This is a genomic window from Pelosinus propionicus DSM 13327, assembly GCF_900114615.1.
Classification (GTDB): domain Bacteria; phylum Bacillota; class Negativicutes; order DSM-13327; family DSM-13327; genus Pelosinus; species Pelosinus propionicus.
Genome location: NZ_FOTS01000005.1, coordinates 115,344 through 163,467 on the forward strand (window position 1 = coordinate 115,344; position 48,124 = coordinate 163,467).

General features: G+C 40.1%; 29 protein-coding genes and 1 pseudogene. 29 read left to right on the plus strand and 1 reads right to left on the minus strand.

Annotation, left to right across the window (positions count from 1 at the left end):
- Positions 1-21 precede the first annotated feature (21 nt).
- From BMZ99_RS04020 to BMZ99_RS04050, 7 genes are all read left to right on the plus strand, one after another.
- Positions 22-984 carry an aminopeptidase gene (locus BMZ99_RS04020; protein ID WP_090933179.1) on the plus strand — a complete coding sequence of 321 codons (963 nt, stop codon included), beginning with the start codon at positions 22-24 and terminating at the stop codon, positions 982-984.
- 355 nt (positions 985-1,339) lie between these two features.
- On the plus strand, positions 1,340-4,297 hold the full coding sequence (locus tag BMZ99_RS04025; protein ID WP_175490473.1) for a sigma 54-interacting transcriptional regulator: 2,958 nt from the start codon (positions 1,340-1,342) through the stop codon (positions 4,295-4,297).
- Complete coding sequence (locus BMZ99_RS04030) at positions 4,275-4,742, plus strand: PTS sugar transporter subunit IIA (protein ID WP_090933183.1); 468 nt, start codon at positions 4,275-4,277, stop codon at positions 4,740-4,742. The genes BMZ99_RS04025 and BMZ99_RS04030 overlap by 23 nt, the downstream gene beginning before the upstream one ends.
- Positions 4,743-4,754: 12 nt before the next feature.
- A complete protein-coding gene (locus BMZ99_RS04035) occupies positions 4,755-5,048 on the plus strand; it encodes a PTS sugar transporter subunit IIB (RefSeq protein ID WP_090933185.1) in 294 nt (97 codons plus the stop codon).
- Between the two features lie 18 nt (positions 5,049-5,066).
- Positions 5,067-6,329 (plus strand): PTS galactitol transporter subunit IIC, encoded by a 1,263-nt coding sequence (locus BMZ99_RS04040; protein WP_090933187.1) that lies wholly within the window; start codon positions 5,067-5,069, stop codon positions 6,327-6,329.
- 26 nt (positions 6,330-6,355) lie between these two features.
- Positions 6,356-7,210, plus strand: a complete 855-nt coding sequence (locus BMZ99_RS04045; protein ID WP_090933189.1) for an L-ribulose-5-phosphate 3-epimerase — start codon at positions 6,356-6,358, stop codon at positions 7,208-7,210.
- Positions 7,211-7,225: 15 nt separating this feature from the next.
- Entirely contained in the window at positions 7,226-7,873 is a 648-nt protein-coding gene (locus tag BMZ99_RS04050; RefSeq protein ID WP_090933191.1) for a class II aldolase/adducin family protein, read from the plus strand.
- A 90-nt stretch (positions 7,874-7,963) separates the two neighbouring features.
- On the opposite strand, the gene BMZ99_RS04055 is transcribed toward BMZ99_RS04050, so the two are convergent.
- Positions 7,964-8,857, minus strand: coding sequence for a LysR family transcriptional regulator (locus BMZ99_RS04055; RefSeq protein ID WP_090933193.1), 894 nt, complete (start codon positions 8,855-8,857; stop codon positions 7,964-7,966).
- Positions 8,858-9,120: 263 nt separating this feature from the next.
- On the opposite strand from BMZ99_RS04055, the gene dcuC reads away from it, so the two are divergent.
- From dcuC to BMZ99_RS04170, 22 genes and pseudogenes are all read left to right on the plus strand, one after another.
- Positions 9,121-10,467, plus strand: a complete 1,347-nt coding sequence (gene dcuC / locus BMZ99_RS04060; protein ID WP_090933195.1) for a C4-dicarboxylate transporter DcuC — start codon at positions 9,121-9,123, stop codon at positions 10,465-10,467.
- A 27-nt stretch (positions 10,468-10,494) separates the two neighbouring features.
- Complete coding sequence (locus BMZ99_RS04065; protein ID WP_090933197.1) at positions 10,495-11,640, plus strand: M20 family metallopeptidase; 1,146 nt, start codon at positions 10,495-10,497, stop codon at positions 11,638-11,640.
- 84 nt (positions 11,641-11,724) lie between these two features.
- Positions 11,725-13,164: an alpha/beta hydrolase family protein gene (locus BMZ99_RS04070; protein ID WP_245754808.1), complete on the plus strand. Its 1,440-nt coding sequence runs from the start codon at positions 11,725-11,727 to the stop codon at positions 13,162-13,164.
- 24 nt (positions 13,165-13,188) lie between these two features.
- A complete protein-coding gene (locus tag BMZ99_RS04075; RefSeq protein WP_090933201.1) occupies positions 13,189-14,316 on the plus strand; it encodes a hypothetical protein in 1,128 nt (375 codons plus the stop codon).
- A gap of 75 nt (positions 14,317-14,391) precedes the next feature.
- A complete protein-coding gene (locus BMZ99_RS04080; RefSeq protein WP_090933203.1) occupies positions 14,392-15,579 on the plus strand; it encodes a methyl-accepting chemotaxis protein in 1,188 nt (395 codons plus the stop codon).
- Positions 15,580-15,637: 58 nt separating this feature from the next.
- Positions 15,638-16,000, plus strand: coding sequence for an MGMT family protein (locus BMZ99_RS04085; RefSeq protein WP_245754809.1), 363 nt, complete (start codon positions 15,638-15,640; stop codon positions 15,998-16,000).
- A gap of 125 nt (positions 16,001-16,125) precedes the next feature.
- Positions 16,126-17,115 carry a phosphate acetyltransferase gene (gene pta / locus BMZ99_RS04090; protein ID WP_090933207.1) on the plus strand — a complete coding sequence of 330 codons (990 nt, stop codon included), beginning with the start codon at positions 16,126-16,128 and terminating at the stop codon, positions 17,113-17,115.
- Positions 17,116-17,323: 208 nt separating this feature from the next.
- Positions 17,324-17,464, plus strand: coding sequence for a six-cysteine ranthipeptide SCIFF (gene scfA, locus BMZ99_RS04095; protein WP_017531201.1), 141 nt, complete (start codon positions 17,324-17,326; stop codon positions 17,462-17,464).
- Positions 17,465-17,698: 234 nt separating this feature from the next.
- The gene (gene scfB, locus BMZ99_RS04100) at positions 17,699-19,054 is read left to right on the plus strand and encodes a thioether cross-link-forming SCIFF peptide maturase (protein ID WP_090933209.1); all 1,356 of its coding nucleotides are present in this window, start codon (positions 17,699-17,701) and stop codon (positions 19,052-19,054) included.
- 16 nt (positions 19,055-19,070) lie between these two features.
- The gene (gene hypF, locus BMZ99_RS04105) at positions 19,071-21,329 is read left to right on the plus strand and encodes a carbamoyltransferase HypF (protein ID WP_090933211.1); all 2,259 of its coding nucleotides are present in this window, start codon (positions 19,071-19,073) and stop codon (positions 21,327-21,329) included.
- 4 nt (positions 21,330-21,333) lie between these two features.
- On the plus strand, positions 21,334-21,564 hold the full coding sequence (locus tag BMZ99_RS04110; RefSeq protein WP_090933213.1) for a HypC/HybG/HupF family hydrogenase formation chaperone: 231 nt from the start codon (positions 21,334-21,336) through the stop codon (positions 21,562-21,564).
- Entirely contained in the window at positions 21,545-22,645 is a 1,101-nt protein-coding gene (hypD, locus tag BMZ99_RS04115) for a hydrogenase formation protein HypD (protein ID WP_090933215.1), read from the plus strand. Before BMZ99_RS04110 ends, hypD begins: the two co-directional genes overlap by 20 nt.
- A complete protein-coding gene (gene hypE / locus BMZ99_RS04120) occupies positions 22,642-23,652 on the plus strand; it encodes a hydrogenase expression/formation protein HypE (RefSeq protein WP_090933217.1) in 1,011 nt (336 codons plus the stop codon). Before hypD ends, hypE begins: the two co-directional genes overlap by 4 nt.
- A 14-nt stretch (positions 23,653-23,666) precedes the next feature.
- Positions 23,667-25,064 carry an RNA polymerase factor sigma-54 gene (gene rpoN / locus BMZ99_RS04125; protein WP_090933219.1) on the plus strand — a complete coding sequence of 466 codons (1,398 nt, stop codon included), beginning with the start codon at positions 23,667-23,669 and terminating at the stop codon, positions 25,062-25,064.
- Positions 25,065-25,266: 202 nt separating this feature from the next.
- Positions 25,267-25,923, plus strand: coding sequence for an MgtC/SapB family protein (locus tag BMZ99_RS04130; protein WP_090933221.1), 657 nt, complete (start codon positions 25,267-25,269; stop codon positions 25,921-25,923).
- A gap of 31 nt (positions 25,924-25,954) precedes the next feature.
- Positions 25,955-27,166 carry an L-serine ammonia-lyase, iron-sulfur-dependent, subunit alpha gene (locus tag BMZ99_RS04135; RefSeq protein WP_090933223.1) on the plus strand — a complete coding sequence of 404 codons (1,212 nt, stop codon included), beginning with the start codon at positions 25,955-25,957 and terminating at the stop codon, positions 27,164-27,166.
- A gap of 798 nt (positions 27,167-27,964) precedes the next feature.
- Positions 27,965-28,492: a transcription termination/antitermination NusG family protein gene (locus BMZ99_RS04140; RefSeq protein WP_090933225.1), complete on the plus strand. Its 528-nt coding sequence runs from the start codon at positions 27,965-27,967 to the stop codon at positions 28,490-28,492.
- Positions 28,493-28,574: 82 nt separating this feature from the next.
- The gene (locus BMZ99_RS04145) at positions 28,575-31,727 is read left to right on the plus strand and encodes an efflux RND transporter permease subunit (RefSeq protein ID WP_090933227.1); all 3,153 of its coding nucleotides are present in this window, start codon (positions 28,575-28,577) and stop codon (positions 31,725-31,727) included.
- Positions 31,728-31,816: 89 nt separating this feature from the next.
- Positions 31,817-32,773, plus strand: coding sequence for an acyltransferase domain-containing protein (locus BMZ99_RS04150; protein ID WP_090933229.1), 957 nt, complete (start codon positions 31,817-31,819; stop codon positions 32,771-32,773).
- Positions 32,774-32,796: 23 nt separating this feature from the next.
- Complete coding sequence (gene fabD / locus BMZ99_RS04155; protein ID WP_090933231.1) at positions 32,797-35,163, plus strand: ACP S-malonyltransferase; 2,367 nt, start codon at positions 32,797-32,799, stop codon at positions 35,161-35,163.
- 67 nt (positions 35,164-35,230) lie between these two features.
- Complete coding sequence (locus BMZ99_RS04160) at positions 35,231-36,223, plus strand: phosphoadenosine phosphosulfate reductase domain-containing protein (protein ID WP_090933233.1); 993 nt, start codon at positions 35,231-35,233, stop codon at positions 36,221-36,223.
- A 121-nt stretch (positions 36,224-36,344) separates the two neighbouring features.
- Positions 36,345-47,964 (plus strand): annotated as a pseudogene (locus BMZ99_RS04170) (amino acid adenylation domain-containing protein).
- The last annotated feature ends 160 nt before the right edge of the window (positions 47,965-48,124 follow it).

Below are 48,124 nucleotides of genomic sequence, written 5' to 3' on the forward strand. Positions count from 1 at the left end.
TGACATGAGGATGATGAGATTATGACAAAGCATTTGGAGAAAAGCGCAGAAATTGCAATCCGCCAGTGTATGGCGGTTAAAAAGGGAGAAACCGTTCTTGTGGTCACTGACGAGCCAACTCGCAATGTAGGGAGAGTATTATGGGAAAAGGCTGTGGAAGCTGGAGCGGAGGCTCTATATGTTGAAATGCTGCCACGTAAAAATGACGGTGTAGAGCCACCGCCCGCTATTGCTGCGGCAATGTTACATGCTGATGTCATTTTAGGTGCTACCTCCTGTTCCTTCTCCCATACGAAGGCTCGGAAAGACGCTAGTCAAAAGGGAGCGAGAATAGCTACTCTGCCTGGTATTACAGAAGATATTATGCAGCGTACCTTAAGTGCTGATTATGAGCATATTGCAGAGCTAAGTCAACGATTTGCCAAACTGCTTAGCGACGGCGAAGCAGTACATATTTCTACATTGGCTGGTACTGACTTGACTTTATCTATCTCGGGCAGGGAAGGTCACGCGGATACAGGCATTAATCATGCAGCAGGGGATTTTAGCAATCTGCCAGCAGGTGAAGCTTATGTCGCTCCTGTAGAGGAAACGGCAGAAGGCATTATCATTATTGATGGCGCCATGGCAGGCATTGGTGTTCTAGAATCACCCATTAAACTGACTGTAGAAAAAGGTTATGTTACGAAAGTAGAAGGCGGAAAAGAGACTGAAAAGTTGGAAGCTATGTTGAACGAGTATGGCAAATTGGCTTGTAATATTGCGGAATTGGGCATTGGTACCAACGATCAGGCGATTCTGTCTGGGCGAGTTTTAGAAGATGAAAAGGTGATGGGAACGGTTCATATTGCTTTGGGGAATAATTTCGGATTTGGCGGTACATGTCAGGTACCGATGCATTTGGATGGCATCCTGCTGAGTCCTACCCTGACGATTGATGGTCAGGTAGTCATTAAGGATGGCAAGCATTTGATTACGGTATAATTGCCGTTCGTTATGGTGAAAGTCAAAAAAAGAAAATGATCTGGCGGTTGAACGGAACCCCTTGTATTGGACATTGCAGAAGAAGTCCAATACAAGGGGTATTTTGTGTTTAGCATCAATTGCAATAATTTGTTGAGACGCTTCTCTTAGACTTTTTTTTGTTATAAAGTGTATTTAATATTTCATGTAAAGAGTGAATTTTTTGTTAATTTTAATGATCTATTTGTACTTTTAAAAGCCATGCTGCTTTTTTTGTATGTTAGATCGTTTGATAGTAAAGGATCTACGAGGGGCTAAACAAAAAAGTCATTTCTTGGCATATAAATTGCATTACTTATGGGTGAGGGGAGAAGCAATGAAGGAGAAATTAAAAAAGCTAATCCAAAAAGAAGATGGTAAAAATCCGCTGACGGACACGGAAATTGCGCAAAAATTAAAGATCAGAAGAGAAGAAGCTACAATGATTAGAAATAGTCTGGAGATTCCAGATTCTAGAGAAAGGAGAAAAGTTGATTTATTAAAAAAGATAGAACTTTTGATGAGAAAGGCCCCGAATAGAACCATGGTTGATGTGACAAGATCACTGAATGCATCAGGGTATGAGGTTTCAAGATGTACTGTAGTGCGATATGCAGAAGAAATTCGACAAAATAGCAGGAATGATCAGAAGCAGGGCCAGGTAGTAAGTACAGCTTTCGAAAAATCCCAAGGAGCCTCAGAGCCAGATGTATTTTCAAAATTAGTTGGACATAGCCGAAGTCTAAAAGGGATTATTCAATTAGCAAAGGCCGCTGTTTTGTATCCTCCCCATGGGTTGCATACGATTATTACAGGGCCTACGGGTGTGGGAAAAAGTGAATTAGCTGAATGTATGTACGAATTTGCTGTTGAGTCTGGTGTATTTGAGAAAAACTCTCCCTTTGTTGTTTTCAATGCGGCGGATTATGCTGAAAATCAGCAATTGCTGTTATCACAGCTCTTTGGACATATAAAAGGTGCTTTTACCGGTGCAGATATGGATAAAATGGGTTTGGTAGAAAAAGCAGATGGCGGAATTCTCTTTATTGATGAAATACATCGGTTGCCTCATGAGGGTCAGGAAATATTGTTTCAGCTGATCGACAAAGGAAAAGTAAGAAGACTAGGGGAAACGAAATTATCCACATCGATTAAAGTCATGCTAATCAGTGCTACATCAGAGCCTCTTGAATCCTACTTATTGACCACATTTAAAAGAAGAATTCCTATGGTCATCGAAATACCGGATTTAACTTCAAGACCGCTGGTGGAACGACACCATATTATTAACAATTTTTTTGTTAATGAAGCACATCGAATAGGGATTGCCATTCTGGTTAAGGCAGATGTGTATAAAGCCCTAATGCTATATAAATGTCATGGCAATTTAGGACAACTGAGAAGCGATATACAAGTAGCATGTGCAAGAGGATTGCTAAACAAGCTGGCAAAGCAGCAGGACAATGTGGTTGTTAATATTTCAGAAGTTTCTGAACATGTAATGAAAGGTTTAATTGATATCCGTAATCACCGTGATAAGGTAGAAAAATATGTGCTTGGGGATGTCAAGATCTCTCCTGATGCCAATGTGCATGAAATAAGAACCAATGATAGCATTTATCAATTTCCAGAGGAAATATACCGGTATACGGAAGAGAGATATCTGTCTTTGCTGTCTGAAGGAATTGAAGTGGAAGCAATAAACCGGATTGTTGGAGGAGAAGTTGAAATACAAATTCAACAGTATATCAAGAGTATGAAGACCTATACTGGAGATATGGATTTGAGAGAATTAGTTTCGGTTGTGGGTAAGCAGATTCTCTTACTAACAGAAGACATTATAAACATTGCTGAAAAAAGGTTTGGGAAGCTTGATGGCAGCTTAAAATTCAGCTTGGCGATTCATTTGAAAGCGACGATTAGCAGGCTGAAAGAAGGCAAGAAAATACAGAATAATAATCTGAAAGAAATTATCAATAATTATCCTCAGGAATTTACTGCTGCCCGTGAAATCTCTGATTATCTTGAACAGACCTATTCCATTTGTCTGCCGGAGGAAGAGCTTGGATTTATCGCAATCTATTTAAATTCAGGATATAGAAAGAATTTTTATCATGTACCGAAAGTAGGCGTTTTCATCATAGCTCATGGTCGGGTTGCCAGTGCTGTTGCGGAGGTGGTCAATAAACTTCTGGGGGTTATGAATCATGTGAAGGCTCTCGACATGCACCTGGATAAGAGCCCCCAGGAAACCATAAGGGATGTAATTAAAATGGCAGAAGAAATTGATGAAGGCCGGGGTATTATTATTCTTGTCGATATGGGATCTTTGGCTTATTTGGGAGAATTTATCACCAAAGAAACAGGGATCGAAACAAGAACCCTAACCAGAGTGGATACGGTATTAGCCATTGAGGTAACCCGCAGGGCGACTTTACCGGACCTTAGTATTGACGATATTATGGCATCGATTCGATATGAACTATCTGGTGGCCTTGAGTATAAAGAAGCATCAGTGGATACAGCAAATGGCAAGAAACCGACGATTTTAATAATCTGCGTCACAGGAAGTGGAACGGCAAAGATCATAAGAAACAAAATTGTGGATGCCATACCGGGTATTGAGTTGAAGTTTCACATAGAGACAAAAGGTATTATTGAGTTTCCCAAAATGGATATTGAAATCAGCAGAATTAAAAAAAGAAAAAACATCATAGCCATTGTCAGTACCATTCATCTGGTTGTTACTGATATTCACTTTGTTAATGCCCAAGAGGTGTTAAAAAACGAGGGAATGAAGAAGTTTAAAGACTTTATTATGATGAAGTCTAATAGTAGTAAGGATCAACCTCTGCCTGCTTCAACGCTTGATAATCTGATTCAAGAAAAAAATATATATGTGAACTTGCCCTATGATCACAAAAAAGATGCTCTTACGTATTTATGCAAGGAGTTGATTAAGGGTAAAGCAGTAAAAGATGAGTATTTAGATGGCGTATTCAGCCGGGAAGAACTATTCACTACAGAATTAGAGGGGGGCGTGGCCATTCCTCATTCGGATGAAACCAGTGTCCTTGAATCATCCATTGCCATAGCCACACTGAAGAATCCAATCCTGTGGGAGAATAAATACGTCAATATTATTGTCATGTTAGCGGTGGATAAGAACTGCTTTACCGCGTTAAGTACCATGTTAGGTTATATCATAACAGAGGATTTTAAGAAAATTGCGCAGCTAACTTCTGCAAAAGACATAAAGGAGGCTATCATGGATGCCTGTAAGGAACACATTTGATAAACAGTTAATCTTTAACGACCTGAAGATAAGAGACAAAAATGAAATATTACAATATATGGCCACTAAAATGTACGAAAAGGGTTATGTGAAGGGAACCTATGCACAAGCCGTAATTGAACGGGAAAAAGTATATCCCACTGGATTGCAAACAGAAGCCTTCGGCGTAGCCATACCCCATTCTGATAGTATTCATGTGAATCAGGCTGTTATAGCCGTATGTATAGTAGAAGAACCAATTGTATTTCATGTAATGGGAGGAGCAGAAGAGGAGGAAGTATTGGTAAAATTCATCTTTATGCTTGCCATTGATGATCCGAAAAAACATATTGAAATGCTGAGCAAGCTATCTATCATATTTCAGGATGAACAAAAAATGCAAGAGATCGTAAAACTGAAACAGGATGCTATTTATGAAAAATTAAATTGTTATATTAATCATTAGGAGGCAAAAAAGATGATGAAAAAGAAAGCGCTGGTTGCCTGCGGCTGCGGTGTAGCTTCATCGACGATTGTTGCGAAGAAATTGGAGGATTATTGTGGCGAACGGGATATAAAACTGGAGTGGAGGATCTGTAAGGCAGCGGAGATTCCATCCTTGGCTGATATGATGAAGCCCGATGTAATTATCTCCATCACAGCAGTAGCTGATTTAGGCAATCAAATTCCGGTGTTTGACGGGAAGCCTTTTTTAACGGGAATTGGTGTAGCAAAAAGATTAGAGGAAATCTATCAGGCAATTTTAAAATAAGTGAAGGAGATCGATGAAATGGACTTTATTGCGGGTATTTTTGAGTTCTTTCTTGGTTTAGGTGCATCTGTTTTTTTGCCGATATTAATTAGTATTTTTGCAATCATCCTGGGGCAGAAGCCAGGGCGGGCCATTCGCAGCGGGATTACGATTGGGATTGGTTTTATTGCCATTGGAGCTATACTAGGGATATTCGTGAGTAATTTAGGGCCGGCTGCAGAAGCGATGGTTAAGCGTTTTGGAGTCAATCTCACTGTATTGGATGCGGGCTGGCCAGCTACTGCCAGCATTGCCTTTGCTTCAAAGATAGGAGCGTTTATTATTCCGTTGGGCATCACGATTAATGCCATCATGCTTGTAACCAAGATGACAGATGTTGTGGATGTGGATATCTTCAATTACTGGCATTTTACCTTTGTAGGAGCTTTAGTTTATGGAAGTACGGATAATTTATTATTGGGCTATGCAGCAGCAGGTCTTGCTCTCATCGTCGGTTTGAAAACGGGTGATTTTACTGCGAAGTATTTTCAAAAATATTATGGTTATGAAGGGGTGTCGATTCCCCATATTTTATCCAATGGTTTTGCGATTATTGGCTGGCCCCTTAATAAAATAATTGATATGATCCCTGGAATTCGAGATATAAAAGCCGATCCAGGAACCATTTCGAAAAAGTTCGGAATTATGGGAGAGCCAACTGTAATGGGGATCATTTTAGGTGCCGGTATTGGCATCCTGGCGGGTTACGATATTAGTAAGATCTTGAATTTAGCGATTATTATGGCCGCAGTGATGATGCTCTTGCCAAGGATGGTAGGGATCTTAATGGAAGGACTGCTGCCAGTATCAGATGCAGCAAAGGAATTTTTCTCAAAAAAATATTCAGATAGAGAATTTACCATTGGTCTGGATTCTGCCATCGCCGTAGGAGACCCTGCCGTTCTAGCCTCTTCTTTGTTATTGGTGCCAATCGCCTTGGGATTAGCGATTGTGCTGCCTGGCAATAAGGTACTGCCTTTTGGAGATCTCGCGACGATACCCTTTATGATTTGTATTGTCAATATATTTACGAAAGGAAATGTATTCCGCAATGTACTCATTGGCTCCTTTTTAACAGTATTTGCCTTATATAGTGCAACCATTAACGCAGATACACATACCGCCATGGCGATTGCAGCGGGTTTTACAATGCCGGAGGGAGCGAGTACCCTGTCTAGTTTTGTAGGGTCTTCCAATCCAATTACCTTGGCCATCTGGAAATTATTCAGCTTATTTGGCTAAAACAGAAACGGTGAAAGGATAACAATATGAACATAGTAAAGAATACGCCTGTGGGAATTTATGAAAAAGCCTTACCGGAGACAATGAGTTGGATGGAAAAACTCAATTTGGCTGCTGAATGCGGCTATGATTTTTTAGAAATATCCATTGATGAAAGTGAGAGTAAATTAGAACGGTTACATTGGAATCGTTATCAAAAAAGTGAACTTTTGCAAGGGATTTTGGCAACGGGCATTCCTATTTTGAGTATGTGTCTCAGCGGGCACCGAAAATATCCTATGGGAAGTGAATCGAATAGCACGCGGCAAAGAAGTCTGGATATTATGGAGAAAGCCATCCAATTTTCCGTGGATTTAGGAATACGGGTTATCCAATTGGCAGGGTATGATGTTTATTATGAAGCAGGAAATGAAAAGACGAAAGAGCTTTACTGCGAAAGCATGCGCCAATCTGTAGAATTGGCTAGTAAAGCCAATGTCATCCTTGCTATTGAAAATATGGACCATCCATTTATGAATTCCATCTCCAAGGTCATGGAATATATAGACTTGTATCAATCTCCCATGTTGCAGGCATATCCCGATATTGGAAATCTGACGGCCTGGGATTTAAGCATAAAAGAAGAACTCTGCAAGGGCGGTGGTCATATTGTAGGAATTCATATAAAAGATACTGTGAATCAAGTCTTTCGCAGAATTGATTTTGGTGAAGGCATAGTAGATTTTTCGAAGGCTTTTCAAGTTTTGTATGAATTGCATTATCAGGGGCCTTTTGTCATAGAAATGTGGTCTGAGAATAACGTGGACAGCAAAGAAAAAATGATTTACGCAAGACAATGGGTACAAGAAAAAATGAAACATGCAGGTTATATTTTTACATAATGGAGGTTTATAGTTATGCTGTTAGAAGAAATAAGAAAAGAGGTTTTGGAAGCTGCTGTGGATTTGTTAAAATACGGCTTGGTTACTTTGACAGGAGGGAATGTGAGTGGGCGGGATGAGGCAACGGGATATATTGCCATTACTCCCAGCGGGATGCCTTATGAAGCACTTTTTCCTGAGGATATTGTCATTATCGATATCGAGGGCAATGTCATAGAAGGAAAATGGAAAGCTTCTGTCGATACACCGGATCATTTATATATTTACAAACAGCGGCAAGATCTGTTTAGCATTATTCATACGCATTCTACTTATGCCTGCTCTTTTGCAATGCTCCATAGGGAGATTCCATGTGCTACAACTACCTTGGCCAATGAAGTGGGAGGCTCTGTGCCTGTTGCCAGATATGCACCAGTGAATTCAGGATTGATTGGACCCAGTGTTATAGAAGTGATTGGTAATAAAAGCGGCTGCTTATTAGCCAATCATGGTGTAATGACTGTAGGGACTTCTGTAAAACATGCCTTAACGGCAGCTGTGATGCTAGAAGATAATGCTAAGTCGTATCTCTTTGCCAAAAGCATTGGTGAGCCAGTACTCTTAGAAGAGGAAGAGATACAAAAAGCAGTGGAAGTCTTTCAATATGTTTATGGACAAAAGTAAGTAAGGTACAAGATCGTAGAATGTGTCCTTAAGTGAACTAATAGAAGAACCAGCTTTAAGCTCATGTTGAGCTTGAAGCTGGTTCTTCTTTCATTTCCATTGCTGAATGTACTGCCAAAACATAAGTAATGACATGGAGGCTTTTTCTTGTTTAGTCCGGGCGAGGACGATATGTTTGTAGAAGGGATCTACTAGGCGGACAGTGGGGAGGCTGGCACTGTTGTTGTAGTACTGCAGACCACTTAGGGAGATGAAGGCAATGCCTAGACCAGCTTGAACGAGGTCAATTCTTCTACCGGGGCCATTGCATTCACTTACGATTTTTGGCGTGAAGCCAGCTTTGCGGCATTCTGTGAAGAAAATGTCATAAGATACATTATTCTTTGTTGGGAAAATAAAATTCTCGTTAGCGGTTTCGCTTAATTTGATCGTTTCTTTTTGGGAGAATGGATGATTCGTCGGTGTGATGAGAACGAACTCTTCCTTTTCTAATGGATGAACTTCAAAATTATAGCTATCAATATCATAAGGTGCAGCAAAGAGCGCGAGATCAAGATTGCCCTCGTAGAGCAGTTTGCAAAGCTCTTTACTTAGCTCATTGGTGACGGCAAATTTGATGCTGGGATGTTCGCTGTTAAATGCAGTAAAGATATTGGCGATATTGAGATTGCCAAGCCCCGTAATGACACCGAGATGGATCGTACGTTTTTCAATTGAAAGATGCTTTTGCAGATGTTGGTGCATTTGGTCAACTTCGTGGGTGATTTTCTTTGCATATAGCATGAAGTCTTGTCCTGCGGGAGTTAATTCAATAGGGTGCTTGATGCGGTTGATGAGTCTCATGCCTAAATCATTTTCTAACTTAGTAATTTGTTGGGATAAAGCAGACTGCGAGACGAAAAGCTGATCTGCGGCACGAGTGAAATGCTTACACTCGGCGACTGCCAGAAAATACTGTATTTGTTTTAACAGCAAGTTAATCACCCCAAGGTTTAGCGTTAGGTTCGGCTCTATTTCAACTCATTATGATTATGTCATTATATCATTATTATGGGGTGTGATATGATTTTTTTTTCTAATAATGATAGTAGAAATACGAATTGTACTTTCATTGAAACACGCGATATTATCAATATAAGTTAACTGTAAGGAATAAATGGTTTGATTGAAAGATGCGCGCAAAAAAAAACAAATATCTGAACATTCTAAAATAATTAAATGTTCATGCCAAAGAAAGGAGTCGTTTTATGGTTGGAGTTATCATTGCCACTTTAGTTATTGTACTCATTGCTTATTTGGTTTATAAGAAATATAAGCCCCAGACTGTAATTTTATTTGGAGGCATGATCCTTATCGCCAGCGCAATTATAATTGGTAATCCGATTATTGCAGCAAAACAGAGTATGGGAAATCCATGGCTTGATATTTTTAAAGTCATTGAAGATTTAGCAAGTAATCGTGTTGCTGGTTTAGGATTAATGATCATGTCGGTTACCGGTTTTGTTAAATATATGGATTATATAGGTGCTAGCAGGGTATTTGTTCATATTGGTGTAAAGCCGCTGCAGCTGATTCGTTCGCCCTATATAGTATTAGCTTTTGCTTATCTTATCGGGCAGATGATGAAAATGGCAATTACCAGCGCAGCGGGTCTTGGTGTATTACTTATGGCGACAATGTTTCCAATTTTACTTAGCTTGGGTGTATCACGGGGGGCGGCAGCAGCGGTAATTGTCAGTTCTTCCTGTATTGACTTGGGACCGGCAGCGGCAACATCCAATTTAATGGCAAAAACAGCTGGAATTGACGTCGTTGATTATTTTATTACTTATCAATTGGTGGTTGCCATTCCGGTTATCCTTACGATAGCAGTATTGCATTCGATCGTACAGCAGTATTTTGACAAAAAAGAAGGCTTAGTGAAGGATGAGAAACTTGAAGTAAAAGAAGGTCAATTACCGCCAAAAATTTACGCTATTCTACCAATTTTGCCGTTAGTAATGATCTTTATGTTCAGTCCAGTCGTTGGGTCGAAACTTAAAATGAGTTTAGTCAGCGCGATGTTTTTTGGCTTATTTATTTCAATGGTCTTTGAGTTTCTCCGTACACGTAATTTGAAAGAAGTTTTTAAAGGCATACAAAAATTCTTTGATGGAATGGGCAGTGCATTTGCCACAGTGGTTACCCTGGTTATAGCCGGGGAGTTGTTCGCCAAAGGCTTAGATGCGGTTGGTGCGGTAGAAACGGTAATCAATGCCTCTAAAATTGCTGGGTTTGGCGAAGAAGCAATGACGATTCTGCTGCAAACGGTTATTGCCGGTGCGACGATCTTGACAGGTTCTGGTGATGCTGCTGTGTTCTCCTTCGCTGGGCTAGCACCTGTTATAGCTGCACATCATGGAGTAAATCCAGTGGAAATGCTCATTCCAATGCAATTTTCAGCAACACTTGCCAGATCGGTCTCCCCCATATCAGCGGTTATGATAGCAGTTGCGGGTATTGCGATGGTTTCACCGTTTGATATTGCGAAAAGAACGATGATTCCGTTAGGAGCAGGGTTAGTTGTGACAACAATAGCATCTTTGATGTTGTAGTAGAAATAAGAAAAGGGTGATCGTGTTATGGAAATAGAAGGATTGGAAGTATCCAACTATTTAAGAGAACTTGAATACTTAGTGAATATTGATAGTGTATCTTCTGATGCAGCAGGTACAGCAAAAATCGCAGAATTTATGACAGCAAAATATCGTTCTTTAGGCTGGCAAGTTAAAGAACATAATTTTAATGACACAATTGGCCCTTGTCTTGAAATCACCAATAAAGTGGCAGCACAATATGATGCGCTGATTTTGGCGCACATGGATACGGTATTTCCAATTGGTACTGCAAAAGAAAGACCATTTTCTATCATAAATGGACGTGCTTACGGACCGGGTGTTATTGACTGTAAGGCTGGCTTGCTGAGTGGTTATTATGCTTTGTCGTCATTAGAAAAGATAGGAAAACTTACAAGCAAAGCAATTTGTGTTTTCTTAAACAGTGACCATGAAGGAATTAGCTCGAAGTATTCAAAATACCATTCTGAAAAATTGGCAAAAAGAAGTAAGTGTACCTTGGTGCTTGAAGCGGCGCGTGCAAATGGAAATCTAGTGCATAAACGAAAGGGGATTGGTCGTTATTATATTGAAGTTGATGGCGTTGCAGCACATGCCGGCGTTGACCATCAAAAGGGGCGTAATGCCATAGAGGAGATTGCACATTGGGTTTTAGCTTTGCAAGGCAGAACAGATTATGCACAGGAAACCACGCTGAACATCGGTAAAATTTCTGGTGGTACGTCGATTAGTGCTGTGCCCGATAAGGCAAAAGCAGAACTGGATATTCGTTTCTATGATAAAAGAGCAGTGGTCGAGATTGAAGAAATGATGCAAGGGTTGGCTGCGCAGCCGCACATCGTAGGAACGACAGCGAATGTTGCTGGAGGAATTACACGGCCTTCAATGCTGCCAAATAAAAAAACGGAAGAACTAATTCATGTAATTGATGAAATCGGTAAATCACTTCAGATGGATTTTGGCTGGACAGCAAGCGGCGGTGGTTCCGATGGAAGCTTTTCAGCAGCGGCAGGTACACCGACTATCGATGGCTTAGGACCAGTCGGAGGAGGTGCGCACAGTTCACAAGAATACTTGGAAATTGATACGGTAGTGCCGCGATATAAATTGCTCTGTAAGACAATTGCTTATGTGGTCGATTGGAAAATGTAAGATGATTTTTAGGCTTCTGCCCGGTTTTACTCTTGAGAATCGGGCAGAAGTGAGAAATGAATCAATAAATTTAGAGAGGGTTCAATGATGAGAAAATTAGAAATAATCAGACTCATTAAAAGAGGATTAATTGCTGGTGCAGTGATCATAAGTGGTTTTATGATTACGGCGAATGTGCAGGCAATGTCGACCTTTATTGATGGTGCGCATGATGTAAAAGTAGAACATTTAGATGATATGACGACCAATAATCCAGCGCAAAATATAGCTTTTACCGAGTCTTTAAAAAATGATGGCCGTAACTATAGTGACTGGGATGTAGCAGGCAATCCGTCACGTCCAGACTGGACGGTAGCAAAAGGGATCGTGCCGGGAATTCAAATCAAAGGAATTATTGGTGATGCCCATTTTGTGATGCGTATTCCGGATAAATGGAATGGCAGACTCGTTGTTGGCGCGCCAGGGGGAACGGGCAGTGAACTATCGGCAGATCAAAGATTAAGCGATTATATTCTAACTAAATTCGATGAAACTGGAAATTCATATGCTTATGCCTATACAGATAAAAGTGCCCGTGGTGAAATTATTCCTACTACTGATGGTCAAATCAAAGAAGCGTGGCGTGGCAGAACTGCTTTTCTGCATTCAGAAGACGGTATTGCTACGTGGAATAAAAGAATGCATGAGCTTACAGTGGCAGCAAAAGATGTACTGAAAAAACTAAAAGGTGTAGGTCCTAAATATACCTACATCAACGGGCAATCCAATGGCGGATATGTTACTCGTTATGCGCTGGAGAATGACGGCGGCCTTTATGATGGAGGAATTGACTGGATGGGCGTTCTTTGGACACCGGAAGTTAACAATATCAGCATCAAAACAGACCAATACAGAGACATCCAGATCATTCGTGACCCTAAAGCAACGGCAGAAGAAAAAGCAGCGGCGAGAGCTCATTATGGACTTTCGGAACAATCTGATTTTTTAATCGATAAAACGATTAGAGGCGGCAGAGGCTTATTGGATGATTCTCTACGGATGAAGTATGATCCGGAATGGAAATATCGCGATTGGTCGGAATATGGACAGCATCCGAAAGATTATGCGAATTATAATTGGCACAATCGTCCACAAAAAGTCAAAGATAATATTAAGCCTTTTGCGTTAACGGGTAATATTAAAAAGCCAATGATTACTTTGCATGGTACTTGGGATGTTCAGATCAATCCAAACTATAATTCTGTTTACTATAGCAAGATGATCGCAGAAAAAGGCAAAGCTGCTAATCACCGTTTATACCTTATTGATCATGCCCATCATACAGATGCGATTGTCGGTGATCCCAAAGTCGATAAAAATCATTTGATGCAGCCAATTTTACCGTATTCTCACCAAGCATTTGACATGTTGGTGGATTGGGTAGAAAAGGGCATTGAGCCACCAATGAATCAGACCATTCCTGTACCACAGGATAAGCAAAAAGCAATTGATATCAAAACAGGCAATGAAATTGATATGTATTGAGAATTTTTAAGGGGGGATTTATTGATGAAAAAACATGTTTTCACTTGCATCGCCGCAGCGCTTATCTTAAGCATTACTGGCAGTGCATATGCTGCAGAACCGACCCTTGAGGAACAGCAAGCTGAGCTAAGTGCGTTAAAGACGCGTTTAGCAACAGTTGAAAAACAGTTAAAGACACAAGAGAGTAAACAGAAAAAAACAGAGGAAACCATTAAGAAAAGTAAAGACAGTGACGTGAAATTCTATGGTGATGCAAGAGTACGGTCGATAGATTCTGGAGATGGTTACGAATTTGAACAGAGAGTCCGGCTCAATTTGGAAAAGCAAATCAATAAGAATGCTTTTTTCAGAGTTCGCGGGATTATAATGAATGAAAATGAAATGGGCGCGACTGGTACTAGCGATAATTATAACAAAATTGACAATGCATACATGCAATTTAACAATCTTTATGGCGATAAGAATTCTTCGATAAAGCTAGGTCGCTTTGGACATAGCTTTGGTACTACAGGTTATTGGTCTTCCGCAGGGAGTCTCGGCATGTATGATGGCATCGAAGTCACAACAGGCAAAGTCGTAAAAGTATCGGCTGGTTTTGGTGATTGGGGCGGTGCAAAAGATAATAATAGTTCAACCGACGGGAAAAGGACTACAGCAAATAAAATAGAAAAGAATGTGTTTCTTAAATTGGGATACAAGCCCAGTGAAGCTACAGCGTTACAGGCATGGCATATCAGGGAAACTAATGCGGACGCCAGTCCAGTGGATTATGAAGTTACCGGTTTAGGCTTTAAGAGTGACATTGGAAAGAACTGGAGTTTAGCTGGTGATTACAGTAAAAATGTAGCGATTGATGATAAGCCAGTAGGGAAATTTTTTACCTTAAGTTATGGCAATGCAAATTATAGAAATGAGCACTCTTATGAAGCGCGTTTGTACTATGCAGATGTTGATAAGGGGAATGTACCGGGTACATTAAATAAAAGTATTAATATCCCCTGTAATGACGTTAAGGGACCGGGAGTAAGCCTGCATTATGTCGTAGCGGAAAACGTTTTAGCAGAATTTTTAACTGGTTTTAATATGGAAAAGAAAAGCACGGGTAAAGATGCTGACAATTATTATCGTTTCCAAGTTAGCACGAATTTTTGATTAAAAGATGGCAAACCTGTTCCGCATGGTTCGGGTTTGTCATCTTTAAATTTTGTAATGAAATGAGGGGAAAAAATGCAAGAAAAAATTTCTTTTATTGGAACGGCACGGGGTAAATTTAGTGCCCAAGAAGTACATGATGCGGTGGTTCGGGTACTAGGTGAGAATGCGGTAGGACATGTTTGCCTGGCGACAGAATTACCGCGTAATTTGGATCATGTAGACTTAGTCGTTTGTGTGGCTACGATGAAGAAAAAAGTTGCTGAAAGAGTACCACATGAAAAAATTGTCGGCATTGATTTAGTGCCTACGACAGACTTTTTTTCGCGGGTTGCACGGATACCGTCAGGGGAAACAGCGTATTTGTTCAGTGATTCGATTAACTATGCAAATTGGTTGATTATGCGCTGTAAGGAGAATTATATTCAGCACATCAATATGGAAATTATCCAAATTGCAGCTTTGAGTGAGCAGGAAGTCGAAAAAAAATTAAAGGGTGCCAAATACCTCATTGGAGTAGAAAATACCGTTGGGAAAAATGGTGTGATGCAGCGTAAATTTGGTTCATATATTCGTAAAGATGCTGTGATTATTGGGGCGCTTCGTACAGCTAGTCTTGAATCAGCCTGTGAGTTGATGCAATGGGCTGTCTCGAAGGATCATCGCCAAATGTTGGAGAATTTTACTGAGAAAATGCAGGAGTTATATAAAAATTTAAGTGAGATTACCAATATTTCCAATCATTTAAAAAAAGTATTCCGACAAGAGTCGGAGCAGTTTAGCCAGATTAACGAGGACATGGGTAATGAAAAAGAAAGATTGGCGACGTTGAAAAATCTTGCCCAAAATTTATTAGAAGCAACCCAAAATATTGGTGATGTGACGGGGGCAATTAAACATATTTCAGCGCAGACTAACCTACTGGCGCTTAATGCGACAATCGAGGCGGCAAGGGTTGGTGAGCAAGGACGTGGTTTTGCTGTAGTAGCACGAGAAATCGGGAAATTAGCAGGTGAGAGCAAAACTTCAACTGAGAAAATCCATTCTTCTATTCAGGAAGTCATAGGATTTGTGAATAAGATTGCACCAACTTTAGAAGAATTGGCACAAGTTATTGATTATAATCAAAATGTATTTATGCAGGCGTCGAATAAATCTAGAGAAGAAGAAATGTCGGTTGAAAAAATTCATTCCGTACTAGAAGCAATTAAAGCTATGGGCGGTGAGCTCAATAAAGACATGAAGGAAATGACGTATAAATAAATCCTATTTGCAGCAGAGTCAGTATTATTAAAGGCATATTATATAATATGATGGAAAAATGTTATTTAAAGATATAATGGAGTTATTACAGTATATGAAGGTGATTATTATAGGATTTAACAATAAGGTTTATGAAATTGTCAGTCATATCCCGGAAGGAAAAGTGGTTTCTTATGGTCAGGTTGCTTCTATGGCCGGAAGTTATCGGGCATCTCGTGCGGTAGGCTATGCAATGCACCGAAATCCTTATCATGGGGCATTACCTTGCCATAGAGTCGTGTTTCAAAATGGGGGTCTTACGGATGGATTTGCTTTTGGCGGTAAAGATGTGCAACGTCAGCTGCTTGAAACAGAGGGAATTACTTTTACTAAATATGGATGCGTGGATATGAAAAAACATCGATGGGATGGAAAAATGTAGTATAAGGCATTCTAGTGTCGAAAAAGTATGATATAATAAAGCTATGATGTAACTCCATTGTGTCAAGTAGTCTTTTTAATGCTTTCGAAGTCAAAGTAATAATAAGAACGAGGAGAGGGTTAGTGATGAGTTTTATTGATGAGATGAAACAAAAAGCAAAGCTCAGTAAAAAGAAAATCGTTTTACCAGAAGGTACTGACCTACGAGTTTTGACCGCCGCCAGCATTGCAGCGACAGAGGGACTTGCCGAAATTATTTTGGTAGGAAGTAAAGAAGAGATCTTGAAAGCAGCTGGGAATATTGATTTATCACAGGTTACCATTATTGATGTGGAAGCGGCAGAAAAGCGTGAAGAATATACTCGAAGTTTTTATGAACTAAGAAAGTCCAAGGGACTTACAATAGAAGAGGCAAGGGAGACACTTAAAGATCCTGTCTATTTTGGCAATATGATGATTAAACATAATGATGCAGATGGATTGGTTTCTGGAGCCATTCATTCTACGGCAGATACGTTAAGACCTGCCTTGCAAATTATTAAGACTGCACCGGGTACCAGTTTAGTTTCATCCTTCTTTATTATGGTGATACCGGACTGTGAATATGGAGAAGATGGAGTTTTCTTGTTTTCGGACTGTGGTTTAAATGAAAATCCGAATGCAGAGCAGCTTTCTGAAATTGCAATTTCATCGGCTCACACTATGCAGAACCTGCTTGGTGTTACCCCAAGCGTTGCTATGCTTTCCTATTCAACCTATGGCAGTGCCAATAGTGCCCTCACCCAAAAGGTGGTACAAGCAACTGCCTTAGCAAAACAGAAAGCACCTACGTTACTGATTGACGGAGAAATGCAGGTAGATGCAGCATTGGTTGCTAGTACGGCTAAGTTAAAAGCGCCAAATAGCTCTGTAGCAGGAAAGGCCAATGTACTAATTTTCCCTGATCTCAATGCAGGAAATATTGGATATAAACTTGTGGAGCGGCTTGCGAAAGCGCAAGCTTATGGGCCTGTTACTCAGGGACTTGCTAAACCGATTAATGATTTATCAAGAGGCTGCAAGGCGGAAGATATTGTTGGCGTAATTGCAATGACAGCTGTGCAAGCGCAGGCATAGTAGTAAGTTGAGAGTGCTACTGACAACTAGAAAATAAAGAAGAATGATAGCAGAGATGCAGACTGTGCAGAGAGAGGGGCTAATCTTTGCATTTTCTAGTAAATCTGCTATTGATAAGGCAATTTTTAATAGCTATTGCTTAGTATTGCAAAAACGTATAAAATAGGTAAAGCAAGAAATAAAAATTATGGGCAAGGAGGGATTTATCATGGCAAAGCATATTATTACTGTTAATAAAGCTTCTTTACAGGAAACTGTACATACTGGTGGCTGTGGAGAGTGCCAGACTTCCTGCCAATCGGCCTGCAAGACATCATGCACCGTTGGCAATCAGGTCTGCCAGAAGTAGACCGTCAAGACAGCCCTCTGTCCTAATGGGCAGAGGGCTTGATTTCAAGTAAGAGCGATGAAGGCTTTTGCCTGCGTTTTCAGGACTTGGCGTAAGCCAAGTCTCTTCTTAAGTAGTCAATCAACCACAAAGGGCAGGAGTAAGAATGATTCTCTCCTTTGTTCTTTGTGTATTTGTGGTTTAAAGTTTTTTCTTAGCTTGCAATTAAAATAATTTGTTTTAAAGGTGAATGAAATGAGTATACATAAGTTTTATTTAAATGGTCTATATATTATATTAGATATTAACAGTGGAGCTGTCCACGTTGTAGATAAATTGGTTTATGATATGATGGACGTTTTTGATGGCAGTAATGATGAGGCAGTAGTAGCAGCATTTTCTACCAAGTATGCGGTCGAAGAATTAAGAGAAGTATTATTTGAATTACATCAATTAATGGATGAAAATAAGCTGTTTTCTAAGATGGTAGAAGTACCGTTGCATTTTAGTCAGAAGGCCTTAGTAAAGTCGGTATGTTTGCATGTAGCTCATGACTGTAATTTACGCTGCAACTATTGTTTTGCTGGGACGGGAGACTTTGGTCATACCCGCGGTATGATGAGTAAGGAAGTAGCTGAAAGAGCAGTAGAATTTATTATTGAAAATAGTGGCCCACGTATTAATAGTGAGATCGACTTTTTTGGCGGTGAACCTCTCATGAATATGAGTACAGTGCGTCACGCTGTATCTTATATTCGTCGTCGTGAGCAGGAGACTGGCAAGAAGTTTAAACTAACGTTGACGACGAATGGCGTACTTTTAAATGATGAGATCAACCAGTATCTGAATGATAACAATATTAGCCTGGTACTTAGCTTGGATGGGCGGCGCGAAGTTCATGACAACATGCGACCATTTGTGAATGGTGCGGGCAGTTATGATATGATTTTGAAAAACGTAACTAAAACCATTGATTCTCGAAATGGGCAAAATTATTATTTGCGAGGCACTTTTACTGCTCATAATTTAGATTTTGCTGCGGATGTATTAGATATCGCTGATAAGGGATTTACCCAGTTATCTGTGGAGCCTGTTGTAGCTCAGGACTGTGATTATGCTCTGACAAAAGAGCATCTTCCACAATTATTTGCTCAATATGATTTATTGGCGCAAGCGTATCTGGAACGTAAACGTAAGGGACAGGGGTTTGAATTTTTTCATTTTAATTTAGACCTTGATAACGGACCTTGTGTCGCAAAGCGTTTAAGCGGCTGTGGTGCTGGACATGAGTATTTTGCTGTCACACCTGAAGGGGACCTGTATCCTTGCCATCAGTTTGTCGGGCGGGAAGAATTTTTACTAGGCGATGTATTTGAAGGTGTGAAAAATACTGTCTTACCGGATCAATTTCGCCAAAGCCATGTTTTAAATAAAAGTGAATGTCGTGAATGTTGGGCGCGTTTTTATTGCAGCGGAGGTTGTCATGCAAATGCAGACTTGTTCAACAAGGATATAAATATTCCCTATGAAATTGGCTGTGAATTACAAAAAAAACGACTGGAATGTGCCTTAATGATTCAGGCACTGTTAAGATTGGAAAGCGGAAAATAGTAGAGGGGACAATACTATGCAGCGTCTTGCCATACACATAAACGGTATTGTACAAGGGGTGGGGTTCCGCCCCTTTGTTTATAATCTAGCACAGCACTACCAATTAACAGGCTGGGTGCTGAATAATTCTCAAGGGGTCGAAATTGAGGCAGAAGGAGATTCTCCGACCGTTTCACGTTTTCTTGAGGAACTGAGTTTTTCTGCACCTCCTCTTGCAGTAATAGAGGAAATGACCGTTAATCTAGTCAATCTGCGTGGAGATACTGAATTTATAATCCGCTATAGTAGGGAAGAAATGCAAAAAACAGCGTGGGTTTCTCCCGATGTTGCTACTTGTTCTGAGTGTTTAGGAGAAATGACAGACCCTGCGGATAGGCGGTATCGCTATGGGTTTATCAATTGTACAAATTGTGGTCCGCGCTATAGTATTATTAAAGATGTTCCCTATGATCGAGCTGCTACAACCATGAATACATTTCCTATGTGTTCCAGCTGTCAGGCTGAATACGATAATCCCGGTAATCGGCGATTTCATGCCCAGCCTAATGCCTGCCCAGAATGTGGTCCTGCCTTTCGTCTTCTTACTAGTGAGGGAACACCGATTGCTTGTGATGCCCCCAGAAAAACGAGGCAGCTGATTGCAGCAGGAAATATTGTGGCAATAAAAGGAATCGGCGGTTATCACTTAGCTTGTGATGCTCGTCAGGAACAAGCCGTCAGTCAATTACGCACTCGTAAGATTAGAGAAGAAAAACCCTTTGCCCTTATGTGTGGTAGTATAGAGAGAATCAGACAAATATGTGATGTGTCGAAAGAAGAGGAACTTCTGCTGACAAGTTCTGCACGTCCCATTGTATTATTAACTAAAAAGTCTGATTCTGATTTAGCACAGAGTGTTGCGCCCGGCACAGATGTTTTGGGTATGATGCTGCCTTATGCTCCGATTCATTGGCTGCTGCTGGAAGAGCAGGACGTATGGGTAATGACCAGTGGTAATATAAGTGATGAGCCGATTGTTTATAAAGACCAAGATGCTATCAAATTATTAGGACGAATCGCAGATTATTTTTTAGTGCATAATCGAGAAATTTTTCAGCAAAGTGATGATTCTGTGGTTCGAATAACAGGAAATAAGCGACAAATATTGAGGCGTAGTCGAGGATTTGCTCCGCAACCTATAAAAATTTCCCAGGAAATGCCGTCTATTTTGGCGGTTGGTGGCGAAGCGAAAAATACTTTTTGCCTGACACGCGGTTCGTTTGCCTTTATGAGCAGTCATATGGGGGATTTAGAGAATATGGCAACGTATGAGGCGTATCTTGCTGCTATTGAGCATTATAAAAAGTTATTTTCAATTGAGCCTACTCTGGTCGCCTATGACTGGCATCCAGAATATTTAGCTTCAAAATATGCCTTGTCTTTGCCTATTTCCCATCTGGGGGTACAGCATCATCATGCTCATATTGCCTCTGTATTAGCAGAGCATAGCATTGATGAGAAGGTCATCGGCGTTGCTTTTGATGGTACTGGCTATGGATGCGATGGAACCTTGTGGGGGGGAGAATTTTTAATAGCCGACTGCACAGAATTTGTCCGTCTTGGTCATTGTAAATATTTACCTTTGCCTGGTGGTGCAAAAGCGATTAAAGAACCATGGCGCATAGCGGCCTGGGTGTTATATAATCTATATGGGCAAGAGTTTGCTGCTTTTGATATTAAATTGAGTCGAAATTTGTCTCCAGGCTGGGAGTTGATGGTACAAGCCGCGGCGAAGGGAATCAATGCTCCGCTGACTTCAAGTGCAGGCCGCTTATTTGATATTGCAGCAGGCATATTAGGTATTTGTCATACCATTCATTACGAAGGGCAGGGAGCAATTGAATTAGAGCGGGCAGGGTACAAACAATATGGTCAGGTATTGCCTTATGATATTTCTCAGGCAAGTCCTTATATTTTAGATTTTATGCCTACTTTTGCAGCTATGATAGAAGCCGTTCGTAAAGGACGTTCAGTTGAACTTTTAGCAGCTTGCTTTCATGAAACCATAGCCGATGCAGTTGTTACTATGGTTCGGAAAATAAAAGAGGATACAGGCATACAAAAGGTTGTACTCAGTGGCGGTGTATGGCAAAATATTACTATTTTAGAAAAAGTAGTCGGAATCTTGCAACAAGACAGCATAAGTGTTTATACGAATGAGCTTGTTCCACCTAATGATGGGGGTCTTGCTTTCGGACAGGCAGCTGTGGCTGGAGCATGTATAAGAAAGAGGTGATCCTATGTGTTTAGCTGTACCAGGAAAGATTCTAGCGAGGCAGGATATGCTAGCTACGATTGAAGTAGGGGGTGTGACGCGAAAGGTGAGTGTTATGCTTTTGCCTGATGCTCAGGTAGGAGATTTTGTATTAATGCATGCAGGATTTGCAGTTCAGGTTATAGACGAAGAAGAAGCGCAGAAAACCTTGGCCTTATTCAAGGAGTTGGAGCAATATGCTGAGCATGACAAATGAAGGCGTAAAAAAAACAGCAGCTTTTTTCACTAGAGAGATTGAAAGATTATCTAAAGGGAGATCTCTTCGTTTAATGGAAGTATGCGGTACTCACACTGTGTCGATTTTTAAATCCGGTATTCGTCAGCTGCTGCCAGAACATGTAGAACTGGTTAGCGGTCCAGGGTGCCCTGTGTGTGTGACGCCAAATGAATATTTAGACACTGCAATTGCTTATAGCAGAAAATCTGATGTTATGATTACGACATTTGGGGATATGCTAAAAGTACCAGGATCTTCTTCTACGTTAGCTCAAGAAAAAGCACAAGGCTCTGATATCCGTATTGTTTATTCATCCCTGGAAGCCTTGGAATTTGCTGAAAAAAATCCTGATAAAAAAGTGATTTTTCTGGCAGTCGGTTTTGAAACAACGGCTCCTACTGCAGCTGCAGCCATTTTAATGGCGAGTGAGGCACGTTGTACTAATTTTTATGTATTATCAGCTCATAAATTAGTACCTCCTGCTCTCAGGTCATTGCTGGCATCAGGGGAAAGTCATGTAGATGGCTTTTTACTGCCTGGTCATGTCAGTGCTATTATTGGGCTGCAGCCATATGAGTTTTTAAGTACGGAGTATCATATTCCAGGGGTTGTGGCGGGTTTCGAACCATTAGATATTTTGCAATCCGTTTATATGCTTATACAGCAGGTTCATGATCAGACAGCAAGGTTGGAGAATCAGTACAGCCGTATTGTGCCAAAAGTCGGAAATCCGTCCGCCTGTGCTATTTTGTCTCAAGTATATCAGCAGTCAGATGCTGTATGGCGGGGACTTGGCAAAATTCCTGATTCAGGAATGTCCATTCGTGCAAAATATCAGGCATTTGATGCTCTTTTGAACATACCTATAGTAGTAGAGGAGACAAAAGAAGCCAGTCATTGTCAGTGTGGAAAAGTACTGCGCGGACTGCTTCTGCCGTCAGCCTGTCTTTTATTTGGAAAAGCTTGTAGACCTGAACATCCCATTGGATCGTGTATGGTGTCTGTAGAAGGTACTTGTGCAGCATGGTATAAGTACGGAGCAGGGAGGTGGCAGGTGTGAGTAATAAACGTATTCAGCTGGCTCATGGCAGCGGCGGGAAATTAAGCCATGATTTAATAAAAGATATAATGTGGCCTGCTTTTGCTAATGAGATCCTAGGTGAAATGAATGATGGGGCTCAGCTTCATATTAATGGGTGTCGTCTGGCGTTTTCTACCGATTCTTATGTAGTAAAACCTTTATTTTTCCCTGGCGGAGATATTGGCAAGCTGGCAGTATGCGGCACAGTAAATGACATAGCAATGAATGGCGCTCTCCCTTCGTATTTAAGTGCTGGTTTTGTACTGGAAGAAGGCTTTCCTATTTCTGATTTACAGCGCATTGTTGCCTCCATGCAGCAAGCTGCCACAGAAGCTGGAGTCTATATTGTAACCGGAGATACGAAAGTCGTTGAAAAAGGAGCAGTAGATGGTATTTATATCAATACTGCTGGGATTGGCAAGATTATGGATGGTATTCATATTTCAGGGAAAAATGCTTTACCTGGCCAGAATATTATTTTGAGTGGTTATCTAGGTGAGCATTCCTTAGCGGTAATGGGAGAACGTCATGGTTTACATTTTCCTCAAAGTGTACGCAGTGATTGTGCACCGCTTAATAGTTTGGTAGAGGCGATGCTGACAGCGGTGCCTAAGATTGCTGTCTTGCGAGATCCAACACGGGGAGGACTTGCCACGACTCTAAATGAGATTGCTTTGCAATCGGGGGTTGGTATTATGTTAGAGGAAATGGATATTCCAATATCTTCAGCTGTTCAAGCGGCATGTGATATCTTAGGTTTTGATCCGCTGTATTTAGCGAATGAGGGAAAAGTGATTGTTTTTGTGGAGCAGGAATCGACAAATCAAGTATTGGATATTATGAAACAACATGTTTACGGAAGTGAAGCACGAGTAATAGGCAAAGTCGTGAAGGAAGCTCGTGGACAGGTTGGCTTACGTACCAGGATTGGCGGCGTTCGATTACTGGATATGCTGGTAGGTGATCAATTGCCGCGCATATGTTGAATAAGCTATAGGAGGTGATTCCTATCAACCTAGGTTATGGTCTTAAATTAGAATTGAACCAAAAGTTAATGATGACACCTGAACTGCGGCAGGCAATCGCCATTTTGCAGCTTTCTGCCTTAGAATTGTCAGATATGATCGAACAGGAAATTATGGAAAATCCTGTATTAGAGATAGCGGAAAAAGAAGCTGATGATCCTGAAGTAGATCCTGTACCCGAAAGTCCAAAAGAGCAGCTGGATGATTACTTGAACTGGGATGATTACTTTAATCAAGGAATCGATAAGAAGTCGGAGTATATGGTAGTTGATGATGAAAAAACTACTGTAGAAAAGTTTGTCAAAAATAATATTTCATTGCATGAACACTTGGAATTCCAATTGCATCTGGCAGTACGCGATGAGACTGCTAAACAAATTGGACATTATCTGATTGGCTGCATTGATGAAAATGGGTACTTATGTGGTACTCTGTCAGAAGCTGCAGAGATTTTTGGAACAAGTGAAGATAAGGTTTTAGAAGTTCTTAACCTGATCCAGACTTTTGACCCCATGGGTGTAGGGGCACGAGATTTAAAAGAATGCTTATTGCTGCAGTGTCAGCAAAAAGGCACTTATACTACAATAGTGGAAGATATTATTTGTCATTATTTGCCGGAAGTGGCAGCGGGGAAATATAAAGCAATTGCGGAAAAACTGAACTGCAGCCCTCAGGAAATACAACAAGCGGTAGATGTGATTCGTACTTTTGACCCGAAGCCGGGTCGCGCATTTGGAAATGACCAGTGCAGTTATATTGTGGCAGATATGACTGTGGAAAGAGTCAATGACAAGTACGTGATTACTGTAAATGACACGAGTGTTCCTAAATTGACGATTAATCCTTACTATCGTCGTGTGGCGATGGAAGCTGACAGCGAGTCCAAAAAATTTATCGAAGGCCGTTTAAACTCTGCTGTTTGGCTGATTAAGAGTATTGAACAGCGCCGTCGCACTTTATACAATGTGATGGAAGCGATTATTGAGCTGCAGCAGGACTTTTTTGATAAAGGCGCAAAATTCTTACGTCCTTTGGTTATGAAGAAAGTAGCTGAAAAGATAGAGGTTCATGAATCTACTGTGAGCCGTGCAATTGCTAATAAATATGTAGATACTCCTCATGGGGTTGTCAGTTTACGCAGCTTTTTTTCGACAGCTGTACAAAGTAGTGATGGCAGCCAAGATGTATCAGCTACGAAGGTAAAGCAAAAAATTAAAGAGTTAATTAATTCAGAAGATTCTTCTGATCCTTTTAGTGATCAGGCACTATCTGAAATTCTTTGCCAGCATGGAATGAAAATTTCTAGGCGGACTGTAGCGAAATATCGAGAGGAACAGAATATCCCTTCATCAGCAAAACGTAAACGGTATTGAAATAATAAGAGGCGTAACGCGTAGTTACGTCTCTATCTTTTATCTGTATTATCTGTGCCTCTGCGGTTGATTTATCTTCTTGCCAGATTATGAAAATGGCAATGATTGTATGTAGTGAGAAAAGAATGTATACTATACGTTAGATATTGTAGTTTATAAGCGGTTATTTTGCACCTTTGATGCACACAAGGGAGGGGAAGATATGGTAGTAGAGTGGGAGATGGCGATTCGATTATTACTGGCCAGTTTTCTGGGCGGTTTTATTGGCTATGAACGGGAATCACATCATAAAGCAGCAGGACTTCGGACGCATATTTTAGTGTCCATTGGTTCTTGTTTAATTATGATCTTGTCAATTAAAATCTATGCATCCGTACAAGGATATACAAATGCTGATCCTACTCGGCTGGCAGCCCAGGTAGTCAGTGGCATTGGTTTTCTAGGAGCAGGTAGTATTATGAAAGAAGGAGCTACCGTTAAAGGATTAACAACAGCAGCCAGCTTGTGGGTGGTATCCGGTGTGGGACTAGCTGTAGGCAGCGGATATTATATGGGAGCCTTCATGACGACGGGCTTTGTATTTTTGACATTAAGTATTTTATCTCGTATTGAAAAAAAGGATCATCACTCTCTTATGGAATTGGCGATTACAACGATAGATACACCTGGGCAAATCGGAAAAATTGCTTCGGTTCTAGGGGTATCTGGCATTCAAATTCGAAATGTAGATGTTCGGGAGCAAAAAGAATTGCTTAAAATAGTCTTTACAGTATATATTCCTAAGGAAGTAGAACACAATCAGGTGACAGTTGGTCTTTTAAATATTTCTGGGATTACTAATGTAGCATTTGATGCATGATGGATATGATCATGAATGGGGGTAATGGGTTGTGAATTACAATTTGTTGCTGAATATATTAAAAGCAGAGGTATTGCCAACAGTGGGGAGTCCGGATGCTGGGGCAATTGCTTTGGCTGCTGCTTATGCCAGTGAGACATTGGGGGGAAGATTTGACAGCATTTCCATCAGCGTGAATGCAAAGGTGTATACAGATGCTGCAGCCATTCCCGGTACAAAGGAAGCAAATTTGGAGGTTGCAGCAGTACTTGGAGCCATCAAAAGACAACCAGAAAAGCAACTATCTATATTAGCGAGTATAACAGACGAAGAGCTGGATCAGGGAAAAAACGCATTAAAACAAAAAGACGTTACTATTTCCATTGACGATAGCAAGAACGGTTTATGGATTGAGGCATATCTTAGATTCGGCCACGAAGAGTGTCATGTTATTATCAAAGATACACATACGAATGTAGTCAGCATTACAAAAAATGGACAATTTATTTTTAAACAAGATGCGAGTGGGGAGACTGCAAAAGAACGTGCTGTTTTTCAAGGGGATGAAATACGCATTGCAGATATGATTTCTATTGTTGAAAAGATGCCTTGGTATGAGATGGAATTTCTGCTGGATGGTGTGGAAATGAATTGTTTCGCCGCAGAAATTGGCATTGCAAAAAAAATGGGCCTGGGTATTGGAGCATTCTTTCACTCCCTAATAGCCGAAGGTGTACTATCAGATGACATTGTCAATTATGCAAAGATGCTGACAGTCGCTGCTGCTGATGCCTACTTGTCTGGTGAAAGTATTAAGATTATGAGCTGCGCAGGCAGTGCAAACTATGGAATAGCAGCAATTCTTCCTGTGTATGCTGCAGGTAAAAAAATAGGCGTTTCCAAAGAACAACTAGCTAGGGCCATTGCGATTAGTCTTGGGATTACTATTTATATAAAAGTTCGTACCGATCATTTGCCAACTTTATACGGTTGTCCGGTGGCGGCTGTATCAGGTGCCAGTGCTGCTATTACATGGCTGAGGAATGGTGATGGCAGAATGATTGCAAATTCCATGAAAAATGTGTTTGGTAACTTGACAGGAATGATTGGTCATAATAGTACAAAATGTGGGATAAATTTGTCTATAGCAGCTGCTGTTGCAGTAGAGAGCTCTCTAATGGCCCAGTATCATATTGCTGTTCCGCTCCATAATGGAATGACTGATAGCACAATTGAACAGATGATTAAGAATTTGGCACAATAGGCAGATAAAATATATGGTTATAGTAATCAGGAATGCCTCTTCTATACAAAAAGTATGAATGAACATACAATTTGGTATAGTAAGAGGCATTCCTATGTAAATGCATGATTTACTAGTAAAAAAACATATATATGGATCGTTAGGGCAAAAAAACTAGATCTGGCTAGAGATCAATATTTTTTCGCTTGATTAAATATAACAAAATATTACAAAAAAATACCATGGTAAAATATTCAATAAATGGTATAATTAGAATGTGCAACAAATTTTCCTTAAAATTCGATTGCGGAGGCGCTAATTGAAATGAGGAAAATGTCATATCCTCAATGTATAAGGGGCAATTTTATGCTTCATGGAATGTTTATGTCTATTTTGAAAAATTATCATGTTGTATATCTATAATTGTCTGATAATTCCATTTATTTTGTTAAGAATATACTAAGAAAAGCAAATTATATTAGTATACCGACAAAATATAAAAGAATTTGTGAATGAAAGTATTATATCGTATAAATAAAATCTAAGGAGGGCTAACGAAAAATAAAATAGTTTTGGACTAGAGATAAAGAAAAGTCCATTTATTCCCCTATATATAAGTTATATATAAGGGCATAAATGGATATCTTTTTTGTCCCTAAGTTCTTTTAAGTACCGATTCGCAAAAAAAATAAAGCTAATTAATCTTATTTATTTCCTTCATGGTGATGATTCTTCTAGCTGTATGATTTTAAGTTAAGCACAATATTCAAATGTTTATTATATAGAATTTCTTCAAGTAGAAGCTTTAGGAGGGGTACTATGGACTGGTATGTGCTGCGTACTTTATGTGGAAAAGAAGAAGTAGTGTTATCAATTTTGAAAAAGATGGAAGTATTTTCAGATTTTGAAGTTTTTTGTCCAAAAAGGAGAATCGGATGGCGAAAAAGTGGACAGGTTGTCAGCATCATTAGACCTTTATTTGAAGGCTACCTATTCGTATCAGTAAATAATAGAGACATTGGTAAATTTGACCGCTTGTTGCGTGCTTATAAAATTAATGTAGTGAGACTAGTTAGGAGCGCAGGATCGTTAGTCCCTATATCCTATCAAGAACGAAAATTACTTCAGGGGCTAATGGATTATGGAAAAATCGTTGAAGTAAGCAAAATTGAAAAAACAGAAGAAAAAATAAAAGTGATTGATGGACCATTATTGGGTTTTGAGCATATGATTAAAAAGTTTTCTAGCAGGAACCGGCGCATTACTGTAGAGGTCCCAATCTTAGAAGAAAAAAAGATAATAGAGTTGGAAGGTGTTTTGATCAATGCTAAAAATGAGGGCGTCTGATAGCACTGTTGCACCTTGATGAAAGTGATATGATGCAACTGGATAATTGTATAAATCCCAGCTGTAAATTAGGAGGCTAGCTATGCGTACTTTTTTTATTGATCGCCCGAATTTTGCCATTGTTTTATCATTGTTTATTGTAATTGTTGGCTTAATTGCAGCTTTTCATTTGCCTATTTCTCAATATCCTCAGATTGTGCCTCCGAGGGTTAATGTCAATACGAGCTATTCTGGTGCAAATTCGGAAGTAGTGGAACAGTCAATTGCTCAACTGCTTGAACAGCAGATTAATGGAGTACAAGATATGGTAGAAATGCAATCTACCAGTCAGGATAACGGATATTATTCGCTAAATGTAAAATTTGAATTAGGTAAAAATGAGGATATGGCATTAGTGCAAATCCAAAATGCAGTAGCCCAGACCAATGCAAATATGCCACAAGAAGCTCAGCAAAATGGAATCATTGCCCGCAAAGTAACACCGGATACAATTTTATATTTTGTGTTGTGGTCCCCAAGCGGAACTTATGATCGCGTATTTATGAAAAATTATGCTACGATTAATATTAATGACGAGATCAGACGCATAAAAGGTGTAGGGAATGTCAACGAATATGGTGCTGATTTTGGAATGCGAATTTGGCTGCAGCCAGACAAAATGGCACAACTGGCAATCACAACAAATGATGTATACGATGCTATTCAGAAACAGAATGTGCAGGCACCAGCAGGGACTATTGGTCAAGCACCTTATATTCCAGGGCAAGAATATCAGTATACTGGTCGAGTAAAAGGAAGATTAACAGACGAAAAAGAATTTGAAAACATCATTCTTCGAGCTACATCAGATGGCTCTCTGATACGACTTAGTGATGTCAGTAAGATTCAATTAGGTGGCAGGCATTATGCATATTCCAGTGATTTTAATGGTAAAGATGCAGTGTTGTTCGGCATACAGTTGACTCCCGATGCGAATGCCTTTGAGACAGTCGCTCAAGTAAAGAAAGTCATTAAGCACGCACAGGCGCAGTTTCCTTCTGATTTACAATGCAATATTGGTGTTGATAACACTAGTTATGTGGATGAATCCTTAAGAGAAGTACTTAAAACTTTTGGAGGATCGATTTTACTAGTACTTGTCATTGTATTTATATTCTTGGGCAGCTGGAGGGCAACTCTCATTCCGATGCTGGCGATTCCTGTTTCGTTAATTGGAACGTTTGGTGCATTCTTGCTGCTAGGTTTTTCTATTAATACGCTCACTTTGTTTGCAATGGTCTTGGCTGTAGGATTAGTAGTAGATGATGCGATTGTTGTAGTTGAAGCAGTCGAGCGGCATATCCGTTATAACAGATTGTCTCCCAGAGAAGCGACAAAACAAGCAATGGGCGAAGTGACCAGACCGGTTATCGCGATTGCTTTTGTACTGGCAGCTGTATTTATTCCTGTTGCTTTTATGGGAGGAACAGTAGGAGTATTATACAAACAATTTGCTTTAACGATTGTAGTGTCGATGCTGCTATCGGCTTTTGTGGCACTTACTACGACGCCAGCACTTTGTGCAATGCTACTAAGACCGTATAATCCTAAGGATTATACGGGGCCATTAGGGATAGCATTAGAAAGATTTAATGCTTGGTTTGAACGGATACTTAAAAAATATGAGATTGGTGTTGGATGGGCTATTCAAAAAATACGCCTCTGTATGATGCTCCTAGCAGTTATGATCATTATGATTGCTATGTTAATTCATATACTACCTTCTTCTTTTGTGCCAGGTGAAGATCAGGGAAATTATATTGTGGCTATAAATTTGCCAGAAGGGGCAACTATGAATCGTACAAGGGAGGTAGCCAATAAAGCGTGTGAAACCCTTGCAAATATACCTGGTGTTGAGTCTACTACAGTATTTACTGGATATGATGTATTGGCTGATGCTGGTAAACCAAACGCTGCAGCAGTCTTTGTTTTGTTAAAACCTTGGTCTGAGCGACAAAAACCAGAATTGCAGATAGAAAATCAGATACGCTCTGCCTTTATTAATACAAGTCAGATTTCTGAAGCAACAATATTGGTTTTTGAGCCGCCTACACTTCCAGGAGTAGGTACCTATGGCGGATTTACGTTTATGCTTCAGGATAAGACAGGCGGCAGCATTGAGAAGCTAGACGATATTTCCCGACAGTTCATAGGTGCAGCTAGTAAGAGACCTGAGATTGGACTGGTATATTCTACTTTTCGAACAGATACTCCCGGTTATCGTTTTGAAGTGGATCGTGAGAAGACGATGAAATTGGGAATACAGATAAAGGACGTATTTAATGCATTGCAAACCTTTCTAAGCGGTTTAGAGGTTAATGATTTTAATCGATTTGGGCGTACTTATAAGGTGGTTATACAGGCAGAAGCACAATATCGAAGTAGTGTGGATTCCATGCGGTTCTTATTCTTACGCAGTGCCGCAGGAGAGATGATTCCTCTTAATACGCTGTTAAAAACAGTACCGATTAATGCGCCAACTGTTATTAAAAGATTTAACGGTTTTAGAGCAGTACAGATTGGGGGAAATCCTGCTCCTGGTTATAGTTCTGGACAAGCTATGGCTGCATTGGAAGAAGTAGCAGCTCAAGTACTGCCACCGGGTTTTAGTTATGAATGGGCTGAGCAAAGTAGGGATGAAAAAATTGCTGGTGAGCGCGCTCCTATGATATTTATTTTTTCACTGTTATTTGTGTTTCTTTGCTTGATAGCACTTTATGAAAGCTGGATTGTACCTTTCGCAGTTCTTTTATCAGTGCCTACAGCTGTTTTTGGATCGTTCCTGTTTCAATTCTTAAGAAATCTTGAAAATAATATTTATATGCAAATTGGGCTGGTAATGCTCATTGGACTAACTGCAAAAAACGCGATATTAATTGTGGAATTTGCTAAAGTTAGGGTGGATCATGGCATGGACCCTGTTCATGCGGCAATTGAGGCGGCAAAGCTTCGATTACGCCCTATAGTAATGACTTCAATGGCTTTTATACTTGGATGTATACCTCTGGCAGTTGCTACTGGTGCCGGCGCTGGTGCCCGTATTTCTATGGGTACTTCGGTAATAGGAGGGATGCTTATGGCTACAATTATAGGTATTTTTATTATTCCAGTGTTATACGTGACTGTTGAACGATTAGCGGAGAAGGTGATAGGCAAGAAGCAAAAAAAACAAGACCAATCTATTCCGATGGGTTAATGTAAGAGAAGAAAGAGTAGCTGAATTCTCTGATGAGCTTGAAAGAAATAGTTAAGAAAAAACAGAGCTATTGGAAGGGAGAAGAATAATTGAGAAAATCCAAGATATTTATGTTTTCAGGTCAAGGATCGCAGTATTATCATATGGGCAGGGAACTATATGAAACGAATATAACTTTTCAGCATTGGATGCCTAAAATGAATCAGATCATACAGAAAAATGCTGGAATTAACATTCTAGAAGAAATATACAACCCAGCAAAACATAAATCTACAGAATTTGATAAGCTATCCTACACGCATCCTGCTATTTTTATGGTGGAATATTCCTTAGCGCGAGTATGCATAGAAAATGGGATAGAACCGGACTATGTGCTAGGAGCAAGCTTAGGAGAATTTGTTTCAGCAGCGATTACCGGTATATTATCATTGGAAGAAGCGTTAGAATACCTCTTGATTCAATCTGCATTAATCCAAAGTGATTGCCAGCCAGGTAGTATGACAGCGATTGTTGATAAGCTTGAATTATATAAACAAATTTCAGTTATTCATGATTATTTTGAGCTTGCTGCAATCAATTATTCTTCCCATTTTATTATATCCGGCAATTATCGTGATGAATGGATATCTGTAGAATCATATTTAAAGAGCGAGGGAATTATGTTTCAGACACTCCCTGTAAGGTATGGTTTTCATTCTGCCAATATTGAACCGATAGCGAGAGAATATAAGAAAAAGTTAAGTAATTTAACATTCAAGCATTCTCAGATACCTTTTATATCATGTGTATCAGCTGGAAAAATTGAGGATATTGATGCAGAGCATTTTTGGAATGTACTTCGACAGCCGATCAATTTTCAAAAAACGATACAAAGGCTTGAAATAGAAAATCAGTTTTCGTATATTGACTTAGGTCCATCTGGAACATTAGCTAATTTTGTAAAAAGAAATCTGGCTTCTGGCTCGGAGTCAAATGTTTATACGATTTTAACTCCTTTTGGACAGGACGCCAAGAAACTACAAAGAGTAATAGAATCACTCAATTAAATTATGAAAGGGGTTTATTTTGCATGATTACATATGTTTTTCCTGGTCAGGGCTCCCAGAGTAAAGGAATGGGGGGATCGCTTTTTGATGAATTTAAGGAATTGGCAGAAAAAGCAGATGAGATCTTGGGTTATTCAATTAAGCAGCTTTGTCTAGAAGATACAGATTCAAAATTAGGTGAGACACAATATACTCAGCCTGCTTTGTATGTAGTGAATGCATTAGGTTATCTTAAAAAAGTTCAGGATACAGGAAAAGAACCCGATTATGTCGCTGGCCATAGCTTGGGGGAATATAATGCCTTATTTGCTGCAGGAGCATTTGATTTTACAACTGGATTAAAACTTGTACAAAAGAGAGGTCAACTTATGAGCCGCGCTGTTGGAGGCGGCATGGGAGCAGTGATTGGTCTAAATGAAGAACAAATATCTGATGCTTTAAAGAAAAATAATATGCTGACCATCGATATTGCAAATTATAATTCACCTACGCAGATTGTAATTTCTGGATTAAGAAAAGAGATTGAAGATGCACAGCCGGTTTTTGAAGGAATGAAAGATGTACAAATGTTCCTTTTACTGAAGACAAGCGGTGCGTTTCATTCTCGCTATATGCAGGAAGCCAGAAGGGAATTTGAAATATTCTTGCAGGACTTTACATTCTCTGAGCTGCACATCCCCGTAATTTCAAATGTTTATGCCAGACCTTACAAGCAATTCGCTGTTAAGCAGAATTTAATTGAACAAATCACTCAACCGGTTAAATGGACTGAAAGTATTCGCTACCTGATGGGATTTGGAGAAATGGAATTTGTAGAGATTGGCTCTGGTAATGTCTTAACAGGATTGATTAGACGAATTAAAAGAGAAGCGCAGCCATTACTACTTACAGATATTGAATGCAAGAATGATGTGAAAAAAGATGATCTTTCTATACCGCCAGAGAGAGCATCTTTTTTAATTGAGACAGAAACAGTCAAGATTCATAATCAGAAAGGCAATCCAGAAACAGCAAAAGGAAATAATAGAACATTCGAGGGAATATCCTCATCATCGTTGGGAAGTGCAGCGTTTAAGAAAGACTATAATATTCAATATCCCTATATAACTGGTGCAATGTATCGGGGAATCGCTTCAAAAGAAATGGTAATAAAAATGGGTAAGGCAAAAATGATGGGGTTTCTTGGAACTGGCGGTTTAAACGTATCGCAAATTGAAGCAGCAATCCAATATATTCAAAAAGAGCTTTCCGAAGGGCAGGCCTACGGAATGAATTTGCTCCATAATCCAATTGATCCAAATAAAGAAGAAGAAATCGTAGATCTTTATTTGTTGCATGGTGTAAAAACGTTGGAAGCAGCGGCTTTTATCAGTATTACTCCAGCCTTAGTTAAATATCGGGCCAAAGGAATGAGGCGAAATACCCAGGGCGAAGTTATTGCACTCAACAGGATCATTGCTAAAGTATCGCGGCCGGAAGTGGCAGAAGCGTTCTTTAGTCCTGCTCCGGAACGGATTGTTGCGAAACTGCTGGCAGAAAAGAAAATTACAGAGGAAGAAGCGGATCTGTTAAAGGTCATTCCTATGGCGGATGATATTTGTGCCGAAGCAGATTCGGCAGGCCATACAGATGGAGGAGTAGCTTCTGCTTTAATACCGGCAATGATTACGCTGCGCGATCAAATGATGAGAAAATATCAATACCAGAAAAAAGTACGAGTTGGCGCAGCTGGGGGTATTGGAACTCCTGAGGCTGCAGCTGCAGCTTTTATTATGGGAGCAGATTTTATTGTGACGGGTTCCATTAATCAATGCACAGTGGAGGCATCTACAAGCAATAATGTAAAAGACTTGCTGCAGCAGATGAATGTTCAGGATACGGATTATGCGCCTGCAGGAGATATGTTTGAACTGGGTGCCAAAATTCAGGTATTAAAAAAAGGACTATTCTTTCCGATAAGGGCAAATAAATTGTATGAATTGTATCGGAGGTATAATTCATTGGATGAGATTGATGAAAAAACTAAGGTACAGATACAGGAGAAATATTTTAAAAAAAGTTTTAGCGATGTATATCAAGATATCAAATCCTTTTATCCTACTGAAGAAATTGAAAAAGCAGAGCGAAATCCTAAACACAAAATGGCTCTAATTTTTCGGTGGTATTTTGGTTATAGTACTCGACTGGCTTTAGGAGGAAGTGAGGAAAATAAAGTTGACTATCAAATACATTGCGGACCTGCTCTTGGGGCATTCAATCAATGGGTTAAAGGAACCGATTTAGAAGATTGGAAGAAGAGACACGTCGATGTGATTGCAGTAAAATTAATGAATGAGACTGTAGAATTATTAAATCAGCGTTATAAGAAATTCTTGGAGAATTGTAATTAATAAATGGTATCGTAATGCCATCTTAACGAAGGAAAAGAGAGTAGAAGAATAAGAGGAGGTTCTTTTTATGATACGCTGTGAAAAATGTATAATGCCTGAAACAAATCCCCACATTGTATTAGATGAAAAAGGGGTATGTAATATCTGCAATCAGCAGCAAGACAGAAAGGATGAGGATACCAGCAGCCAAGACAAAAATTTTGAAATGTTAAAAGCTAAAATCGAAAAGTCTAGATCGAAAAATACTGGAAAGTACGATTGTGCGGTGGGACTTTCTGGCGGTAAGGATAGTACTATGACCTTATACCTGGCTAAAAAAGAATTAGGATTGAACCCATTGGCAATTTTTATTGATAATGGGTTTGCTCTTGAAGAAATGTACTATAATATACAGAATGTTACCAGTAAATTGGGAGTAGATCTTATTGTCTATAAGCCAGGTGAAATTAAAAATTTCTTAATTTATCTCTTGAAATCGAAGAAGCCTATATATTATTGCAGGCCCTGTCATGAATTACTTGATGTGTATGTCAGGGATATAGCATCCAAACACGGGATAAATTTAATACTAGGAGGATACACCAAGGGACAGGAATATGCTAAGAATACGGAGTTATACTGGTTATTTGATATATCCGATAAGAGCATTCATGATGAACTTAGCAAAGAGCCTGCCTTTAAAGGCATTTTATCTATTTTAGATGACCATGCGCTATATCTATATGAGACGTTTGAATCCATGGTTCAAATAAACCCTTTTCAATATATGAAATATGATGATGAAAGCATAATTAAATTTCTTACCCGGGAATTTAATGTCCGATTTCCTAAGAAGAGTTGGCCGGCAGATTCAACAAATTGCTTTTTTAACTACGTGTCTCAGCACTTAGCAGTAAAAAACTTTGGCTATTCACAGCATGAGACTGAACTAAGCACTCTCATCCGCAAAGGTGAATTGAGCAGAGAGAGGGCACTTCATATTATTAATGCACCAATTCCCATGGAATATGTTGAGGATGCCCTTAACAGACTTGGCTTAAAATATGAGGACGTAATATAAGGACTTTTTTGCAGTTATAACCTGCCTGGCTGAAAGCCGGCAGGTTATAACTGTTTTTTAAACACGTAGATAGTACGAAATGACGATCAGTCAAAGAAAATCGATTGAGGAGAGGGATCATATGGGTAATGACGGTAAATTCAGCTGCTATATTATTGGTGACGGGGCATTACTTACTGCTTGCGGGGAACTCATAATTGATTCCGGTCATGATATTTACGGAGTTATTTCTTCCAATCCTTCCATTCGGGAATGGGCTGAAGACAAAGGAATAACATGTGCAGATCATGACAGTGATTATGCGGATTTCTTAAAACAAAAGCCTTTTGATTATTTATTTAGCATCGTTTATCTTAGCCTAATACCCAGAAACGTACTTGCATTGCCGCAAAAAATGGCGATAAATTTTCATGATGCATTATTGCCTGAATATGCGGGGATACACGCGACTTCTTGGGCTATCCTGAATCAGGAGAAACAGCATGGAATCACCTGGCATGAAATGGTCTCTGCGGTTGATAAAGGAAATATTCTAAAACAAATGATAATACCAGTTGAAGAGGGGGAGACAGCACATTCTTTAAATGTGAAATGTTATAAGGCGGGGGTGGAATCGTTTAGGGATCTGGCAGAGGAGCTGGCTAAGGGGAGCTATTCACTAACCTTTCAAGATTTAAATCGTCGAATGTATTATGGAAAATATCAGCATCCTCCTGCCGGATGTGTTTTATCATGGGACTCTTCTGCTGAGGAAATGGATGCAGCCGTAAGAGCTCTGCAATTCGGAAAATATCAGAATCAACTTGGAATTGCCAAGTTGGCAGTGAATGATGAGTATATTATTGTTGACCAGATTATTGCTACCAAAAATAAATCAGATGCAAAGCCTGGAACGATTGTTGCTATTACAGATTTGAGCTTTACAGTGGCGACGGTAAGCAATGATATTGAGATATGTTCAGTCAGATCTATCCATGGAGCACAATTGTCAATTTTTAATTTTATAAAACAATATAATTTAAACATTGGGAGCGTATTGCCTAAAATTGATAAGAAAACAAGTACGAAAATTACAGCATTGCATAAGAAAATAAGCCGATTTGAAGACTATTGGATTAAAAAAATGTCAAAAATGGATGCTGCTATCTGGCCAGGTGCTATTCAAAATGCGGAGGGCATAGATAGCCTTCATAATTCCTTCGTAGATTTTACAATAGCAGAAGGGTTTATCACTTATGCAGAGCAGGATTACGGCAGTCGATTGGCAAGTTGTTTAGCTGCCATTAGTACGTTTTTATCCAAAGAATGCAAGACAAACAGTGTTCAAATTTTTCTTGGATACCAGGAATTAAGAGCCGATATTCAAGGAGTGGATACGCTGTTTGCTGTCCATGTGCCCATGGAGTTGGAATTGAATGATACTTTTACTTTTAGGGATATTTGTGATAATGCAAGGGCAGAAATACAATCTGTAAAGGAGCATAAGACATTTCTTCATGATCTTATTGTTCGAACTCCTCAACTGAAGGCGAATTCTGCTGTATATGAAAAAAAATTGCTGTCATTCACAGTGGAATATGTAAAAGATCTTACGGATTATTCTCAGCAGGCCTGCAATCGATACGGCATTTCATTACTTGTGCCAGAGAAGGGCAATACTTGGCGGATTGTTTTCAATGAGGCGCTGTTAGCAACAACAAAAGCTGTTAATGGTACGAATCGGCTTGCAGCATGTATGGCGCGGGCTGCTGCCACGCCAGATGCTCCCATAAGTAAATTGACTACCTTGACAGATGCTGAATTTCACAAAGCAATATATGAGAGAAATCATACAGTTGCTGAATATCCAAGAGACAAGTGCATGCATGAATTATTTAAAGAGAGAGTTAAGCAATCACCGGAAAAAATTGCCGTACTTTGCAGGGATGAAAGTCTGACGTATATGGAATTAGAAGAAAAAGCATCACGTCTTGCTGCCTTTTTAAATCGAGTCGGGGTAGGTAAAGGGACCTTGGTAGGGATTTTTATGGAACGATCACTGGATATGCTGGTGGGATTACTGGGCGTATTGAAAGCAGGAGGAACCTATGTGCCGATTGACCCCCTTTATCCTGGAGAAAGAATCTTGCACATGATTGAAGATGCAGATATTAAAATGATTCTAACACAGAATGAGATTAAGCATAAATTGCCTGGCAGTACTGCCAAGGTAATATGTCTAGATACAGACTGGGAGGAAATATCTAAGAATAGCGGCAAAAGCTCTTCGCGAAAATATTATTCTTATTCGAGTAAGACTGTCAGACCTGAGGATTTCGCATATGTTATTTTTACATCAGGTTCAACAGGAAGACCAAAAGGTGTGGAAATAACCCAGAGGGGATTGACAAATTTTCTTTGTGCGATGGCAAAGTGTCCAGGTTTTACAAAAGAAGACCGAATTTTGGCGTTAACGACAATCTGCTTTGATATTGCAGGTCTTGAATTATATTTGCCTCTTATTACTGGAGGGCAGGTTGAAATATTGCCTACAGAAATTGCCAGAGATGGATTTGCACTAAAAGAACGAGTTGAAAATGAATGGGCTACAGTTGTTCAGGCTACGCCTGCAACATGGGAAATGCTTTTAGAGGCTGGCTGGGATAAAAGAACGTCGATTAAGATTTTATGCGGCGGAGAAGCGTTAAGCAGACAATTAGCACAAAAGCTCTTAGAAAGAAGTAATGAAGTTTGGAATATGTATGGACCGACGGAAACGACAATTTGGTCTTCTGTTTCCAAAGTCAATCTGAGGGAAGAAATAACGATCGGGTATCCTATTGGAAATACTCAATTTTATATAGTAGATGAGCATCTAAATCCAGTACCTGATGGAGTGGAAGGGGAACTGTGTATTGGCGGTGACGGGTTGGCAAAAGGATATTTGAATCGTCCTGAATTGACTAGTGAGAAATTTATATTAAATCCATATGCCGCGGATTTACAATTGAAAATGTATAGAACTGGAGATTCTGCTAAATATTTGCCGGATGGCAGAGTAATTTGTTTAGGAAGAATCGATAATCAAGTGAAGTTGAGAGGATTCAGGATTGAGCTTGGTGAAATCGAGGCAGTCTTGCAAAAACAACTTGATGTCAAACAGGCTGTAGTCGTAATGAAAGAAGATACTACAGGATATAAAAGCTTAGCTGCATTTATGGTGCCAGATAAATTCACAGATCTTATTGCAGGAAGCAAGCTTAAAGAAGCAATGAGAGAATTCCTCCCCGATTATATGATTCCTGCTTCCTTTGTGTATCTGGAGATGCTACCCTTGACTCTTAATTTGAAAGTGGACAGAAAAGTGCTGACAGCAGTCCCTGACTTTCAGCTGATAGAAAAGTATGGCTATAAAGAAATAAATCATCTTATGAGCGTTACTATTAATGACAGTATAAAGACCATCGAAAGGAAAGAAAAGGATTCTAAGGCGGCAGCTCATTTTGCAGAGGACTTGACTAAGATCGATCATTGCAGGCGTAGTCAAAATTTCGGCTGAGAAGATTGATGCTGAAATTCCCATGGGTGAATATGGTTTTGATTCGATCCGGTTTACTGTGCTAAGTAAAAGAATTAAGGATGCATATAACATAGCTGTTACTCCTGCGCAATTTTATACTTATGAAACCGTTAATAAATTAATTGACTACATGTCAAGGAATTATGAAGAGGAGCTAAGCAGACATTATGGCAAAGAGTCGAAACAGATACAGGAGTCGCTTTCCCAAACTAAAGTTGAAGCAGTCGATTCAGCGCATGAAGCCGCTTTCGATCTTTTTTCACGAGATCTCACACAGCTTGTAGCAGGCGTAGTCAAAATTTCGGCTGAGGAGATTGATGCTGAAATTCCCATGGGTGAGTATGGTTTTGACTCGATCCGATTTACTGTGCTAAGCAAAAGAATTAAGGATACATATCATATCTCCGTCACTCCTGCACAATTTTATACCTATACGACCGTAAAGAAAGTAATTGAATTTCTTTGGCATACCTATAGAGATGAACTTCAAAAGTCGTATGGCAGCGTGTCTGCTGAAGTAAAGACAATTTCAGAGAAAAGTCAGCTTAAAAATCAGGAAACCAATCCTGTGGATGATTTCAACCAAACAAATATGGAATTCGATTCAGATCAGAGAAAATGGAAAAAAGAGCCCATAGCAATCATTGGTATAGGAGGTACATTTCCTCAATCCCCTGATTTGGATACTTTTTGGGATCATATTGTAAATAAGAGAGATTTGATTACACCAATACCTCGGGAGCGTTGGGATTCCAATCATTATTATGCTAAAATCGCAGAGGAAAAGAAGATTCCTTTTGCAAAGTGGGGAGGTTTTTTAGAAGATGTTGATAAATTTGATGCAGCATTTTTTAATATTTCACCCCGTGAGGCTGAGCAGATGGATCCCCAGCAGCGTATCTTTCTTGAAACAGTATGGAAAGCAATCGAGATTGCGGGCTATAAGGCATCAGAATTTTCTGGTACTAAAACAGGTGTATATGTTGGAGCTGTAAGCTCAGATTATTGGGATATGATGTTATGTTCCGGGCTTGAGGCTGATTCGTATACCATTTCAGGGAATATCAACTGTGTGATTGCAAACAGGGTTTCTTATTTATTGAATCTTCAAGGGGCCAGTGCAACCATTGATACCGCATGTTCAAGTTCTTTAGTAGCAATTCATAGGGCTGTGAACGCGCTGCAACATGGTGATTGCGATATGGCAATTGCTGGCGGCGTTAATGTAATATTGAATCCTTTCATGCATACTGCTCTGGGAATCAATGGGATGCTTAGTGTGGATGGGCGGTGCAAAACTTTTGACAGCCAGGCAAATGGCTATGTAAGAGGAGAAGGGGCAGGAGTACTCATTTTGAAGCCTCTCAGCAAAGCCATTAAGGATGGTGACAATATTCATGCAGTTATTAGGGGTTCTTCTGAAAACCATGGAGGACGGACAAATTCATTAACGGCTCCGAATCCTAATGCACAAGCCGATTTGCTTATCAATGCTTATAGTGAGGCACAAATCGATCCATCGACAGTAACCTATATTGAAGCCCATGGGACAGGGACTAGCTTGGGAGATCCAATTGAAATCAACGGCATAAAGATGGCCTTCGAAGAATTGGGTAAAAAGTGGGGAAGAATAGGAGCGGAAAAGTACTGCGGCCTTGGATCCGTAAAGAGCAATATAGGACATTTGGAAGCTGGTGCCGGTGTTGCAGGACTGCTAAAAATAGTACTAGCAATGCAAAAAGGCGTCCTGCCTGGAATGATTCATTTTAAGGAACAGAATCCGTACATCAACTTAGAAGAAACGCCGTTTTATATTGCAGCTGAAACACAGGAATGGGAACGGATAAGGGATAGTGCAGGGAAAACCGTACCAAGGAGAGCCGGTGTGAGTTCTTTTGGTTTTGGCGGCTCAAATGCACATGTTGTTCTAGAGGAATATTATAATACGAAAGCAAAAGCTGAAATAAACGATCAGATTCTCAATATTTTTCTGCTTTCTGCCAAGAGTGAGGACAGGCTTAGAGCATATGCTGGAGATATGCTTGCATTTTTAGAAGAATTTGCAGCACGTGAGGAAAAAGGAGAATGGATAGGGACTTTTTTTACTGATATGATGTATACCTTGCAGATGGGGCGCGAGGCTATGAATAAAAGACTTGCCATCGTTGCTGCTAATATAAGAGAGCTGACTGAGAAGCTAAGACAGTACTGTACCGATGAAAAAGGAATAACACAAGTCTATACAGGAGCCGGAGGAGTGGAAACAAAGAACATTTCAGCCCTGTTTGAAGGAAGCAGTGGTAAAGAATTTCTTGCAACAGTCATAAGGCAAAAGGAATATAAAAATTTGGCTCATCTTTGGGTCGGAGGAGCAGAGGTAGATTGGAGCTTGTTATATAGCAGCCATTCTAAGCCCATACGAATCAGCTTGCCAACATATCCTTTTGCCAGGGAGCGTCATTGGCTGCCTATCAATAAAAATGTATTGGTAAATAAATATGAAGTACAGTCAGGGCGGCTCCATCCTTTGCTGCATCAAAATACTTCTGACTTTTTTGAACAGCGTTTTAGTTCAGTCTTCTCAGGGAATGAATTTTTTCTTAAGGATCATGTTGTTAAGGGGCAGCGAGTGCTGCCGGGCGTTGCTTATCTTGAAATTGCTCATGCGGCAGTCGTATTGGCTTCAGGTATTCACGAAAAACAGAATAATATTAAAATCAAGAATGTAACTTGGATTCGTCCGATGATTGTGGGAGACAAAGAATTGCAAGTACAAATCAGACTCTTGCCGGAAGAAAATGGAGATATTCATTATGAAATATTTAGTCAGTCAGAGTTGGGCGGCACTGCAGCAATCGTACATAGTCAGGGGCGTGCTGTACTGAGTCCGGTTACCGAACCTCCCCCATTAGATCTGCAAGCCTTACAAAGACAATGCAGTCATGGCACTATTTCATCTGGTCAGTGCTATGACGCTTACAGGACTATGGGAATTGATTATGGGCCAGGGCATCAGGGCATCAAGGAAATCTATGTGGGAGAATATCAGGTTTTGGCAAAGCTCTCTATGCCATCGTATGTTCGTGATATACAGGAAGAGTTTATTATGCATCCCAGCATAATGGATTCAGCCTTACAAGCATCCATTGGCTTAATCATGAGCTATGGCGAAATAGAGCCTTCAAAACCAATTGTACCATTTGCCTTACAAGAGATTGAGATTTTTGGGAAATGTACATCTGCTATATGGGCTCATGTCCGTTATAGCAATGGAAGTAAACCAGACGATAAAATACAAAAATTAGATATTGATATATGTGATGAGCTGGGAGGTATTTGTGTACGATTAAAGGGCTTCTCCGCCAGAGGAATGGAGAAAGATACGATTCAGAAAGAATCAGCAGCGGTTCTGGAAACGCTGCTGTTCCATCCCAGCTGGATAGTAAAAGATGTCAATGCAGAAGCTGCTTTCCCGAATGATATGCAGCAGATCGTAATCTTTTGTGAACCGGTTGAAATGGTTAAGGAAAAAATCAAGAGAAATATGAACAGCAATCGTTACCTTATTTTACAGTCGAATCAGGAGCAGGTGGAGGAGCGGTTCCAATCCTATGTATTTCAAGTATTTGATGAAATTCAAAATGTACTTAGAAGCAAACCTGGACACAATGTTTTAATTCAACTTGTTGTTTCAATACAAGATGAGAAGCAGATCTTTTCTGCACTTTTTGCCTTACTAAAAACAGCTCAGCTTGAAAATCCCAAGGTATGGGGGCAATTGATTGAAGTGGAATTAGGGGAGTCTTGGGATAGACTTTCGGAAAAGCTGGCAGAGAATAGTCGCTGCCCGATGGATAGGAGAATTCAATATTTGAATGGCAAACGCCGGGTTGCTGTTTGGAGGGAAATAGAAAGCTCCCTGGAGGTTTTACCCATTCCATGGAAAGAGCAGGGAATCTATTTGATCACAGGAGGTGCGGGAGGTCTAGGGTTACTATTTACTCAAGAGATAGTACAGCAAGTTAAGAATCCGGTCATTATTTTAACGGGCCGATCTGCCCTTAACGAAGAAAAGCGTGAAAAACTGAAGAGATTGATGGAATTGGGGGCTAAGATCGAATACAGGCAGGCCGACATAACGGATAAGAAAACGGTTATCAGATTGATCCAAAGCATTCAGGAGCAATTTGGTGATCTTCATGGCATTATTCATGCTGCAGGAGTAATCCGGGATAATTTTATTATAAAAAAGACGAAAGAAGAAATACAGGAAGTTTTGGCTCCGAAGGTTTCAGGGCTGGTGTATCTGGATCACGCCACTAGAAATATGAAGCTGGATTTTTTCATTCTGTTTTCCTCTATATCAGGAAGTCTGGGTAATGTGGGACAGGCTGATTACGCTGTGGCCAATGACTTTATGAATGCATATGCCGGATATCGTAATGGTCTGGCAGCAGCAAAACAGCGGCAGGGTCAGACGCTTGCCATCAATTGGCCTTTATGGCAAGAGGGCGGGATGAATGTTAACGAAGCAATCGAAAAAATGATGCGGAATATGGGTATGGCCGCCATGCCTACTGCCAGCGGTCTAAGATTATTTTATTTAGGGTTGAATACAGATAAGGATCAAGTGCTGGTAATAACAGGCGAGCCAGGGCGAATACAGGAAAAACTGCTTTTAACAGCACAGTTCTCCCAGCCTGATAAAATCATTGCAGCATCAACTTTTACGGAAGCGGCTCATGCCAGTAATCTGCTGGACAGAATCCAATCCCTTTTAATACAAATGACATCCAAGCTGCTTAAGGTCAGGATGGAAGAAATAGATAGTAATACTGAATGGAATGAATATGGTTTTGATTCCATTACATTCACCGAATTTGCCAATCAGCTCAATCAAGAGTATAAACTTGAATTAACACCTGTTATATTTTTTGAATATCCAACTCTCCATCGTTTTGCTGAGTACTTGTTCGAAAGTTACCAGGCTGTATTTTCATCACAAATAGCAGGGCAAAAGGATACAGATTTTATTTCACCTAAAGACATTGATAATGGCAGTCAGCTAGAGAACATACAGATGATTTTGATCCAAGTCGTATCGAGCCTGCTCAAAGTTAGAGCCAATGATATTGACAGGAATACGGAATTAAATGAATATGGATTTGACTCTATTATGTATACTGAATTTGCGAATCTACTGAATCAGGAATATAAATTTGAATTAACTCCTGCTGTATTCTTCGAATATTCTACCATTCAGAGTTTTGCAGAATATCTCACTAAAGAGTATCGTACTCTGCTGGCATCACAATTTGCAGCAGCTGTGAATGCTGAACAAACCACGATATATGTGCCCGCAGAGGACCTGTATACGAAAAGTTATTCTCGATTTATAAGGACAATGCCCCTGGCGTTGGCCAAGGTAGATGAAAAAGAGCAGGAAGCCATTGCAATAATTGGTGTCAGTGGCATATTCCCCATGGCTAAAGATATAAACGAACTTTGGAAGAATCTTCTGGAGGATAAGGATTGTATTACAGAGATTCCTAAAAGTCGCTGGGATTGGCGGGAGTATTATGGTGATCCTGGGAAAGACATCAATAAGACTAACATTAAGTGGGGGGGATTTATTGATGGCATAGAGGAGTTTGACCCTTTATTCTTTGGAATTTCTCCACGAGAAGCTGAATTAATGGACCCGCAGCAGCGCCTATTAATGATTTATGCCTGGAAGGCAATTGAAGATGCCGGTTACTCGGCTCAAAGTCTTTCGGGAACGCAAACAGGAATTTTCGTAGGGACTGCAAGCTGCAGCGGCTATAGCGGCTTAGTATCGCTTTCTAATGCAGCACTTGAAGGATATTCTTCTACAGGTACGCTGCCGTCAGTAGGTCCGAATCGGATGAGTTATTTCTTAAATATCCATGGGCCCAGCGAACCCATTGAAACGGCTTGTTCAAGTTCCTTAGTAGCGATCCATCGTGCTGTAACTGCGATAGAAAATGGAGCCTGTGAGATGGCGATTGCCGGCGGCATTAATACAATGGTAACACCTGAGAATCATATCAGCTTTAATAAAGCAGGTATGCTCTCTGAGGATGGACGCTGCAAGACCTTCTCTGACCAAGCCAACGGTTATGTACGAGGCGAAGGAGTAGGAATGCTGTTTCTAAAGAAGCTAAAAGATGCAGAAGCAGCCGGAGACCATATTTATGGGATTGTTAAAGGAACTGCTGAGAATCATGGAGGGCACGCCAATTCTTTGACAGCTCCCAATCCCAAGGCACAGGCTAAGCTGCTGGAAACTGCATATACAAAAGCAGGAATTGATCCCAGGACCGTTACCTATATTGAAGCCCATGGAACGGGTACTGCGCTTGGCGATCCTATTGAAATCAATGGACTGAAAGCAGCTTTTAAGGAGTTGTACCAAGCAACAGGAGATGCTGCAGCGACAAGCAGGCATTGCGGTTTAGGTTCAGTGAAGACGAATATTGGTCATTTGGAGCTGGCAGCAGGAGTAGCAGGTGTGATCAAATTGCTGCTGCAGCTAAAATATAAAACTCTGGTGAAAAGTCTTCATTGCGATACGATAAATCCATATATACAGCTTACAGGCAGCCCGTTTTACATTGTGCAGGAGCAGACAGAATGGAAAGCTCTGCAGGACGCAGCAGGAAAAGAAATTCCAAGACGGGGCGGAGTGAGTTCCTTTGGCTTTGGAGGTGTCAATGCTCATGTGGTAATTGAGGAATATATCCCCAAAGAGCAGAACATCAATCCAATTCCGGTCAATGCCCAGAATCCGGTACTGATTGTATTGTCAGCCAAGAATGAAGAGCGGCTGAAAGAACAGGTCCAGCAGTTGTTGACCACGATAGAAGAACAGCATTTTGAGGATTATCACCTGGCTGATATAGCGTATACCCTTCAGGTAGGGCGAGAAGCTATGGAGGAACGCTTGGCAGTGATGGCGGAATCCATTGCACAACTTAAGGAAAATTTAAAAAGCTTTTTAAACGAGCCGGAAAATACTAAAGATGTATATCGCGGACAGGTCAAGCGTAATAAAGATACTGTCGCTGTTTTTACAGCTGATGAAGATTTTGAACAAATAATTGATGTTTGGGCAGCCAAAAGAAAGTATAGTAAGATTTTAAATTTATGGACGAAGGGACTGTCTTTTGACTGGAATAAGCTTTATGGTGAGGCAAAGCCTCGAAGAGTCAGTCTGCCTACATATCCATTTGCCAAGGAACGTTATTGGGTATCCAGTGGAACTAAATCTGCTTCTGGTTTAACAGCTGCAACCGTTCTGCATCCGCTGCTGCATCAAAATATCTCTGATTTTTCTGAACAGCGGTTTATCTCAAACTTTACGGGGCAAGAATTTTTTATAAATCATACTGCTGTGAGTGGTCATCGGTCTTTGACAGCAGTTGCTTATCTTGAAATAGCGCGAGCAGCAATCTCGCATTCGGCGGGATCTTTTTATAAAGACAGAAATGAGATACGGCTGAAAAATGTGGTTTGGGCTAGCCCGGATGCAATCGGCGAGCAGGGGATTCAGCTGTATATCGGACTTTGTCCTGAAGAGAATGGAGAAATTTCTTACGAAATTTATAGTGAGAATGAAAAGTCTGATGCAAAGCTGCAAGTTTACAGCCAGGGAAGTGCAGAATTATTTTCCGCTGAAGAATCGCCAGCATTAGATATTGGAGCATTGCAAAAGGAGTGCTGCCAGACTATCCTTACATCTGTTCAAATTTATGAGAGGTTAGAGGGTATCTATAAGGCAGAGTATAAAGGGATTGAAAAGGTGTACGCAGGAGTAGGACAAGCACTAGCAAAGCTGACTTTGCCTTCCTCTCTTGCAGATACACAGCATCAGTTTATCCTGCATCCCGTTTTACTGGACGCTGCTTTGCAGGCAGCAATGGTTCTAATGGCTGGATTTGATAATGAAAGCATGTATGCTCTCCTTGCGTTACAAGAAATCGGGATCCTTTGCCCGCCGGATCTTACAATGTGGGCTCTAATTCGTAATCCTAATGGCAGTGAAACCCAGGATGAATTTCCTGGGTTTGATATCAGCTTATTGAATGAACAAGGGAAGATTTGTATTCGGATGAAAGGCATCAAAATACAGGAGAATACAGAAAGGAAGCTATTGAAATGATGACATTTGAAGAAGTTTGGCAGGAGAAAACTTTGCCAAATCATGGGTCGGTTAAGATCAAAACACTGGTTTGTTTTCTGTCCAATGCAGATCACCAAAACAAAGCCGCAGAAACGATTCAAGCCCTTGATCCGCAAACAAGAATACTCTTTATCTCTCA

Excerpts from the sequence above, each read along its gene's own strand:
- BMZ99_RS04020 (WP_090933179.1), top strand. The coding sequence starts at position 22 with ATGACAAAGCATTTGGAGAAAAGCGCAGAAATTGCAATCCGCCAGTGT.
- BMZ99_RS04025 (WP_175490473.1), top strand. The coding sequence starts at position 1,340 with ATGAAGGAGAAATTAAAAAAGCTAATCCAAAAAGAAGATGGTAAAAAT.
- BMZ99_RS04030 (WP_090933183.1), top strand. The coding sequence starts at position 4,275 with ATGCCTGTAAGGAACACATTTGATAAACAGTTAATCTTTAACGACCTG.
- BMZ99_RS04035 (WP_090933185.1), top strand. The coding sequence starts at position 4,755 with ATGATGAAAAAGAAAGCGCTGGTTGCCTGCGGCTGCGGTGTAGCTTCA.
- BMZ99_RS04040 (WP_090933187.1), top strand. The coding sequence starts at position 5,067 with ATGGACTTTATTGCGGGTATTTTTGAGTTCTTTCTTGGTTTAGGTGCA.
- BMZ99_RS04045 (WP_090933189.1), top strand. The coding sequence starts at position 6,356 with ATGAACATAGTAAAGAATACGCCTGTGGGAATTTATGAAAAAGCCTTA.
- BMZ99_RS04050 (WP_090933191.1), top strand. The coding sequence starts at position 7,226 with ATGCTGTTAGAAGAAATAAGAAAAGAGGTTTTGGAAGCTGCTGTGGAT.
- dcuC (WP_090933195.1), top strand. The coding sequence starts at position 9,121 with ATGGTTGGAGTTATCATTGCCACTTTAGTTATTGTACTCATTGCTTAT.
- BMZ99_RS04065 (WP_090933197.1), top strand. The coding sequence starts at position 10,495 with ATGGAAATAGAAGGATTGGAAGTATCCAACTATTTAAGAGAACTTGAA.
- BMZ99_RS04070 (WP_245754808.1), top strand. The coding sequence starts at position 11,725 with ATGATGAGAAAATTAGAAATAATCAGACTCATTAAAAGAGGATTAATT.
- BMZ99_RS04075 (WP_090933201.1), top strand. The coding sequence starts at position 13,189 with ATGAAAAAACATGTTTTCACTTGCATCGCCGCAGCGCTTATCTTAAGC.
- BMZ99_RS04080 (WP_090933203.1), top strand. The coding sequence starts at position 14,392 with ATGCAAGAAAAAATTTCTTTTATTGGAACGGCACGGGGTAAATTTAGT.
- BMZ99_RS04085 (WP_245754809.1), top strand. The coding sequence starts at position 15,638 with ATGTTATTTAAAGATATAATGGAGTTATTACAGTATATGAAGGTGATT.
- pta (WP_090933207.1), top strand. The coding sequence starts at position 16,126 with ATGAGTTTTATTGATGAGATGAAACAAAAAGCAAAGCTCAGTAAAAAG.
- scfA (WP_017531201.1), top strand. The coding sequence starts at position 17,324 with ATGGCAAAGCATATTATTACTGTTAATAAAGCTTCTTTACAGGAAACT.
- scfB (WP_090933209.1), top strand. The coding sequence starts at position 17,699 with ATGAGTATACATAAGTTTTATTTAAATGGTCTATATATTATATTAGAT.
- hypF (WP_090933211.1), top strand. The coding sequence starts at position 19,071 with ATGCAGCGTCTTGCCATACACATAAACGGTATTGTACAAGGGGTGGGG.
- BMZ99_RS04110 (WP_090933213.1), top strand. The coding sequence starts at position 21,334 with ATGTGTTTAGCTGTACCAGGAAAGATTCTAGCGAGGCAGGATATGCTA.
- hypD (WP_090933215.1), top strand. The coding sequence starts at position 21,545 with ATGCTGAGCATGACAAATGAAGGCGTAAAAAAAACAGCAGCTTTTTTC.
- BMZ99_RS04130 (WP_090933221.1), top strand. The coding sequence starts at position 25,267 with ATGGTAGTAGAGTGGGAGATGGCGATTCGATTATTACTGGCCAGTTTT.
- BMZ99_RS04140 (WP_090933225.1), top strand. The coding sequence starts at position 27,965 with ATGGACTGGTATGTGCTGCGTACTTTATGTGGAAAAGAAGAAGTAGTG.
- BMZ99_RS04145 (WP_090933227.1), top strand. The coding sequence starts at position 28,575 with ATGCGTACTTTTTTTATTGATCGCCCGAATTTTGCCATTGTTTTATCA.
- fabD (WP_090933231.1), top strand. The coding sequence starts at position 32,797 with ATGATTACATATGTTTTTCCTGGTCAGGGCTCCCAGAGTAAAGGAATG.
- BMZ99_RS04160 (WP_090933233.1), top strand. The coding sequence starts at position 35,231 with ATGATACGCTGTGAAAAATGTATAATGCCTGAAACAAATCCCCACATT.